The organism is Achromobacter piechaudii NBRC 102461 (genome assembly GCF_001571245.1).
Taxonomy (GTDB): Bacteria; Pseudomonadota; Gammaproteobacteria; order Burkholderiales; family Burkholderiaceae_B; genus Achromobacter; species Achromobacter piechaudii.
The window spans coordinates 171,515-229,185 of the sequence record NZ_BCTK01000005.1 but is presented as its reverse complement, the minus strand read 5'-3'; the positions used below and the strand labels follow the sequence as shown (position 1 = coordinate 229,185).

Annotated in this window: 50 protein-coding genes (2 of these 50 running past the window's edge); 30 read left to right on the top strand and 20 right to left on the bottom strand. The window is 66.1% G+C overall.

Annotated elements, in window-relative coordinates:
- The 3 genes from API01S_RS07680 to API01S_RS07670 form a co-directional block, all read right to left on the bottom strand.
- A protein-coding gene (locus API01S_RS07680) for an isochorismatase family protein (RefSeq protein WP_006217652.1) crosses the window boundary here: on the bottom strand, positions 1-490 show its 5' portion. The gene continues 44 nt to the left of window position 1, outside the view; only the first 490 of its 534 coding nucleotides appear in the window; its start codon is at positions 488-490; its stop codon lies beyond the left edge, outside the window.
- A 204-nt stretch (positions 491-694) separates the two neighbouring features.
- Entirely contained in the window at positions 695-2,368 is a 1,674-nt protein-coding gene (gene ettA, locus API01S_RS07675) for an energy-dependent translational throttle protein EttA (protein ID WP_006217650.1), read from the bottom strand.
- A gap of 86 nt (positions 2,369-2,454) precedes the next feature.
- Positions 2,455-3,384: a DMT family transporter gene (locus API01S_RS07670; protein WP_006217649.1), complete on the bottom strand. Its 930-nt coding sequence runs from the start codon at positions 3,382-3,384 to the stop codon at positions 2,455-2,457.
- Between the two features lie 97 nt (positions 3,385-3,481).
- Between API01S_RS07670 and API01S_RS07665 the strand changes: the two genes are divergently transcribed.
- Both API01S_RS07665 and API01S_RS07660 read left to right on the top strand, forming a co-directional pair.
- Positions 3,482-4,273 (top strand): AraC family transcriptional regulator, encoded by a 792-nt coding sequence (locus API01S_RS07665; RefSeq protein WP_061304076.1) that lies wholly within the window; start codon positions 3,482-3,484, stop codon positions 4,271-4,273.
- 121 nt (positions 4,274-4,394) lie between these two features.
- Positions 4,395-4,907, top strand: a complete 513-nt coding sequence (locus API01S_RS07660; RefSeq protein ID WP_039882796.1) for a hypothetical protein — start codon at positions 4,395-4,397, stop codon at positions 4,905-4,907.
- A 160-nt stretch (positions 4,908-5,067) separates the two neighbouring features.
- Here API01S_RS07660 and API01S_RS07655 read toward each other — a convergent pair whose 3' ends face one another.
- From API01S_RS07655 to API01S_RS07630, 6 genes are all read right to left on the bottom strand, one after another.
- Positions 5,068-6,057, bottom strand: a complete 990-nt coding sequence (locus API01S_RS07655; RefSeq protein ID WP_006217646.1) for an ABC transporter ATP-binding protein — start codon at positions 6,055-6,057, stop codon at positions 5,068-5,070.
- Entirely contained in the window at positions 6,054-7,034 is a 981-nt protein-coding gene (locus API01S_RS07650) for an ABC transporter ATP-binding protein (protein ID WP_006217645.1), read from the bottom strand. The genes API01S_RS07655 and API01S_RS07650 overlap by 4 nt, the downstream gene beginning before the upstream one ends.
- Before the next feature lie 7 nt (positions 7,035-7,041).
- Positions 7,042-7,956 carry an ABC transporter permease gene (locus API01S_RS07645; RefSeq protein WP_061304074.1) on the bottom strand — a complete coding sequence of 305 codons (915 nt, stop codon included), beginning with the start codon at positions 7,954-7,956 and terminating at the stop codon, positions 7,042-7,044.
- Positions 7,956-8,945, bottom strand: coding sequence for an ABC transporter permease (locus API01S_RS07640; RefSeq protein WP_050728027.1), 990 nt, complete (start codon positions 8,943-8,945; stop codon positions 7,956-7,958). The genes API01S_RS07645 and API01S_RS07640 overlap by 1 nt, the downstream gene beginning before the upstream one ends.
- A gap of 64 nt (positions 8,946-9,009) precedes the next feature.
- On the bottom strand, positions 9,010-10,581 hold the full coding sequence (locus API01S_RS07635) for an ABC transporter substrate-binding protein (RefSeq protein ID WP_006217642.1): 1,572 nt from the start codon (positions 10,579-10,581) through the stop codon (positions 9,010-9,012).
- Between the two features lie 198 nt (positions 10,582-10,779).
- Positions 10,780-11,286, bottom strand: a complete 507-nt coding sequence (locus API01S_RS07630; RefSeq protein WP_039882794.1) for a MarR family winged helix-turn-helix transcriptional regulator — start codon at positions 11,284-11,286, stop codon at positions 10,780-10,782.
- 368 nt (positions 11,287-11,654) lie between these two features.
- Between API01S_RS07630 and API01S_RS07625 the strand changes: the two genes are divergently transcribed.
- From API01S_RS07625 to API01S_RS07560, 14 genes are all read left to right on the top strand, one after another.
- Positions 11,655-13,880 carry an indolepyruvate ferredoxin oxidoreductase subunit alpha gene (locus API01S_RS07625; protein ID WP_050728028.1) on the top strand — a complete coding sequence of 742 codons (2,226 nt, stop codon included), beginning with the start codon at positions 11,655-11,657 and terminating at the stop codon, positions 13,878-13,880.
- A gap of 13 nt (positions 13,881-13,893) precedes the next feature.
- Positions 13,894-15,438, top strand: a complete 1,545-nt coding sequence (locus API01S_RS07620; RefSeq protein ID WP_061304072.1) for an indolepyruvate oxidoreductase subunit beta family protein — start codon at positions 13,894-13,896, stop codon at positions 15,436-15,438.
- Between the two features lie 26 nt (positions 15,439-15,464).
- A complete protein-coding gene (locus API01S_RS07615) occupies positions 15,465-16,442 on the top strand; it encodes a PDR/VanB family oxidoreductase (protein ID WP_061304069.1) in 978 nt (325 codons plus the stop codon).
- A 30-nt stretch (positions 16,443-16,472) separates the two neighbouring features.
- A complete protein-coding gene (locus tag API01S_RS07610; RefSeq protein ID WP_061304068.1) occupies positions 16,473-17,792 on the top strand; it encodes an aromatic ring-hydroxylating dioxygenase subunit alpha in 1,320 nt (439 codons plus the stop codon).
- Complete coding sequence (locus tag API01S_RS07605) at positions 17,789-18,280, top strand: aromatic-ring-hydroxylating dioxygenase subunit beta (RefSeq protein WP_006217636.1); 492 nt, start codon at positions 17,789-17,791, stop codon at positions 18,278-18,280. Before API01S_RS07610 ends, API01S_RS07605 begins: the two co-directional genes overlap by 4 nt.
- A 9-nt stretch (positions 18,281-18,289) precedes the next feature.
- Positions 18,290-19,924 carry an AMP-binding protein gene (locus API01S_RS07600; RefSeq protein WP_061304065.1) on the top strand — a complete coding sequence of 545 codons (1,635 nt, stop codon included), beginning with the start codon at positions 18,290-18,292 and terminating at the stop codon, positions 19,922-19,924.
- Positions 19,921-21,090, top strand: coding sequence for a thiolase family protein (locus tag API01S_RS07595; RefSeq protein ID WP_061304063.1), 1,170 nt, complete (start codon positions 19,921-19,923; stop codon positions 21,088-21,090). Before API01S_RS07600 ends, API01S_RS07595 begins: the two co-directional genes overlap by 4 nt.
- Entirely contained in the window at positions 21,087-22,328 is a 1,242-nt protein-coding gene (locus API01S_RS07590) for an SDR family NAD(P)-dependent oxidoreductase (protein WP_061304061.1), read from the top strand. The genes API01S_RS07595 and API01S_RS07590 overlap by 4 nt, the downstream gene beginning before the upstream one ends.
- An 84-nt stretch (positions 22,329-22,412) precedes the next feature.
- Entirely contained in the window at positions 22,413-23,198 is a 786-nt protein-coding gene (locus tag API01S_RS07585) for a cyclase family protein (protein WP_061304059.1), read from the top strand.
- A 40-nt stretch (positions 23,199-23,238) separates the two neighbouring features.
- Positions 23,239-23,967: an SDR family NAD(P)-dependent oxidoreductase gene (locus API01S_RS07580; protein WP_061304056.1), complete on the top strand. Its 729-nt coding sequence runs from the start codon at positions 23,239-23,241 to the stop codon at positions 23,965-23,967.
- A 177-nt stretch (positions 23,968-24,144) separates the two neighbouring features.
- On the top strand, positions 24,145-25,296 hold the full coding sequence (locus API01S_RS07575; RefSeq protein WP_006217630.1) for an ABC transporter substrate-binding protein: 1,152 nt from the start codon (positions 24,145-24,147) through the stop codon (positions 25,294-25,296).
- 18 nt (positions 25,297-25,314) lie between these two features.
- Complete coding sequence (locus API01S_RS07570) at positions 25,315-26,355, top strand: branched-chain amino acid ABC transporter permease (RefSeq protein WP_006217629.1); 1,041 nt, start codon at positions 25,315-25,317, stop codon at positions 26,353-26,355.
- Positions 26,352-28,145 carry a branched-chain amino acid ABC transporter ATP-binding protein/permease gene (locus API01S_RS07565; protein WP_061304054.1) on the top strand — a complete coding sequence of 598 codons (1,794 nt, stop codon included), beginning with the start codon at positions 26,352-26,354 and terminating at the stop codon, positions 28,143-28,145. The genes API01S_RS07570 and API01S_RS07565 overlap by 4 nt, the downstream gene beginning before the upstream one ends.
- The gene (locus tag API01S_RS07560; protein ID WP_039882792.1) at positions 28,145-28,885 is read left to right on the top strand and encodes an ABC transporter ATP-binding protein; all 741 of its coding nucleotides are present in this window, start codon (positions 28,145-28,147) and stop codon (positions 28,883-28,885) included. The genes API01S_RS07565 and API01S_RS07560 overlap by 1 nt, the downstream gene beginning before the upstream one ends.
- Here API01S_RS07560 and API01S_RS07555 read toward each other — a convergent pair.
- On the bottom strand, positions 28,882-29,817 hold the full coding sequence (locus API01S_RS07555) for a glycosyltransferase family 2 protein (protein WP_006217626.1): 936 nt from the start codon (positions 29,815-29,817) through the stop codon (positions 28,882-28,884). The two genes, API01S_RS07560 and API01S_RS07555, sit on opposite strands and share 4 nt — an antisense overlap.
- A gap of 223 nt (positions 29,818-30,040) precedes the next feature.
- Here API01S_RS07555 and API01S_RS07550 point away from each other — a divergent pair, with 223 nt between their 5' ends.
- On the top strand, positions 30,041-31,018 hold the full coding sequence (locus API01S_RS07550; protein ID WP_006217625.1) for a LysR family transcriptional regulator: 978 nt from the start codon (positions 30,041-30,043) through the stop codon (positions 31,016-31,018).
- Between the two features lie 55 nt (positions 31,019-31,073).
- On the opposite strand, the gene API01S_RS29495 is transcribed toward API01S_RS07550, so the two are convergent.
- From API01S_RS29495 to API01S_RS07535, 4 genes are all read right to left on the bottom strand, one after another.
- Positions 31,074-31,202: a hypothetical protein gene (locus API01S_RS29495; RefSeq protein ID WP_006226408.1), complete on the bottom strand. Its 129-nt coding sequence runs from the start codon at positions 31,200-31,202 to the stop codon at positions 31,074-31,076.
- Positions 31,203-31,389: 187 nt separating this feature from the next.
- Positions 31,390-32,322 carry a sugar kinase gene (locus tag API01S_RS07545; RefSeq protein ID WP_050728039.1) on the bottom strand — a complete coding sequence of 311 codons (933 nt, stop codon included), beginning with the start codon at positions 32,320-32,322 and terminating at the stop codon, positions 31,390-31,392.
- Positions 32,315-32,962 (bottom strand): bifunctional 4-hydroxy-2-oxoglutarate aldolase/2-dehydro-3-deoxy-phosphogluconate aldolase, encoded by a 648-nt coding sequence (locus API01S_RS07540; RefSeq protein WP_061304052.1) that lies wholly within the window; start codon positions 32,960-32,962, stop codon positions 32,315-32,317. Before API01S_RS07540 ends, API01S_RS07545 begins: the two co-directional genes overlap by 8 nt.
- 22 nt (positions 32,963-32,984) lie before the next feature.
- Positions 32,985-33,809, bottom strand: a complete 825-nt coding sequence (locus API01S_RS07535) for an IclR family transcriptional regulator (protein ID WP_006217621.1) — start codon at positions 33,807-33,809, stop codon at positions 32,985-32,987.
- Between the two features lie 210 nt (positions 33,810-34,019).
- On the opposite strand from API01S_RS07535, the gene uvrA reads away from it, so the two are divergent.
- The 3 genes from uvrA (at position 34,020) to API01S_RS07520 (ending at position 41,660) form a co-directional block, all read left to right on the top strand.
- Positions 34,020-39,809: an excinuclease ABC subunit UvrA gene (gene uvrA / locus API01S_RS07530; RefSeq protein ID WP_061304050.1), complete on the top strand. Its 5,790-nt coding sequence runs from the start codon at positions 34,020-34,022 to the stop codon at positions 39,807-39,809.
- A gap of 5 nt (positions 39,810-39,814) precedes the next feature.
- The gene (locus API01S_RS07525) at positions 39,815-40,951 is read left to right on the top strand and encodes an aminodeoxychorismate synthase component I (protein ID WP_061304047.1); all 1,137 of its coding nucleotides are present in this window, start codon (positions 39,815-39,817) and stop codon (positions 40,949-40,951) included.
- Positions 40,952-41,027: 76 nt separating this feature from the next.
- The gene (locus API01S_RS07520; protein WP_006217618.1) at positions 41,028-41,660 is read left to right on the top strand and encodes an aminotransferase class IV family protein; all 633 of its coding nucleotides are present in this window, start codon (positions 41,028-41,030) and stop codon (positions 41,658-41,660) included.
- On the opposite strand, the gene API01S_RS07515 is transcribed toward API01S_RS07520, so the two are convergent.
- On the bottom strand, positions 41,641-42,573 hold the full coding sequence (locus tag API01S_RS07515) for a LysR family transcriptional regulator (RefSeq protein WP_061304044.1): 933 nt from the start codon (positions 42,571-42,573) through the stop codon (positions 41,641-41,643). The genes API01S_RS07520 and API01S_RS07515 overlap by 20 nt on opposite strands.
- Before the next feature lie 113 nt (positions 42,574-42,686).
- Between API01S_RS07515 and API01S_RS07510 the strand changes: the two genes are divergently transcribed.
- Genes API01S_RS07510 through API01S_RS07500 form a run of 3 tightly spaced genes read left to right on the top strand, consistent with a single transcriptional unit; the run spans position 42,687 to position 44,727 of the window.
- The gene (locus tag API01S_RS07510) at positions 42,687-43,925 is read left to right on the top strand and encodes an aromatic ring-hydroxylating dioxygenase subunit alpha (protein WP_006217616.1); all 1,239 of its coding nucleotides are present in this window, start codon (positions 42,687-42,689) and stop codon (positions 43,923-43,925) included.
- Positions 43,926-43,927: 2 nt separating this feature from the next.
- Positions 43,928-44,401, top strand: a complete 474-nt coding sequence (locus API01S_RS07505) for an aromatic-ring-hydroxylating dioxygenase subunit beta (protein ID WP_039882789.1) — start codon at positions 43,928-43,930, stop codon at positions 44,399-44,401.
- Positions 44,402-44,415: 14 nt separating this feature from the next.
- Positions 44,416-44,727, top strand: coding sequence for a non-heme iron oxygenase ferredoxin subunit (locus tag API01S_RS07500; RefSeq protein WP_006217614.1), 312 nt, complete (start codon positions 44,416-44,418; stop codon positions 44,725-44,727).
- A 30-nt stretch (positions 44,728-44,757) separates the two neighbouring features.
- On the opposite strand, the gene API01S_RS07495 is transcribed toward API01S_RS07500, so the two are convergent.
- Genes API01S_RS07495 through macA form a run of 4 tightly spaced genes read right to left on the bottom strand, consistent with a single transcriptional unit; the run spans position 44,758 to position 50,167 of the window.
- Positions 44,758-45,600, bottom strand: a complete 843-nt coding sequence (locus tag API01S_RS07495; RefSeq protein WP_061304042.1) for a tRNA threonylcarbamoyladenosine dehydratase — start codon at positions 45,598-45,600, stop codon at positions 44,758-44,760.
- Positions 45,601-45,610: 10 nt separating this feature from the next.
- On the bottom strand, positions 45,611-47,014 hold the full coding sequence (locus API01S_RS07490; protein WP_061304040.1) for an efflux transporter outer membrane subunit: 1,404 nt from the start codon (positions 47,012-47,014) through the stop codon (positions 45,611-45,613).
- Positions 47,015-47,019: 5 nt separating this feature from the next.
- The gene (locus tag API01S_RS07485) at positions 47,020-48,978 is read right to left on the bottom strand and encodes a MacB family efflux pump subunit (RefSeq protein WP_061304038.1); all 1,959 of its coding nucleotides are present in this window, start codon (positions 48,976-48,978) and stop codon (positions 47,020-47,022) included.
- A 1-nt stretch (position 48,979) separates the two neighbouring features.
- Positions 48,980-50,167 carry a macrolide transporter subunit MacA gene (macA, locus tag API01S_RS07480; protein WP_061304036.1) on the bottom strand — a complete coding sequence of 396 codons (1,188 nt, stop codon included), beginning with the start codon at positions 50,165-50,167 and terminating at the stop codon, positions 48,980-48,982.
- 390 nt (positions 50,168-50,557) lie between these two features.
- Between macA and API01S_RS07475 the strand changes: the two genes are divergently transcribed.
- From API01S_RS07475 to purU, 6 genes are all read left to right on the top strand, one after another.
- Positions 50,558-51,766, top strand: coding sequence for an MFS transporter (locus API01S_RS07475; protein WP_156329816.1), 1,209 nt, complete (start codon positions 50,558-50,560; stop codon positions 51,764-51,766).
- Positions 51,767-51,768: 2 nt separating this feature from the next.
- Positions 51,769-52,431 carry a gamma-glutamylcyclotransferase gene (locus API01S_RS07470; RefSeq protein WP_006217608.1) on the top strand — a complete coding sequence of 221 codons (663 nt, stop codon included), beginning with the start codon at positions 51,769-51,771 and terminating at the stop codon, positions 52,429-52,431.
- Between the two features lie 117 nt (positions 52,432-52,548).
- Positions 52,549-53,178 carry a pyridoxamine 5'-phosphate oxidase gene (gene pdxH, locus API01S_RS07465; protein WP_006217607.1) on the top strand — a complete coding sequence of 210 codons (630 nt, stop codon included), beginning with the start codon at positions 52,549-52,551 and terminating at the stop codon, positions 53,176-53,178.
- A gap of 39 nt (positions 53,179-53,217) precedes the next feature.
- Entirely contained in the window at positions 53,218-53,742 is a 525-nt protein-coding gene (locus tag API01S_RS07460; protein WP_050728048.1) for a flavin reductase family protein, read from the top strand.
- Positions 53,739-54,848 (top strand): NAD(P)/FAD-dependent oxidoreductase, encoded by a 1,110-nt coding sequence (locus tag API01S_RS07455; RefSeq protein WP_006217605.1) that lies wholly within the window; start codon positions 53,739-53,741, stop codon positions 54,846-54,848. The genes API01S_RS07460 and API01S_RS07455 overlap by 4 nt, the downstream gene beginning before the upstream one ends.
- A 44-nt stretch (positions 54,849-54,892) precedes the next feature.
- Positions 54,893-55,747 (top strand): formyltetrahydrofolate deformylase, encoded by an 855-nt coding sequence (gene purU, locus API01S_RS07450; RefSeq protein ID WP_006217604.1) that lies wholly within the window; start codon positions 54,893-54,895, stop codon positions 55,745-55,747.
- A gap of 3 nt (positions 55,748-55,750) precedes the next feature.
- Here the strand turns inward: purU and API01S_RS07445 are convergent, their stop codons facing one another.
- Positions 55,751-56,668, bottom strand: a complete 918-nt coding sequence (locus tag API01S_RS07445; protein ID WP_006217603.1) for a LysR family transcriptional regulator — start codon at positions 56,666-56,668, stop codon at positions 55,751-55,753.
- Between the two features lie 113 nt (positions 56,669-56,781).
- Between API01S_RS07445 and API01S_RS07440 the strand changes: the two genes are divergently transcribed.
- Positions 56,782-57,671, top strand: the 5' portion of a protein-coding gene (locus tag API01S_RS07440; RefSeq protein WP_061304034.1) for an acyl-CoA dehydrogenase family protein. It continues 811 nt past the right edge of the window; the window shows 890 of its 1,701 coding nt (coding positions 1-890); it begins with the start codon at positions 56,782-56,784; the stop codon falls past the right edge of the window.

Here is a 57,671-nt window from a genome sequence, read left to right as displayed (position 1 = left end):
AAGTTTGCATCCATTCAAATATTGCCATTTCCGATGTGACGATTTCAGCACCGTGCGCCCGCGCGCGACGCAGCGCTGCGTGATGGTCCGCAGGCTTGCGCGAGCCCGCTGCGTCCGACACCAGCACGGCGTGATAGCCCATGTCCGCCAGCCCGATCACCGTTTGCAGCACGCAGATATGCGCCTCGCAGCCGGCCACCAGAATGGTCTTGCGCGCAGCAGGCAGCCACGCTTCGAAGCCTGGTTCGCGCGCCGAAGAAAAGTGCATCTTCTGAAATGTGGATTGCACGATGTCGCGTAACGGGTCGACGGTGACGCCCAGCATCTTGCTGTGATGTTCGGTGGCGATGACCGGCACGTCGAGCATCCGCGCGGCTTGCGCGAGTTTGTGCGTGGTGTTGAGCACGGCCTCGTTGTCGTGGATGACGGGCATCAGCCTGCCCTGCATATCGACGATGAGGAAGGTGGAATCGGCGGCTTGCAGCAACATGGGAAATCTCCGGAGAGCGCGGCGTGCCGGATGTGCCGGCCAGCCTTGGCGTGATGCGTGTCAGGCGGGCGTCGCCATGGCTTTGGGCCGCCTGCGTTACGCAGAGACCAACCGGCGCCTGATGCGTTTTTTGATTCTATCAGCGCGAAAAAAATCCCGGCGCGAATTCACGGCCGGGATTTTTCGAGGGCAAGCGAGCGAGGCTTACTTCAATGCCTTGTAGCGCAGGCGCTTGGGCTTGGCGCCCTCTTCGCCCAGGCGGCGCTTCTTGTCGGCTTCGTACTCTTGGTAGTTGCCGTCGAAGAACACCACTTGCGAATCGCCTTCGAAAGCCAGGATGTGCGTGGCGATACGGTCCAGGAACCAGCGATCGTGGCTGATGACCATGACGCTGCCGGGGAATTCGAGCAAGGCGTCTTCCAGCGCGCGCAGCGTTTCAACGTCGAGGTCGTTGGACGGTTCGTCAAGCAGCAGCACGTTGCCGCCGGCGATGAGCGTCTTGGCCATGTGCAGGCGGCCGCGTTCACCACCGGACAGTTGGCCCACGACCTTGTTCTGGTCGCCGCCCTTGAAGTTGAAGCGGCCCAGATAGGCGCGCGACGACATTTCAAACTTGCCCACGGTCAGGATGTCGGCGCCGTCGGCCACCGCATCGAACACCGTCTTCTTGTCTTCCAGCGCATCGCGCGACTGGTCCACATAGGCCAGCTTCACGGTCTGGCCGATGGTGACTTCGCCCGAATCCGGCTGCTCGCGGCCGGCGATCATGCGGAACAGCGTGGACTTACCCGCGCCGTTCGCGCCGATGATGCCGACGATGGCGCCCGGCGGAATCTTGAAGCTGAGGTTGTCGATCAACAGGCGATCGCCATACGCCTTGCTGACGTTGTTGAATTCGATGACCTCGTTGCCCAGGCGCTCACCCACGGGGATGAAGATTTCCTGGGTTTCGTTGCGCTTCTGGTATTCGTAGGACGACAGTTCCTCGAAGCGGGCCAGACGCGCCTTGGCCTTGGCCTGACGGCCCTTGGGGTTCTGGCGCACCCACTCAAGTTCTTTCTTGATGGTCTTCTGGCGGGCCGATTCCGAGGATTCTTCCTGCTTGAGGCGGTCTTCCTTCTGTTCCAGCCACGAGCTGTAGTTGCCCTTCCAGGGAATGCCGTAGCCGCGATCCAGTTCCAGGATCCATTCGGCGGCGTTGTCCAGGAAGTAGCGATCGTGGGTCACGCCGACGACGGTGCCGGGGAACTTGTGCAGGAATTGCTCCAGCCATTCCACGCTTTCGGCGTCCAAGTGGTTAGTGGGCTCGTCCAGCAGCAGCATGTCGGGCTTGGACAGCAGCAGGCGGCACAGCGCCACGCGGCGCTTTTCACCACCGGACAGGTTGCCGACGATGGCGTCCCAGGGCGGCAGGCGCAGCGCGTCGGCGGCGATTTCCATCTGGTGTTCGATGTCGTCCGAACCGCTGGAAGCGGCAGCGGCGATGATGGCTTCCAGGTCGGCCTGTTCAGCGGCCAGCGCGTCGAAGTCGGCGTCCGGCTCGGCGTAAGCGGCGTAGACCTCGTCCAGGCGCTTCTTGGCGGTGACGACGGCGCCCAGGCCCTCTTCGACCGATTGGCGCACCGTGTGCTCGGGGTTCAGTTGCGGTTCCTGCGGCAGATAGCCGATGTTCAGGCCCGGCATGGGGATGGCTTCGCCTTCGATCTCTTTATCGACGCCAGCCATGATCTTCAGCAGCGTCGACTTGCCCGAGCCGTTCAGGCCCAGCACGCCGATCTTGGCGCCAGGAAAAAACGAAAGCGAGATATCGCGCAGGATCTGCCGCTTGGGCGGCACGATCTTGCCGACGCGGTTCATGGTGTAGACGTATTGGGCCATGGGCTCGTATAGGGAAAGAAAGCTGATGAATCGTCGATTGTAGGCCGGAACCCCGACAGGTGTGCGTCAGGGTCGGCGCGCCGGCATCAACCCGCCGCTTTACCGGCGCGCGCACCGCCCAGCCGGGGCGTGCGCATCTGCGCGAGCATCACGCCGGCCAGCGCCAGCAAGCCGCCGACGATGTGGAACAGGTGCGGCTTTTCGTCCAGGAAGATCGAGGCGATGGCGACCGTGCCCACCGGCATCAGGTTCAGGAAAATGCTGGCGCGATTGGGCCCCAGATGCTTGACGCCCTGCATCCAGAGAAAAGGCGCGAACAGTGACGGAAAGATCGCGGCGTACAGCACCAGCGGCACGTTGCTGGCGTTCAGCGGCGATGGCGCGGCCATCAGGAACGCGGGCAACTGGAACAGCACGCCGAATCCGATCTGCACATACAGCGACACCCAGGGCCCCACCGGCAAGCCCCAACGGCGCAGCAGCACGCCATAAAGCGCATAAGCCAGCGCCGCCAGCCCCATCAGCAGATCGCCCGGGTTGGCGCCCACGGACAGCAGGCGTGCAGGGTCGCCCTCGCCGATCAGCAGCGCCAGGCCGGCCAGCGACACCAGGCCGCCCAGTATCGCCATCAACGTGGGCCGCTGGCGCAGCACCACCGTGCCCACCGCGATGGTCAGCAGCGGAATCATGGCGGTGATGATGCCCATGTTGGTGGCCGTGGTGCTGGACGCAGCCACGTAGGCCAAACCCTGATAAAGCGCCATGCCCAGCCCGCCCAGCACGGCGAATTTGGGCAGGTAGGGCCAGATCAGCCGGCGCTGCGTCCAGACGCCGCGCAAGGCGAAAGGCGTAAGCACTGCGCCGGCCAGCGCCCAGCGGTAAAAGCCGATGACCGCGGGCGAAATCACGCCGGCGGCCATCTTCGTGACAATCATGTTGACGGACCAGATCAGGGCCGCCAGCAGCGGAAACAGCAGATAGCGGGCAGGAACGGCGAGGGAGTCGGAGCGCGACATAAGACGGTGATGCGGAATCAGAACAGGCCGCAAGTGTAGGGCCTGTCTGAATGGCTGTATATAATGAAAAACAGACAAACCCTCCCGCGCATCCGACATGGACTTTGCTGACACCGCGCCCGCGCTGGCCAGCCACCTGCCCTACCCGCTGGCCTGCCGCATCCTGCATTTCACGCCCCATTCGCGCATGCAGCGGCACAGCTCGCCCTGGGCGGAATTGAATTTCGCGCTGTCGGGCATCATGGAAATCAGCATCGAGGGCGTCAGCTATTTGTCGCCGCCGCAGTACGCCATCTGGATACCGCCCGGGGTCGAGCACTGCTGCCAGAACGAAGGCGAAGTGCATTACGCCTGCATCGATATTCCAGCAGAGGCCTGCGCCGGCCTGCCTGATGCGCCATGCACATTGGAGATCAGCCCCGTCATCCGGGCGATTCTGGGGGACTACGAGCGGCGCGGCATCCGCTATCCGGCCACGCCCCAGGATCGTCGGATGGCGCAGGTCGTCATCGACCAGTTGCGCGGGGCGCGCGCCTACGCCAGCTATCTGCCCTCTACCACCGAGCCCGTGCTGGCGCCCATCCTATCCGCGTTGCAGCGCCATCCCGGCGACAAGCGCGGCGCTGCGCATTGGGCCGCCACGGCGGGAATCACCGAGCGCACGCTGCTGCGCCACTGCCAGCAGCACCTGGGCATGTCATTCAATGATTGGCGCCAACGGCTGCGCGTGGTGTCGGCGCTGGGCATGCTCGAAGCCGGCCATTCCGTGCAAACCGTGGCGCGCGAAATGGGCTACAGCACTGCGTCCGCCTTCATCGCGATGTTCCAGCGTTTGACCGGCGAATCGCCCGACAGCGCGCGCAAGCGCGGTCCCGCCGCCCTTGCCTGACAGGCTTGTCACGCTGCGTCATCCAAGCGCCTGATGCAACGCAACGCTGATCGCGAGACAATAGCGACTGACTTTGTATCTTGCCGTGCCGTCGCGGCTTCATCGCGCCCAGGAACCCTTCATGTCCGCCTCTGCAACTCCCCCAGCCTCCGTGACCCATTTCAGCGCCTCCGAACTGGACATGCTGGCCAAGACCGCCGACGCGCTCAGCGCCTATCTGGGCAAGCCCGTGCTGGCCGAAGTCATCCTGGGCGACGAAGGCACCGAATGGGTGACCTATGGCGTGCCGCTGGACGAGAACGCCGAAGCGGACGAAGAGCAGACCCACGTTCAGCTGGGCGGCGCGGGCTCGCGCCTGTTGGGCAATCGCGGCGGCCTGCCGCATTCCGAAGACGAAACCTACGACTGCCTTTATCTGTGGGCCGTGCAGATTTCACTGAATGAAGGCGAACGCTTCATCAAGCTGGACCATGACGGCGAAGAATCCGCCTGGTCCGACAACCTGGAAGACGTGCTGCCGTTCGCGCTTAGCGAGGAACCGCAGCCCGATCCGGACGCCGAGGAAGAGGACGACGACGAGGATGACGAGGACGACGACACGCCTTACGACACCGTCCACGATCATCGTCACTGATCGTCGTCACGGATTGGCGCCACAGATTGGCGCCACAGATTGGCGCCAAGGATCTCAGGCAGGAATCGCCCTCACGAATCGCCGCCGCGAATCTCAGGCACCGATCACCGTCACTGATCACCGCGCGGGCGCCAAGGCCCGCGCCGCATTTTCAGCCCCCCTACGCCCGCCCTTCCTGCACGGCGTGGCACGCTACCACCGACACACCCGTCAGCATCGCCACCGGCGCTTCCTGCCTGCACCGATCGTTCGCGTGAGGACAGCGCGGGTGAAACGTACACCCCGACGGCGGATTCAACGGATTAGGCACCTCGCCCGCCACCGCCGTGCGCGGCTTGCCGGCCCCGTTGATATCCGGAATCGCCTCCAGCAGCATGCGCGTGTACGGATGCCGGGGACGCGCGAACAGCTCGTCGCGCGGCGCCACTTCGACCATGCGGCCCAGGTACATCACGCCAACCCGGTCGGCCACGTGGTGCACCACCGCCAGGTTGTGCGAAATGAACAGATAGGTCAGCCCCAGCTTGCGTTGCAGGTCCTTCATCAGGTTCAGCACCTGCGCCTGCACCGACACGTCCAGCGCCGAGGTGGGCTCATCGCACACCAGGAATTCCGGATTCACCGCCAGCGCGCGCGCAATCGAAATACGTTGCCGCTGGCCGCCCGAGAACTGATGCGGGTAGCGGCCCTGATCCGCCGGATCCAAACCGACCTGCTTGAGCAGCTCGCCCACACGCGCGACGCGTTCGGCCGGTGTCATCTGCGTATGGGTCAACATGGGTTCCGCAATGATGCGGCCCACGCGCCAGCGCGGGTTCAGGCTGGCATAGGGATCCTGGAAAATCATCTGCAAGCGCTTGCGCAGACTGCGTCCACCCTTTTCCGACATGCGCGACAGCGGCTGGCCATCGAATCGGATATCGCCACGCGTCAGCCCATACAGACCGACCAGCATGCGCGCGACCGTGGATTTTCCACAGCCCGACTCGCCCACCAGCGCCAATGTTTCCCCACGCGCGATATCGAACGACACCCCGTCCACCGCGCGCAGCATCACACGCGGCTTGCCCGCCAGCTTGCGCTCCAACCAGGGCGGCGACACGTCGAACCAGCGCGCCGCGTCCTTTACTTCTACCAAGGGCGTGCTCATGCGGCCACCATCGTTTTATCGTCATGCAACCAACAGGCCGCGCGGGAAGTGCCCGCCGGCAATAATTCCGGGCGCTCGCTGGCGCAGCGCGGCAAGCGCTGGCCACAACGCGGATTGAACGCACAGCCGGGCGGAATGGCGTTCAGGCGCGGCATGCTGCCATCGATCTGCACCAGCCTTTCCGTATGTCCGTCCATGGACGGAATCGATCCCATCAGCCCCGACGTATACGGATGGCGCGGCTTGTGGATCACATCGGCCACCGGCCCGATCTCGGCCACGCGGCCCGCGTACATCACCGCCACGCGGTCGGCGGTTTCGGCGATCACGCCCATGTCGTGCGTGATCAGCATGACCGCCGTGCCGTGATCGCGGCACAAGCGCTTGAGCAATTCGATGATCTGCGCCTGGATGGAAACATCCAGCGCGGTGGTCGGCTCGTCGGCCACCACCAGCTTCGGTTCGGCCGCCAGCGCCAGCGCGATCACCACGCGTTGGCGCATGCCGCCCGAGAACTGATGCGGGTAGTGGTCGATGCGTTCGCGCGCGGCGGGAATACCGGTCGAGGCCAGCAACTCCACTGCGCGGTTGCGCGCCTGCGACCAGCTCATGTCCAGGTGCGTGACGATGGTTTCGGCCAACTGCCGGCCCACCGTATACAGCGGATTCAAGGACGTCAGCGGGTCCTGGAACACCGCCCCGATCTCGCGGCCGCGCACGCGGCGCATCTGCTCGTCGGGCAGGTTGTCAATGCGGCGGCCCGCCAGCAGGATTTCCCCGCCCGCGATGCGGCCGGGTGGTTCCAGCAGGCCGATGATGGACGCGCCGGTCAGCGATTTGCCGGCGCCCGATTCGCCCACCACGCCCAGCACTTCGCCGGCCTGGATGGAAAAGGACACGTCGTCCAGGGCGCGTAGCGTGCCGCGACGCGTGGGAAATTCCACGCGCAGATTGCGGACTTCCAGAAGTGCGCTCATGGTTACCTCAATTCAGCCGCGGGTTGAGCGCATCGCGCAGCCAGTCACCCAGCAGGTTGACCGACAGCACCAGCAGCACCAGCGCCGCGCCCGGGAAAATGGTGATCCACCATTCGCCGGAAAACAGGAAATCGTTGCCGATGCGGATCAGCGTGCCCAGCGACGGCGCGGTCGGCGGCACACCTACCCCCAGGAACGACAGGGTCGCCTCGGTGATGATGGCGGTGGCCAGATGCACCGTCGCCAACACCAGCACCGGCCCCAGCACGTTGGGCAGCACATGGCGGAACATGATGACGGGCGAGGCCACGCCGATCACGCGCGCAGCCTGCACGTATTCGCGGTTCTTCTCCACCAGCGTCGACCCGCGCACCGTGCGCGCATACTGCGGCCAGCCGGCAAGCGCGATGGCGCCGATCAGCACCGGAAAGGCGATCAGTTCGTGCATGTCGCGCGGCACGGCGGCGCGTGCGACGCCATCGATCAGCAGCGCGATCAGGATCGCCGGAAACGACAGCTGCACGTCGGCCACGCGCATGATGAACGCATCGACGCGCCCGCCCGCATAACCGGATATCAAGCCCAGCACGATGCCGATCAGCATCGACAGCAGCACCGAGGCCAGGCCAATCAAGAGCGACACGCGCGTGCCGTACAGGATCGCGGAATACAGGTCGCGGCCCTGGCTGTCGGTGCCCAGCAGATACGTGGCCTGGCCGTTGGCCTCCCAGGCGGGCGGCAGCAGCGCATCCAGCAATTCCACCTTGGTCAGGTCGAACGGATTGTGCGGCGCGACCCAGCCGGCGCCGAACGAGCCGACCAGCAGGGTCGCCAGCAGCAAGGTGGCGATGATGGCTACGGGCGCGCGGCGCCAGGCCCAGGCGATGTCGCTGTCCCACCAGCGTTTGAGTGCGGCGCGCATCAGTGAGCCCCCCCGGCGCGAGTCATGCCCGAACGCAAGCGCGGGTCCACGACGAAATAAAGCAGGTCGACGACCAGGTTGATCACGACGAACACCAGCGCGATCAGGCACAGGTACGCGGCCATGACGGGCACGTCCGCAAACTGCACGGCCTGGATGAACAGCAGGCCCATGCCCGGCCACTGGAACACGGTCTCGGTGACGATGGCGAAGGCGATGATGCCGCCCAGTTGCAGCCCCGTGATGGTGATGACGGGCACCATCGTGTTCTTCAGCGCATGGCCGAAGTGGATGGCGCGCCGCTTCAGGCCACGCGCGCGGGCGAACTTGATGTAGTCGGACCGCAGCACTTCCAGCATTTCCGAACGCACCAGGCGCAGCACCAAGGTCATCTGGAACAGCGACAGCGTGATGGACGGCAGGATCAGATGCTTCCAGCCGGTGGCGGTGAAGAGCCCCGACGTCCACCAGCCCACGCTGACGGTGTCGCCGCGTCCGTAGCTGGGCAGCCAGCCAAGTTGCACGGAGAACACCAGAATCAGCAGGATGCCGATCAGGAAAGTCGGCAGCGACACGCCCAGCAACGAGCCGGCCAGCAGCAATTGCGAGAGCAGGCTGTTGCGCTTGAGCGCGGTGTACACGCCCAGCGGCACGCCGACCACCAGCGCCAGCAAGGCGGCCACCATGGACAGTTCAAGCGTGGCCGGCAGGCGGGATTTCAACAGCGTGGATACGGGTTCGCTCTGCCGCAAGGAGATGCCGAAATTGCCCTGCGCGGCATTGGCCACGAAATGGCCGAATTGAACGATGGCGGGCTCGTTCAGCCCCAGGCGTTCACGCAGCTCGATGCGCTCGGCATCGGTGGCGTCCTGCCCCAGCATGATGGTGACGGGATCGCCGACGTATTGGAAAAGTACAAAGGCCAGCAGCGCGACGGTGAGCATCACCGCTACGGCCTGCAACAGGCGGCGCAGTATGAAAGCAAACATAGGGGAACAACCAAAACAAAACGGCGGGAGCCGGGTGGGCTCCGCGCCGTCTGGTTAGCCGGGATCAGTCAACCTTGACCCAATCGGCAACGAGGCGATTGTCGGCACGGTGGATAACCGTGACGTTCTTGCGCATTGCCCAGGGGATGACCTGGTCGTGCAGCGGGATGTGGCCGAAGTCCTTGGCGTGCCCTTCCAGCACGGTGATGATGTCGGCGTCGCGCTTGGCGGGGTCCGTCTCGGTCTTGATGCGGTCGATGATCGCGTCCAGTTCCTTGTTGCTGTAGCCGCCCAGGTTGTACATGCCGTCCGCGCCTTCGCCCTTGGTGCGGATCAGGTTCTGCAACGAGTACATGGCGTCGAACGTGGGCACGCCCCAGCCGAACAGGTAGGCGCTGGTGTCGAACGACTGCACCTTCGGGAAGTACGTGGAACGCGGCATGGCGTTCATCGTGGCCTTCACGCCCACCTTGGCCCACATGCCGACGACGGCCTGGCAGATGGCTTCGTCATTGATGTAGCGGTTGTTCGGGCAGTCCAGCGTGAAGTTGAGCGTGCCGTCGTAGCCCGCTTCCTTGAGCAGGGCGCGCGACTTCTCGGGATCGTAGGGCACGCGCTTGTGCACCGATTCCGCCCAGCCATGCACTTGCGGCGCGATCATCGTGCCGGTCGGCGCGGACAGCCCGCGCATCACGGCGCGCTTGATGGCGTCCACGTCGATGGCGCGGTACAGCGCTTCACGCACGCGGATGTCCTGGAACGGGTTCTTGCCCTTGATGTTCGAGTACTGCAACTCGGGGCGCTTCTGGTCCAGGCCCAGGTAGATGGTGCGGTATTCGTTGCCCTCGACCACCTTCTGCGCCTGACGCAGCCGTTCCAGATCCTGGGCGGCGGGGTCCAGCACGAAGTCGATTTCGCCGGACAGCAGCGCGGCGGTGCGGGTGGCGTTCTGCTTGATCGGCGTGAACACCACTTCGGTCACGTTGCCGACCTTGCCGGCCTTGTTCCACCAGTCCTTGTTTTCTTCAAAGACGGTGCGCACGTCCACTTCGCGCGTTTTCAGCTTGTACGGGCCCGTGCCGTTGGTGTTGCGCGCGCCGTAGGTCTCTTCCTTGTTGACGTAGTCCTGCGGCTTGGCGATGTTGTTCTTTTCCGACCAGGCCTTGTTCATGATGAACACGTTGGTCAGCTGGCGCAGCAGCACCGGGTTGGGCGCGGACGTTTCGATCTCGATCGTCAGGTCGTCGATCTTGCGCGCTTCCTTGATGCCGGTCGTGTAGGCCTTGTAGTTCGACGTAGGCGCCATGGCCCGGTGGATGGAGAACACCGCATCGTCGGCCGTGAAGGCCGCGCCGTCATGGAACTTCACCCCGGGGCGCAGCTTGAAGCGGTACAGCGTCGGCGACAGCTGTTCCCATTCTGTGGCCAGGCGGGGAACCACCTTGAACGTCTTGTCGTAATCCACCAGCGGCTCATAGATGTAGCTGTTGGCGGCGATCGTCATGCCCTCGTTTTGCGAGTGCGGGTCGAACGTAAGGATGTCGCCTTGGGCGGCCCAACGAAAAGTCTTGGCCTGCCCGATCGAGGGTACAGCCACGGCGGCGGCGATCGCGATAGCAATCAAGGTGCGGCGCATAGGGGTCAACTCCTGACATTTGTCTGAATACCGGCGCGAGTGTGCCTACCCGCCAGACCCCCGTCAATTCAGGGTTTATGCGTACCGTGGCCCCTTTTCACAGAGAGGGATCTATTAAGGGACATATATCGATGTAACAAAATAATTGGATCGAACAACGTTCGAGTGCGCGGATGCAACGGACGCGATGGGCGAGCCCTATTCTTCCGCGTCCAGCGGCAGTTCCAGCGGCACGTGTTCCGTCATCAGCACTTCCAGCATGTCGATCAGCAGCGCCGCCTTCTCTTCGCCAAACGGCGCCAGCACCGCCTTCTGATGCTGCAAGGCCTGTTCGCACAGGGCGGCGATCAGGTGGGTGCCTTTGGTGGTGATGCACACGCGGGTCTGGCGGCGGTCGGCCCGCACGCCGGTGCGCGCCACCAGCCCTTCGGCCTCCATGCGCTGCACCACTTTGCTCAAGGTGGGCTGCTTGGTAATGGCCAGCACCGCCAGCGTGCCGATCGTTTCGCCCGGGCTGCCTTCCAGGCTGGCCAGCACGCGCCATTCCGTTACCGACAAGCCGGCCGCCTTCACCTGCAAATGGAATTCGGCCGAGATGCGCTGGCTGGCCTGCGCCAGCAGATACGCCAGATAGCCATCGACGAAACGCGGCGCCGTTTCGCCGCGACCGGTCAGTTGTGTGTCCCGCTGCTTGTCCAACCGCATGTTGCTTTGCTCCCACGCACCGGAATTCATGAAGGGTCGATCGCCGAAGCAGGCATTGCACCACGGCGGCGCAGACGCGCGCCATGATGGTCATCAATGCTGTCTCGCAGCACAGGGTATACCCGGAATCGCAACCCGTTTTTGCACCATGCCGGGGCCGAAGAACCGGCATGAAGCTAGAGAACAACCAGTATATACACCCTTGTTTTTAAGTGATATTTTTTCATTTCCATGAAATTTCATCTTTTTTGTTGACAGCTAAAACGTTGACTCCTAAAGTATTTTTCAGACGGAAATTTCGTGGCACGACGATGCTGCACGGCAGCAAGGCTTGAGGACCGGTAAGCCGGCCCGACCAGGAGTTCGAGATGGCTGAAAGGTCTTTCAAGAAAGAAGTCCAGCAGTTGCGCATCGGCGCCGGCGAAGAGTTTCGCGGCGAAGGCATTCTTGCCGTCACCAAGGCATTGCTGCAATCCGGCGTGGGCTATGTGGCGGGCTACCAGGGTTCGCCCATCTCGCACCTGATGGACGTGCTGGCCGACGCCAACGAGATCCTGCAAGAACTGGGCGTGCACTTCGAAGCCAGCGCATCGGAGGCCACCGCCGCCGCCACGCTGGCCGCCTCCGTCATGTACCCGATTCGCGGCGCGGTCACGTGGAAGTCCACCGTGGGCACCAACGTGGCGTCCGACGCGCTCGCCAACCTGGCCTCGGGCGGCGTGACCGGCGGCGCGCTCGTGATCGTGGGCGAAGACTACGGCGAGGGCTCGTCCATCATGCAGGAACGCTCGCACGCGTTCGCCATGAAATCGCAGATCTGGCTGCTGGACCCGCGCCCCAACCTGGAAAGCATGGTCAAGGCTGTTGAAGACGGTTTTGAATTGTCGGAAGCCAGCAAGACGCCGGTGATGCTGCAATTGCGCATCCGTGGCTGCCACGTGCATGGGCGCTTCATCGCCAAGGAAAACAAGCGGCCGGCGTTCTCGCTGGCAGAGGCGCTGGAAAGCCCGGCCCGCGACACCAGCCGCATCGTGCTGCCGCCCGCGTCCTTCCTGCACGAACAGGAAAAAATCAAGGAACGCTGGCCCGCCGCCATCCGCTACATCAAAGAACACAAGCTGAACGAGCACTTCGACGGCGACCAGAACGACATCGGCCTGATCCTGCAAGGCGGCCTGTACAACGGCGTCATCCGCTCGCTGCAACTGCTGGGCCTGGCTGACAACTTCGGCAACAGCCGCATCCCGCTATACGTCATGAACGTGACCTATCCCGTCATCGAAGACGAGGTCACCGAATTCTGCCGGGGCAAGCGCGCCGTGCTGCTGCTGGAAGAAGGCCAGCCCGATTACATCGAACAGAATCTGCATGCCGTGTTGCGCAAGGCGGGCATCGACACGCACCTGTCCGGCAAGGACGTGCTGCCCATGGCCGGCGAATACACCACGCAGGTGATGCGCGACGGCCTGCGCGAATTCCTGAAGCGCCATCGCCCCGAATCCTTGCAGACGCATGCGGCCGTGGCGGTCGATGCCCAGGCCGCCGAGCGTCCGCTGGAAGTCACCGAACTGTCCCGTCCCAAGCCCGCGGCCACGCCCGTCGAACAGCCCATCACCTTCCACAAGCAGGTGCAGGGGCTGGCCTCGGTGGTGCCGCCGCGCCCGGCCGGATTCTGTACGGGCTGCCCGGAACGCCCGATCTTCTCGGCGCTGACGCTGGCGCAGGAAACGTTGGGCCAGCACCATATTTCCTGCGATATCGGCTGCCACCTGTTCTCGATCCTGCCGCCGTTCAATCTGGGCGCGACCACCATGGGCTATGGCCTGGGCGCCTCCAGCGCGGCAGCGTTCAACGTGCCCGCCGCCAAACGGCCCATCTCGATCATGGGCGACGGCGGCTTCTGGCATAACGGCCTGTCGTCCGGCATCGGCAACGCGGTGTTCAACAAGTACGACGGCGTCATCGTCATCGTCGACAACTTCTACGCCTCGGCCACGGGCGGGCAGGACATCCTGTCGTCCCGCGCCGACAATCCCGACCGGTCCACCAACAACCCCATCGATCATGCCGTGCGCGGCGTGGGCGTGAAGTGGGTGCGCACGCTGGACCGCACCTACGACGTGGCCAAGGTGCGCGCCACGATTGAAGAGGCGCTGACTACCGACATCAAAGGGCCGAAGGTCATCATCGCGCAGTCGGAGTGCATGCTGAACAAGCAGCGCCGCATCAAGCCGCTATTCAACAAGGCGGTCAAGGAAGGCCGTCGCGTGGTCAAGGAACGCTTTGGCGTGGACCCCGACGTGTGCACCGGCGACCACGCCTGTATCCGGCTGTCGGGCTGCCCGTCCTTGTCGATCAAGGACAGCGGCGACCCCTTGAAAGAAGACCCGGTCGCGCACGTGGAAAGCAGCTGCGTAGGCTGCGGCAACTGCGGCGAAGTCGCCCACGCCGCCGTGCTCTGCCCCTCGTTCTACCGCGCCGACATCGTGCACAACCCGACCGGCGCCGACCGCTTCATGGCCCGAGTGCGCGGCGCGATCATCGGTTTCCTGCAACGCCGCCGCGCCGCGCGCCTGGCTCAATACGCCCTGTAAGGACTCGCCCTTCATGAACCCGGTGGCAATGCAGCAAGGCAACCCGATCAAGATCGCCATCCTGGCCATGGGCGGCCAGGGTGGTGGCGTACTGGCCGACTGGATCGTCGACATGGCCGAGCACGCCGGCTGGTGGGCGCAGACCACCTCGGTGCCCGGCGTGGCGCAGCGCACGGGCGCCACCATCTATTACCTGGAACTGCTGCCCGAAGCGGACGTTGCCCGCGCCGGCCGCCCGCCCGCATTGGCGCTGATGCCCACGCCCGGCGACGTGGACCTGGTGGTGGCCGCCGAACTGATGGAAGGCGGCCGGGCCATCCAGCGCGGACTGGTCACGCCCGAGCGCACGGTGCTGCTGTCCTCATCGCATCGTAGCTACGCCGTCAGCGAAAAATCCACGCCCGGCAATGGCATCGCCGACCCGAACAAAGTGCTGGAAGCCGGCCGCGCGGCCGCCAAACGCTTTCTGTGCTTCGACCTGCAAGCGCTGGCCGACCGCGCCGGCAGCGTCATCAGCGCCAGCCTGTTTGGCGCGGTAGCCGGCAGCGGCGCGCTGCCCTTTGCGCGCGAAGACTACGAAGCCACCGTGCGCCGCGCCGGCCTGGGCGTAGACGCCAGCCTGCGCGCCTTCGCGCTGGGCTTTGACGCGGCGCAGGCCGCGCCCGCCCAACCCGCCGCCATCGATCTGACGCGACCGGTGCCTGACGTGCCGGAACGCGCCGCCAGCCCCCACGCGCAAGCGCTGCTGGACACCATCTTGCGCGACTTCCCCGCCTGTGCGCATCCCATGCTGACGGCCGGCGTGCGCCGCCAGCTTGAATTCCAGGACGCCGCCTACGCCACCGACTACCTGCGGCGCATGAAGGCATTGCGCGACCTGGACGCGCAATACGGTGGCGACGCGCAAGGCTGGGCGCTCACCTGTGCGGCCGCGCGCTACGTCGCCACTGCCATGGCCTACGACGACGTGATCCGCGTGGCCGACCTGAAAACGCGCGGCAGCCGCTTTGAACGGGTGCGCCGCGAAGTTGGCGCGCGCCCCGAACAGCTGGTCATGACCACCGACTACATGCACCCGCGCCTGGAAGAAATCTGCGGCACGCTGCCCACGCGGCTGGGCCGCTGGCTGGAAGGGTCCAAGGCGTTCGGCGGCTGGGTCGAGCGCCGGCTGGGCAAAGGCCGCTTGATGCAAAGCGGCACGCTGGGCGGCTTTCTGATGCTGTACACGCTGGCCGGCATGCGCCGCTTTCGCCGCCGCACCTTGCGCCATCAGATCGAAGCCGAAGGCTTGCAGCAATGGCTGGACCTGATCGCCCGCCTGACCCCGCAGGACTACGCGCTGGCGGTCGAAACCGTCAACTGCCGACGCCTGGTCAAAGGCTATAGCGACACGCACGTACGCGGCGGCGGCAAGTATCGACAACTGATCGCGGCGGCGGCGCAACTGGTCGGACGGCCCGACGCCGCCGACACGCTGCGCGGGCTGCGCGAGACCGCGCTGGCCAATGAAAGCTGCGCCCCCATGGAACGCCAGCTGGCTGACAAGCTGGCGGCCTGAACCGAATACCGACTGAGACAAACGCCGTGCAGACACTGAAACTGATCGTCCGGGAAGTCCGGCAAGAATCCCCGTTGATCCGATCCCTGCGGCTGGTGCGCGAAGACGCCGGCCCGCTGCCGGCCTTCGGCCCCGGCGCGCACCTGAAAGTCAGCGTGCCGGGCCTGCGCGACCCGCGCTGCTATTCGCTGGTGCAGCTGACGCCGGACGCGGGCCAATTCGCCGCGCCCACCGAATACCGGCTGGGCGTGCGGCTGGAAGAAGCCAGCCAGGGCGGATCGCGCCACATGCACGCGCTGGCCGAAGGCGACACCGTCAGCGTCGAAGGCCCCAAGAACGATTTCCCGCTGCACGAATCCCCGGCAGGCGACGAACCCGTGGTGCTGATCGCAGGCGGCATCGGCATTACGCCGGTAGCGTCGATGGCCGCCGCGCTGAAAGCCGCCGGCCGCGCGTTCCATCTGCATTACTGCGGCCGCAGCAAAGACCAGTTGGCCTTCGTCGACGAACTGCAAGCGCTGGCCGGCAGCGACCTGACGCTGCACGCCGACGACGATCCGGCCTGCCGCTTCGACCTGCAAGCACTGCTGGCCGCGTCCTCGCCGCGCCAGCATCTGTACGTGTGCGGCCCCAAGGGCCTGATCGACGCCGTCATCCACGCGGCTCGCGAACGCCACTGGCCCGACGCCCACATCCACTTCGAACTGTTCGCTACCGCCGCCCCGCAGGCGGGCGACCAGCCCTTTGAAGTCGAACTGCGCCAGTCCGGCCGCACGCTGACCATCCCTGCCGATAAAACCATCGTCGAGGTCATGGAAGAAGAAGGCTGCGATCCGATGGTCGACTGCAAGCGCGGCGAGTGCGGCGTGTGCCAGGCGACCGTGCTGGAAGGCGAACCCGATCACCGCGACTACTACTTGTCTGACACCGAGAAGGCCAGCGGCAAGATCATCCAGATCTGTATCTCGCGCGCGAAGTCGGCGCGCCTGGTGCTGGACCTGTAACGGCTGCGCCCCGACGACAAGGAAGCGACCATGTCCAAATACCGCGACAACCCCGACGCCATCCGTGCGCTGCTGCGCGACACGGAAGTGCACAAGGACCTGTTCATCGACCAAGAACTGTTCGACCTGGAAATGGAACGCCTGTACGCCAACACCTGGGTCTATGTCGGCCACGACAGCCAGGTGCCGAACCCGGGCGACTACATCACCACCACCGTCGGCAACCAGCCCGTCGTCATGGTCCGCCACAGCGACAAGAGCGTGCGCGTGCTGCACAACCGCTGCCCGCACAAAGGCACGATGGTGGCCGGCGAGGCCTGCGGCAACACCGGCAAGTTCTTTCGCTGCCCGTACCACGCCTGGACGTTCAAGACCGACGGCAGCCTGCTGTCGATTCCGCTCAAGAAGGGCTACGAGAACACCGGCCTGGAAAACTGCGAAGCCAGCCAGGGGATGGCGGCCGTCAAGGACGTGAAGAACCATCGCGGCTTCGTGTTCTGCCGGCTGAATCCGCAGGGCCAGTCGTTCGAGGACTTCTTCGGTGAGTCGCTGTCCACGCTGGACAACATGGTCGACCGCTCGCCCGAAGGCCGGCTGGAAGTGGCAGGCGGCGTGCTGCGCTACATGCATCGGTGCAACTGGAAGATGCTGGTCGACAACCAGACCGACACCTGCCACCCCATGGTGGCGCATGAATCGTCGGCGGGCACGGCCGTGAAAGTCTGGGAGCAGGCCCCCGCCGGCACGCCCAAGCCGATGGCCGTGGAGCTGTTCGCGCCCTTCATCTCGCCCTACGAGTTCTTCGAGAACATGGGCATCCGCGTGTGGGAGAACGGCCACGGGCATACGGGCGTGTCCGATTCGATCCATGCGTCGTATTCCGGCGTACCGGGCTATTGGGACGCGATGGTCGCCGCCTACGGCGAGGAACGCGCCAAAGAGATCCTGGGCGACGTGCGGCACAACACGGTCTATTTTCCCAACATCATGGTGAAGGGTCCGATCCAGACCCTGCGCATCTTCAAGCCCATTGCCGCCGACCGCACGCTGGTCGAGTCCTGGACGTTCCGCCTGGTGGGCGCACCCGACCTGCTGCTGGAACGCACGCTCATGTACAACCGGCTGATCAACGCGCCCACTTCCGTGGTCGGCCACGACGATCTGGAAATGTACGAACGCGCGCAGGACGGCCTGAATTCGCGCGCCCGCGACTGGGTCAACGTAGGCCGGTTGTATACGCCGGACGAAGCCGGCCAGAAGAACGTCACCACCAATGGCACCAACGAATGGCAGATGCGCAACCAGTACCGCGCATGGGGCCGCTACATGACCGGATCGGAGTCGGTATGAGCGCAAGTGACCGCGAGTTGATCGACTTTGTCTACCAAGAAGCGCGCCTGCTGGACGAGCTGCGCTTTGAAGACTGGCTGAACCTGTACACCGAAGACGGCTACTACTGGATGCCGCTGGCGCACGGCCAGACGGATCCCCGGCTGCACGCCTCGCTGATGTACGAAGACAAGCTGCTGCTGCGCGTGCGCGTCGAGCGCCTGGCCGGCCAGCGCACGTTTTCGCAGCAGCCCAAGAGCCGTTGCCATCACCTGCTGCAAGCGCCCACCGTCGAGCACGGCCATCCCGACGCCGCGCCGGATGCGGGCCGCCATGTCGTGCGCACCGCATTCCACTATGTTGAAACGCGCCAGGACACGCAGACGCTGTTTGCCGGCTGGGCCACGCATCATCTGGTCGAACAGGACGGCGCGCTGCGCATCCGCCTCAAGCGCGTTGACCTCGTCAACTGCGACGCCGCGTTCGGCAACATCCAATTGTTCATGTAGGAGCGGCTTGTGAGCACCACCGTCCATCAGGCTTTCTGCGACACCGCCGCCCGTCATGGCGCCCAGCCCTTCCTGTGCATCCTGCCGGAAACCGCCGACGCCTACGGCATCGAGGCGGGCGAACTGAGCTACGCCCGCGCGGCCGACGCCGTCCAGACCTTGCGCGCCGCCTACGCGAACGCCGGCTACGGCCACGGCCACCGCGTGGGTCTGCTGCTGGAGAACCGTCCGTCCTTCTTCCTGCATTGGTTTGCGTTGAACGCGTTGGGCGTGTCGGTCGTGCCGATCAACCCGGACCTGCGCGCCGCCGAACTGGAATACCTGACCGGCCACTCCGAGATCGCGCTGGCGGTTGCGCTGCCGACCCGCCACGCCGATCTTTTGTCCGCCGCCGACCGCGCCGCGCGCCCGCTGCGGGTGATGGGGCCGGACGATGCGCCGCCCGCCGCCCCCTTCCCCGCCCCGCTGGCGGACGCCGCGCCCACTGAACTGACCGAATGCGCGTTGCTGTATACGTCGGGCACCACCGGTCGGCCGAAGGGCTGCATCCTGCCCAACCGCTATTTCCTGCACGCGGGCGGTTGGTACGCGCGCATCGGCGGGCTGGCGGCGCTGCGTCCCGGCCAGGAACGCATGCTGACGCCGCTGCCGCTGGTGCACATGAACGCCATGGCGTATTCGGCGATGGCCATGGTGCTGACGGGCGGCTGCCTGATTCCGCTGGACCGCTTCCATCCCAGGACGTGGTGGGACAGCGTGCGCGACTCCGGCGCGACGGTGCTGCATTACCTGGGCGTCATGCCCGCCATCCTGATGAAGGCCGCGCCGTCCGAACGCGACTTGCAACCGGCCATCCGCTTCGGCTTTGGCGCGGGCGTGGACCGCAAGCTGCACGCGCCCTTTGAAGCGCGCTTCGGCTTTCCCTTGCTGGAAGCCTGGGCGATGACCGAGACCGGCGCGGGCGCCGTCATCATCGCCAACCAGGAACCGCGCCACATCGGCACCAGCAGCTTCGGCCGCGAGGAAGGCGACGTAGAGGTGCGCATCGTGACGGACGCGGGCCAGCCCGCCGCCGTGGGCGAACATGGCGAATTGCTGGTGCGTCACGCGGGCGAGGATCCGCGCTACGGATTTTTCGCCGGCTATCTGAAAGACGAGGCCGCCACCGACGAAGCCTGGCAGGACGGCTGGTTCCATACCGGCGACATCGTGCGCCGCGAAGCCGACGGCGCGCTGCGCTTCGTGGACCGCAAGAAGAACGTGATCCGCCGCAGCGGCGAGAACATTTCGGCCGTGGAAGTGGAAAGCGTGTTGATGCAGCATCCGCTGGTCAAGGCGGTGGCCGTGGCCGCCGTGCCCGACCCGGTGCGCGGCGACGAAGTCCTGGCCTGCATCGTGCCGGAAACCCAGCCCGCCGACCCCGACGCCATGGCGCAGGCCGCGCAGGACATCGTGGCCTGGTGCCTGCAACAGCTGGCCTATTACAAGGCGCCCGGCTTTGTCGCCTTCGTGGACAGCCTGCCGCTGACGACAACCAACAAGATCCAGCGCGGCGAGATGAAAGCGCTGGCGCCGACCCTGCCCGGCAGCGCGCGCTGCATCGACACCAACGCCATGAAGAAACGCCAGGAGCCCGCCCGATGAGCCGCCTGGGCTATGACGGCATCGTGGCGGCGCTGCCCGTCACCATTCCGTATGAACGCTACAGCACCCACGCCGCTCATTGGTGGCTGGGCCGCGCGCTGGGCGCGCTGATCCGGCAGTCGGGCGTGGCCAAGCACGACATCGACGGGCTCTGCGTGTCCAGCTTCACGCTCGCGCCCGATACGGCGGTGGGCCTGGTCCAGCATCTGGGCATGAGCCCACGCTGGCTCGATCACATTCCCATGGGCGGGGCCAGCGGCGTGGCTGCCTTGCGCCGCGCGGCGCGCGCCGTGCAGGCGGGCGATGCCAACATCGTGGCCTGCATCGCGGGCGACACCAACCACGTGGACTCGTTCCGCAACACCATCAGCCAGTTCTCGCGCTTCGCGCAGGACGCCGTCTACCCCTACGGAGCGGGCGGCCCCAACGCCAGCTTCGCGCTGCTGACCGCTCACACCATGCGCGCCACCGGCGCCACGCGCGAGGACTTCGGCAAGCTATGCGTGGCGCAACGCGACAACGCGCTGCGCTATCCGCACGCGCTGATGAAAAAGCCGCTGACGCTGCGCCAATACCTGGAGGCGCGCGTCATCACCGACCCGATCCATCTGTTCGACTGCGTGATGCCGTGCGCGGGCGCGGACGCGTTCCTCGTCATGCGCGAAGCTCAGGCCCGCGCGCTGAACCTGCCTTACGCCCGCATCCTGTCCACCATCGAACGCCACAACGCCTGGATCGACGACCCCATCCAGACGCGCGGCGGCTGGACCATGGACGTGGACGAGCTCTACGGCCAGGCCAACGCCGCGCCGGCCGACATGGACTTCCTGCAAGCCTATGACGACTACCCCGTCATCAACCTGATGCAGATCGAAGACCTGGGCTTTTGCGACAAAGGCGGCGCGCCCGACTTCATCCGCGCCAACACGTTTACCGTGGATGGCAGCTTCCCCTTCAACACCAACGGCGGCCAGCTGTCGGTGGGCCAGGCCGGCGCCGCCGGCGGCTACCTGGGCATGGTCGAAGCGCTGCGCCAACTGAGCGGCACGGCGGGTGGCACGCAGGTGGCCGAGGCCCGCATCGGCATGGTCAGCGGATTCGGCATGATCAATTACGACCGCGGCCTGTGCACCGCCGCGGCCATCCTGGCAAGGAGCGACGCATGACCGAGCCACTGGCCAAGCCGCCCCGCAAGAACCCCGTAGCGCGCACGCGTCAGCCCACCTTGCCGCCCGGCTCGCGCAGCCGCACGGCGCTGGGCCTGACCGCCGCCGCCGCCGAGGGCCGCTTCGACTTGCAGACCTGCGCCGACTGCGGCGCGGTGCAGTATCCGCCGCGCGAGGTGTGCGGCCATTGCCTGTCCGAGCACCTGCCCTGGCGTCCCGCCGACCCCAACGGCAAGTTGCTGGTCAGCACCACCTTGCATCACAGCAACGACCTGTACTTCCGCGAACGCCTGCCCTGGCGCGTCGGCACGGTGGTGATGGACGCCGGCCCCAGCGTCGTCGCGCACGTCCACCAGGACTGCGCCGATGGCGACCGCGTGCGGCTGGCGCTGAAGCTGGACCGCAGCGGCCAGGCCGTGATGATCGCCCTGCCCGAAAGGAATACGCCGAACATGGAAGACGACAAGACCCTGCGCGAAACCTCGTGCGACCCGAAGTTCCGCCGCGCCCTGGTCACCGACGGCAAGTCCGCCGTAGGCCAGGCTGTGGCGCGCGCGCTGCTGGAGGCGGGCTGCCCCACGGTGTTCCTGGGCGATGCGCAAGCCTGGAAGCGCGACGCCGCCTTCGACGCACTGGTCCAGGACCCGCGCGTGCAGTCCGTAGCCCTGGACGTCACCGATTCCGATTCCGTCGAGCGGCTGGCGGCATCCATCGGCGGCAAGGTTGAGATCCTGGTGAACACGGCCGACCTGGAACGCGAAGGCGGCCTGCTCCATCGCAAGGACGTGAACACCGCGCGCGATGCCATGGACGTGAACGTGCTGGGGTTGATGCGGCTGGCGCAAAGCTTCGGGCCGGCCTTGTGCGGCCGCGCCGCCGATGGCGTGAACAGCGCCACCGCCTGGGTCAACGTGCTGTCCATCTATGCGCACATGAACCTGCCCTCGCGCGGGATGTGGTCGGCGTCCAAGGCGGCCGCGCTGTCGCTCGCCCAATGCCTGCGCGCGGAAATGCGCGGCGCGGGCGTGCGCGTGGTGAACGTGTTTCCGGGGCCGGTGGACCATGAATGGGAGCAGCGCACGCCGCCGCCGCGCGTGGCGCCCGCCGCCATCGCCGCCGCCATCGTGCGCGCGCTCAAGGACGGCATCGAAGACGTGTACGTGGGCGACGTGGCGCAGGAGTTTCGCGCGCGGCTGGCCGACAACCCCAAGGGACTGGAGCGCGAGCTGGGCGCCTGACGGCCCTGGCCCCGCCCCGCAAGCCTCTACGAATATCTCCCGCGCCTCGCTCCGGCGAGCGCGCCTATCATCAGGAGCCGCAGCATGAGCCAGAACATTCTTGCCCAATTCATGACGGAACTCGTCACCGGCCGCATCGGCCTGGTGGACCTGACCGAAACGCTGACGCCGGATTTTCCCACCATCGTCCTGCCGCCCGAATTTGGCCAGGCCTGGCCCTTCCGCATGGAAGAGATATCGCGCTATGACGAACGCGGCCCCGCCTGGTACTGGAACAACTTTTCGTGTTCCGAGCACACCGGCACGCACTTCGACGCGCCGGCCCACTGGGTCAGCGGCAAGGACCAGCCCGACAACACGGTCGACACCATTCCCATCGACGCCTTCATCGCCAGCGCCTGCGTCATCGACTGTTCCGCCGAAGCGCGCGACAACCCCGACTTCCTGCTGACCATCGACTTCGTCAAGGCGTGGGAGGAAAAGCATGGCCGCATCCCCGCGCGTTCGTGGGTGCTGATGCGCACCGACTGGTCCAAGCGTGCCAAGCCGGTTGAATACCTGAACATGCAGGAAGACGGCGCGCATTCGCCCGGCCCCGACGCGGACGTGGTGCCGTGGCTTATCAAGGAACGTGACGTGCATGGATTCGGCACGGAATCGGTGGGCACCGACGCGGGGCAGGCCCATCACCTGAACCCGCCCTACCCCTGCCACTACTACATGCACGGCAACAACCGCTACGGCTTGCAGTGCCTGACCAACCTGGACCAGCTGCCGCCAACCGGCGCGGTGATCTTCTCGGCGCCGCTGAAGATCCGCAGCGGCTCGGGCAGCCCGCTGCGCGTGCTGGCGCTGGCGCCGCGCGCCTGACCGATCCGGACGAACCACGGCACACTTCCCAAGGACACGCATGACACAAACAAACGTAGCGCTTGTGACCGGCGGCAGCGCCGGCATTGGCGCGGAGATCTGCCGCAACATGCTGGATGCCGGCTACGAAGTGATTTCGATGGCGCGCCGCGCCGCCGATTTCAGCCATCCCCGCCTGCACAAAATGCAGGTGGACCTGCTGGACGCCGAGGCCACCGCGCAGGCGGGCAAGGAAGCGGCATCCCGATTTCCGATCAGCCACGTTATCCACAACGCGGGCGTCATCTGGCCCAACCTGCTGCCGCAAGTCACGCAGGAAGAGCTGCACGGCCTGACGCAGATCCACCTGGGCGCGGCGATCAGCCTCGTGCAGGCCGCGCTGCCTGGCATGCAGGAACGCCACTTTGGCCGCATCGTGATGATGTCCTCGCGCGGCGCGCTGGGCCTGCCCACGCGCACCGCCTATTCGGCCACCAAGGCCGGCATGGTCGGCATGGCGCGCACCTGGTCGCTGGAGTTGGCGCCTTATGGCATCACCGTGAACGTGGTGGCGCCCGGACCGATCCAGACCGACATGTTCTACGAAGTGATCGAGCCGGGCAGCGAGCGCGAAAAGCAGTTGGCCAACGGCATTCCGGTCAAGCGCCTGGGCCGCTCGGATGACGTGGCGCGCGCCGTGATGTTCTTCGCGGATCCGGCCAACAGCTTCGTCACCGGGCAGACGCTGTTTGTCTGCGGCGGCGCCAGCGTCAGTTCCATCACCATCTGAGCGCCGTATGCCTGATGGATGCTTCGGGTTTTGACGGATAGGTAAGCATCTGTAGCCCGTCTACAGTGCTGATCCTTGCAGGTTAGAAATTTTAAGCAACAAGTAATTCCCGCTGTTCCCGTTTTCTCCGCTTTTCAGCTGCACCCCCACTCTGCTCCCCTATCCGGAGGTTTTGCCATGCTGTCGAAGAAACTCCCCCTGGCCGCGGCCGCCGCCGTCGCCGCCCTGTTCGCCCTGCCCGTGCTGGCGCAGGTCAAGGTTGGCGTCGTCACGTCTTCCACCGGTCCGACCGCGCTGGTCGGCATCCCGCAGAAGAACACTGTGCCGCTGCTGCCCAAGAAGATCGGCGACCTGACGGTGGAATACATTTCGCTGGACGACGCCAGCGATTCCACCAACTCGGTGACGGCATTCAAGAAGCTGATTTCGGAACAGAACGTGGACGCGCTGATCGGTCCGTCGGGCTCGCCCAACGCCATGGGCGTGATCCAGTTCGCCGCCGAGGCCGGCGTGCCGATGCTGGCGCCGGTGGGTACGGCGGCCGTGGTGCTGCCCATGAACGAGCAGAAGAAGTGGGTGTTCAAGACCACGCAGAACGACGACATCATCGCGCGCGCGCTGGTCGACCACATGGCCAAGACCGGCATCAAGACGGTCGGTTTCATCGGCCTGAACGATCCGTATGGCGAGAACTGGTACAAGGTTTTCTCGGGCCTGGCCGCCGAGAAGGGCATCAAGATCGCCGCCAACGAACGCTATCTGCGCTTTGACAGCTCGGTGACGGGCCAGGCGCTCAAGATCCTGGCCGCCAAGCCGGACGCCGTGCTGGTGGCCGCCCCGGGCGCGGCCAGCGTGCTGCCGCAGACCACGCTGTTCGATCAGGGCTACAAGGGCAAGTTCTATCAGACCCACGGCGCGGCGCTGCCTGACTTCCTGAAGCTGGGCGGCAAGAAGGTCGAAGGCACCGTGCTGGCCGCCAGCCTGATGCTGGTGCTGCCGGAAATGCCGGACAGCAATCCGTCCAAGAAGGTTGCCACCGACTACATCGCCGCGTATGAAAAGCTGAACGGCTCCAAGCCGGCCACCTTCGGCGCCAACGTCTACGACGCGGGCCTGCTGCTGGAAAAGGCCGTGCCGATCGCCGAGAAGGCCGGCAAGCCGGGCACCAAGGAGTTCCGCAGCGCCCTGCGCGACGCACTGGAACAGACCAAGGAGCTGGTGGGCACGCAAGGCGTCTACAACATGAGCGCCGCCGACCACAGCGGCTTCGATGACCGCGGCCGCGAGCTCATCACCGTCAAGGACGGCAACTGGACGCTCGTGAAGTAACGGCTTGGACTTGTTCGCATGAATGCTCAGATCGCCTTGATACTCGGGCAGGACGGCATCACCAACGGCGCGATCTATGCGTTGCTGGCGTTGTCGATCCTGCTGGTCTTCACCGTTACCCGCGTGCTGTTCATCCCCCAGGGCGAGTTCGTCGCCTTCGGCGCGCTGACCATGGCGGCCATCCAGGCCGGCAAGCCCGTGCTGCTGGTGTGGCTGCTGCTGGCGTTCGCGCTGGCCGAAGCCGTGGCCGACCTGATGGCGCGGGCCCGACGCCCGGGCCGTTCCCGTGGGCTTTGGCGCATCGCGGCCAAGGCGATCTACCCGCTGATCCTGGCGGGCCTGTTGTACCGCTTGCCGCTGGCGCAGCTGCCGATGGCCGTGCAAGCCCTGTTGACGCTGCTGCTGGTGGTGCCGATGGGGCCGCAGCTGTATCGGCTGTTCTACCAGCCGATCGCCTCGGCCTCGACGCTGGTGCTGCTGATCGTGTCGATCGCCGTGCACCTGGCGCTGGTCGGCCTGGGGCTGCTGGCCTTTGGCGCGGAAGGCGCGCGCACCGCGCCGTTCTCGGACGCCAGCCTGGCGCTGGGGCCCATCAACGTCAACAGCCAGGCCTTGTGGGTGGTGGCGGTATCGGCGGTGCTGATCATCGTGCTGTACCAGTTCTTTGAACGATCGATGTACGGCAAGGCGCTGCGCGCCGCGGCGTTCAACCGGCTGGGCGCGCGGCTGATGGGCATTTCGCCCATCTTCGCGGGCCGCGCCACGTTCTTTCTTGCCGCCTTGATCGGCACGGTGTCGGGGATACTCATCGCCCCCATCACCACCATGTATTTCGATTCCGGCTTCATGGTCAGTCTTAAAGGCTTCGTCGGCGCCATCATCGGCGGGCTGGTCAGCTACCCGCTGGCCGCCGCCGGCGCGGTGCTGGTCGGACTGATCGAAGCCTTCTCGTCGTTCTGGGCCAGCGCCTACAAGGAAATCATCGTCTTCACGCTGATCATCCCCGTGTTGCTCTGGCGCTCGTTGAAAAGCCATCACGTCGAGGAAGAAGACGAATGAATCCCCGCATCATCCTCGTCGCATTCCTGGCGCTGCTGGCCTTGGGGCCGCTGGCCCTGCCGCCGTTCTATGTGACCTTGCTGAACTACATCGGCCTGTACGCGCTGGTGGCGCTGGGCCTGGTGCTGCTGACCGGCGTGGGCGGCTTGACCAGCTTCGGCCAGGCCGCCTTCGTGGGCGTGGGCGCGTACACCACGGCGCTGCTGACCACCCGCGCCGATACGCTGCCGTCGTGGCTGGCGTGGCTGGGCGCGTCGCCCTGGCTGACGCTGCTGGCCGGCCTGGCGCTGACGCTGCTGATCGCCTATCTGCTGGGCGCGATCACGCTCAAGCTGTCGGGCCACTTCCTGCCGCTGGGCACCATCGCCTGGGGCCTGTCGCTGTACTTCGCGTTCGGTTCGGTCGAAGGGCTGGGCGGCCACACGGGCATTCCCGACATTCCGGCGATCAACCTGTTCGGCTGGACGCTGAACCAGGGCGGCAGCATCTATTACCTGATCTGGGCGTTCCTGCTGGTGGCGGTGTGGTCCACGCAGAATCTGCTGGATTCGCGCGAGGGCCGCGCCATCCGCGCGCTCAAGGGCGGCCGCGTGATGGCCGAATCCATGGGCGTGAACACGGCGCGCTCGCGCATGGTGATCTTCATCATCGCGGCGTTGCAGGCCTGCGCGTCGGGCTGGCTGTACGCGCACATGCAGCGCTTCGTGAACCCCAACCCCTTCGGCTTGCAGATGGGCATCGAATACCTGTTCATGACCGTGATCGGCGGCGCGGGACAGGTCTGGGGCGCGCTGGTGGGCGCGGGCGTGTTCACCGTGCTCAAACAATGGTTGCAGGATTGGTTGCCCAAGCTGCTGGGGCAGACCGGCAACTTTGAAGTCATCGTCTTCGGCTTCGGCATGGTGTTGTTGCTGCATCGCGCGCGTAGTGGTTTGTGGCCGGTGCTGACCCGCTGGATCCGGGTGAAAAAGGTAGTGCGCCGCGTCGACATGAACGCCGAACCGCTGCCGCGCAAGCCCATGCCCACGCGCGGCGAGGTGGTGCTCAAGGCCGTGGACGTCACGCGCAAGTTCGGCGGCCTGGTCGCCAACAATGCCATGAACCTGGAGATACGCGCGGGCGAAATCCTGGCGCTGATCGGCCCCAACGGCGCGGGCAAGAGCACGATGTTCAACCAGATTTCCGGGGTCGACACGCCCACTTCCGGGCAGGTCACGCTGCTGGGGCAGTCGGTGGCGGGCGCGGGCGCGCGCAAGATCGCGCGGCTGGGCTTGTCGCGCACCTTCCAACACGTGCGCCTGCTGGGCCGCATGAGCGTGCTGGAAAACGTGGCGATCGGCGCGCACCTGCGCGGCCATCGCGGCGTGCTGCCGGCCGCGTGGCGGCTGGATCGCGCCGAGGAAGCGCGGCTGCTGGCCGAAGCGGCGCGTCAGGTCGAACGCGTGGGGCTGGGCAAGCACCTGCACGACGAAGCCGGTTCGCTGGCGCTGGGGCAGCAACGCATCCTGGAAATCGCGCGCGCGCTGGCCTCCGACCCCTGCATCCTGCTGCTGGACGAACCGGCGGCCGGGCTGCGTTATCAGGAAAAGTGCGAACTGGCCGAACTGCTCAAGAAGCTGCGCTCGGAGGGCATGGCCATTTTGCTGGTGGAACACGACATGGACTTCGTGATGGGGCTGGTGGACCGCGTCGTGGTCATGGACTTTGGCGAGAAGATCGCCGAGGGCCTGCCCACCGAGATCCAGCACAACCCCGCAGTGCTTGAAGCCTATCTGGGCGGAGTGGAATGATGAGCGCGAATCTGCTGCAAGTGCGCGATCTGCGCGTGGCCTACGACAAGGTCGAAGCGGTGTCGGGCGTGAGCCTGACGGTGGGCGAAGGCCAGATCGTGACGGTGATCGGCCCCAATGGCGCGGGCAAGACCACCTTGCTGTCGGCCATCATGGGCGTGCTGCCCTCCAGCGGCCAGATCGAGTTTGGCGGCAAGCCGCAGGAACACGCCGAGATCGAGGAAATGGTGGCGGCCGGCATGAACCTGGTGCCCGAAAAGCGCGAGCTGTTCGCCGAAATGACAGTGCAGGACAACCTGATGCTGGGCGGCTTCCACCGCTTTCGCAGCGGCCTGCGCGATCAGGAACAGACCTTGGCGGAAGTGTATGAACTGTTTCCCCGCCTGAAGGAACGCCACGCGCAACTGGCGGGCACGCTATCGGGCGGTGAACGCCAGATGCTGGCCGTGGGCCGCGCGCTGATGGCCAAGCCGCGCCTGCTGATGCTGGACGAACCCAGCCTGGGGCTGGCGCCGCGTATCGTGCGCGAAGTGTTCAAGATCGTGGCGCGGCTGCGTGAAATGGGCGTGTCGATTCTGCTGATCGAACAGAATGCGCGCGCGGCGCTGCAAGTAGCCGACTACGCCTACGTGCTGGAGACGGGCACGGTCACGCTTGAAGGGCCGGCCGCGCAGGTCGCGGTGGACCCGCGCGTGGTCGAGATCTATCTGGGCCTGGGCCACGGCGCGGCCACGGCCTAAGCCACGCCGCGCCGTCGGTCGCGCCGATACAGCGCATAGCCCAGCGGCCACATCACCGCCACCATGAAGGTCGCCATGGGGTTGGTCAGCTTGTAGGCGCCCACCGCCGTGGGCACGCCCGAATGCTTCAGGTGCAGGCGAAAGCGCGTGTAGCGCGCCGCCGCCATGATGAATTCACGCGGCCGGAAACGGAAGAATTCCAGATGATGCTGGAGCATGTCCCAGGCCAGCAGGTACAGGCCCTGGGCATTGTTGCTGACCGAGACCGCGCCTTGCGACAGGCCCCCGGGCGTGTCGTGATAGGTGCGCACCACCCGGTTGATGAAGCGGCTGAGATAGCCGGCGCGCGCAATCGCCCACCACACCAGGCTTTCGGGCACGAAGCCGGCCACGTCTTCCGGAAACGGGTATTTGCGCAGGATGTCCGTGCGCATACAGCCGAATTTCTCGCCCTTGATGCGGTAGCGGAAATACACGTCCACCGCCGTGCTGTCGAACACGTCCTGCGGATAGCGGTCGCCAACGATGCTGCCATCGGGCCGCGCGCAAAGTCCCGTCACCGCCACGTAGGAATCGCGGCGCGTCGGGGGGATGGCGTCCCAGGCTTCCTTGAAGATGGCCAGCGCGTCGGGCGGCATTTCGTCGTCGCTGTCCAGGCCGACGATCATCTGGCCATTGGCTTCGCGCACGCCCCGATTGAACGCGGTCTTCTTGTGCTGGTTGTTCTGCCAGATATAGCGGATGGGAAAATCCGCGCGCGTCTGCCAGTCCAGGATGGACTCATGCGTGTTGTCGGTGGAGCCGTCGTCGACCACCACCCATTCGAAGTCCCTGAAGGTCTGCCGGGAAAGAGATTCGTACACCCGGTGCAGCGTACCCGCCCGGTTGTAGGTGGGCGTCAGAACGGTGAAAAACGTTGGTGTATCGGTCATGCCTGCTGTGCCCCTTTGCGATCTCCGTGCCACCGCTGCGGTCTTGGTCTGTCTGTTTTCGCCTGAAGTGTAGGGGATATGCCAACACTAACCGATGCCATCGCATTCAAATTTGCAATCAAATCTGTCAACCCATGCGCTTTTTAGGCAATATCGCGCTTATTCGTGCAAGTGGCGGCGTGCGCGAGTGGCGTAAACTCGTGCGGCCAAATCCGGAACGCCTATGGAAGCTTCGACCGTCCAGCTCAATGACATCGCCTTGTTTGTAGAGGTCGCCAAGCGCAAGAGCTTCAGCATGGCCGCGCGCGCGCTGGACATGCCCACGTCCACCTTGTCTCGGCGCATCAACGAGCTGGAACGCGCGATCGGCTTGCGGCTCATCAACCGCAACACGCGGCGGCTGGACCTGACCGAAGCGGGCGCGGCTTATATGCGCCGCTGCCAGGGCCTTATCGACGAGGCCCGCCTGGCGCATGAACAGCTGCTGTCGCTGTCCGGCGGCCCGTCCGGCAACCTGCGCGTGTCCATGCCGTACAGCCTGGCGATTTGGCTGCTGCCGGAAACCATCAAGGACTTCACTGACCGCTATCCGGACGTCGAATGCGAGTTCGACCTGAGCATGATGACCGCGTCCGACGCGCAGGGCACGCCGTTCGACGTGGTGCTGCGGTTTGGCCGCAACGCGGATTTTTCGGTCACGCCGACCGAGGCCATCAATGGCAATGGCGATAGCAATGGCGGCAGGTCAGCGCGGCCTGGCGGCGCCGTGGTGCAGGAACTGGTCTCGCTGGACAACCACCTGTATGCCTCCGACCGCTACCTGCAACGCCATGGCGAACCCAAGACGCCGGCCGACCTGACGCAGCACCAATGCCTGCGCACCACCATCGACGACGCGCATTCGCACTGGACGCTGCACAAGGGCGCGATCAGCGAAGTGGTGCCCGTCAGCGGCCATCTGGCCGCCAACAACATGAGCATCGCCGGCACGCTTGCCGGTCTGGACCTGGCCATTACCCGCATGCCGAACTGCCAGGCGCTGGACCCGATCATCAAGCGCAATTCGCTGCGGCGCGTGCTGCCGGGCTGGTCCGTAGACCCGATCTCGATCTTCGTCGTGTACCCGTCCAGCATCCAGCCGGCCAAGACACGCGCGTTCATGGACTTCATCAAGCCCAAGCTGGGCCCGGCGACCGAATAAAAAAATCCCCGCAAGGCTTGCGCCTTGCGGGGATTTTTCAAACCAAGAACGTCGATTAGACGCGCTTGATCTTTTCCAGCATCTTGAACACACCCTTGGGCGACTTGACGAACAAGCGCTTGAAGGCCTTGCCCAGGCAACGGCGTTCCAGGGTGTTACGACGCACGCGTTTGCGTTCAGCCATGTTGATTCTCCTGATGAATTTGCGGAAAAAAGTCACCGCACAACCGGGGATCAGGCTGGCGGAAAAAATTCGGATAACTTGGCATTTTAGCCTGAAAATTCGTGGCAGCGCCAATGGACGCGGTTTGAGCCTCCATGTGGCCGCCTTCAACCCGTCCCCGAAATACCTCTACCTGCCCTCGCCCGCCTCAGCCGGCCAGCGCCTTGAGCCGTTCCAGAACCTGCGGCGTGCGCGGCAGCGGATCGACCGCGCCATAGCCCAGGGTGGACAGCGCGGCGGCCGCGTTGGCGTAGCGCACGGCATCTTCCCAACTATCGCCCTGGCAGCGCCGCGCCATCAGGCTGCCCGCGAAGCAGTCGCCGGCCCCGGTGGCGTCCACCGCCTCGACGCGCAAGGCGGCCATAGGCACGCGGGTCTTGCCGTCGTCGATGATGGAGCCGTCCTTGCCCAGCTTCAACACGACCACGCCGGTCGCGCCGCCGTCACGAATCCAGTCCAGCGTGCGTTCGGGGTCGTCGTTGCCGGTCATGTGCTGCATATCGTCCATGCTGGGCAGGAACAGATCGGCCTGGCGCATGGTTTCGCGCAGGATGGCGCGCGCGCGGTCGACGGGCCACAGGCGCAGGCGCAGGTTTGAATCCAGGCTGACCTGTGTGCCCGCTGCGCGGGCGCGTTCGATGGCGGCGAATACCGTGTCGCAGGCGCTGGTGCTGATGGCCATGCTGATGCCCGAGACGTGCAGGAAGCGGCTGCGTTCGATCAGCCCGCTTTCCAGCAGCGCCGGCGTCATCAGGCTGGCGGCCGAGCCCCGGCGCAGATAGCTGAACGCGTGGCCGTCCGGGCCGTGCTGCACGAAATACAGGCCGGTGTGGGCGTCGCCGTCGACCTGCACGCCCGAGGTGTCCACCCCTTCGGCCTTCCAGAGATCCAGGAACTGCGCGCCGAAGGCGTCGTTGCCGACCCGCGTCAGATAGGCGCAGCGCGCGCCCTGGCGGGCCGCCGCGATGACGGCGTTGGACGTATCGCCGCCAAAGCCTTGCAGGTATTGCAGCTGGCCCTTGTGGGTCTGGTTCAGCTCGACCAGCGGCTCACCCAGCGCAACGATGTCGAAGTCAGCCATGAGAAGCCTCCAGGGTGCGGGTGATCTGGGCGACCAGGGCGGCGGTATCGCGCGCGGCGAAGGCGGCCTTGTCGTAGAGGTTGCTGCCGATGCCCACCAGGGCCGCGCCAGCCGCGAAATACGTGCTCATGTTGTCCTGCGTGACGCCGCCCGTCGGGCAGAAGATGGTGTCGGGAAAGACGGACTTGAGCGCGGCCAGGTGCTTGGGGCCGCCGGTGTCGGCCGGGAACACCTTGACCACGTCCACGCCCGCGCGCCGGGCCGCCAGCACTTCGGTGGGCGTGAAGGCGCCCAACAGGCACAAGGCGTCGGCGGCGTGGGCCAGGTCGACGATCTCGGTGGCCAGGGCGGGCGACACCAGGAAATCGGCGCCGGCCACCAGCGCTTCGCGCGCCTGGGTTTCGTCCAGCACGGTACCCACGCCCAGCAGCAGGCTGGAGCCGTGCTTGTCGCGCAGCGCGCGCACCAGGTCGGTCACGCCGGGTATCGTCCAGGTCAATTCCAGCGTGGTGCAGCCGGCCGCCACGGCCACTTCGGCGGCATAGGCGGCGGTGGCGGCATCGGTGTAGCGCAGGACGGGGACGACCCGGGCCGCCAGCAAGGCGGACAGCTTGGACGCGAGGGGGGCAGATGCGGTCATGGAATTCCTCTGAGGCTGACGGTCAGGCGCCGCCGGTGGTCACCGGCAACACGGCAAGTTTGGCTGCGGCGGCATCGCGCAGCCGCAGCAAGGGGTCGATGTAGGCGGTTTGCGGGTTGTCCTGGCGCCGGAACAACAGCGTGCTGACGCTGACGCCCGCCACCGGGCGGCCGGACGCGTCGCAAAGCGCGACGCCGTAACAGACGATACCGGCTTCGTTTTCTTCGTCGTCCATGGCGTAGCCGCGCCCTCGGGCTTCATCCAGCACCGCCCGCAACGCGGGCAGGCTGGTGACGGTGCCGGGCATGCGCGCCGGCAGCGGCAGGCTGCGCAACAGCTGTTCGCGCGGGGCTTCGTCCAGCGCGGCCAGGTAGGCCTTGCCCACGGCGCTGGAATGCAGCGCCACGGAAGCGCCCACCCGCGACACCATGCGCACGGGGCCGGGGCTTTCCAGCTTGTCGATATAGATCATTTCGTGGCCCGCCGGCACGGCCAGGTGGACCGTTTCGCCGGTGGCGTCGCGCAGGGCTTGCAGGTCGGGCGCCAGCGCGGCGCGCAGGTCGAACTGGGACCACGCGCGGCTGGCCAGCGACATCAAACGCGTGCCCAGGCGATACGCGCCACCCGTTTCCGCCACCATGCCCTGCTCGGCCAGCGCGGCCACGATGCGGTAGACGGTGGGGCGGGGATAGCCGCAGCTGCGCGCCAGCGCGGCGGCCGTGGGCGGTTCGGGCGCATCGGCCACCGCTTGCAACACGGCCATGAATTTTGCGAATGCCGCGGCGCCCGCGACCTTGGTTTCCGACAAGAACGTCCCCAGATAAGAACCCTGCGCCGTTAAGAGCATTACGAAGAAACGCACAGATTCGCAATGCCGACAGCACGAAATTCAGACGAATCTGCGATACTGTTTATTTGTACAGCAACCTGGCCTAGCGCTGTCCACAATATGGACATGCGGTTCACAATATAGGCAATTATTCCATATCGGCGCGCTTGGAACCAGCGATGGCTTATCGCCCGGGCAGCCGCCTTCCCTCAGGCTACGATACCGTCCATGAGCTCCCAAATCCGCATCGTTGGCGCACGCCAGAACAACCTCAAAAACCTGGACCTGACCCTCGCCACCGGGGAATTGGTCGTCGTGACCGGCGTGTCGGGATCCGGCAAAAGCTCGCTGGCGTTCGACACCCTGTACGCCGAGGGCCAACGGCGCTACGTGGAAACCTTCTCGCCCTATGCGCGCCAGTTCCTGGACCGCATGGACAAGCCGCAGGTGGACCGCATCGAAGGCATCCTGCCCGCCATCGCCATCGACCAGACCAACCCGGTGCGCAGCTCGCGCAGCACGGTCGGCACGATGACCGAACTGAACGACCACCTGAAATTGTTGTTCGCGCGCGGCGCGCGCCTGTACTGTCGCGGCTGCGGCAAGCTGGTGCGGCGCGACACGCCCGAATCCGTCTACCACTCGCTGGCCGAACGCGCCGCCGTGGCCGGCGATCCGCGCCTGGTGGTGACCTTCCCCATCGCCGTGCCCGCCAACTTCACCGAAGAAGAAGTGCGCGGCTTTCTTGAGCAGCAGGGCTACACCCGCGTGCACGCCGAGGAAACCGCCGTGCCGCGCGCCACGCTCGCCAAAGGCGCCAAGGCAGCCAAGGGCGCCAAGAAGGGCAAGGCCGCCCAGGACGCCGGCGAAGAACGCCGAATCCTGCACGTCATCCAGGACCGCTTCCGCTTCGCCGGCACCGAACGCGAACGCATCATGGAAGCGCTGGACACGGCGCTGCGCATGGGCGCCGGCCATCTGGCCGTCTACGTCATGAACGCCGAGGGCGAGAACGCGGACATCTGGAAGTACAGCGACCGCCTGCACTGCGCCGACTGCAATATCGAATACACCGACCCGCTGCCCAGCAGCTTCTCGTTCAATTCGCCGCTGGGCGCCTGCGAGGCGTGCCGGGGCTTTGGCCGCGTGATCGGCATCGACTTCGGCCTGGTCATCCCCGACGAAAACAAGACCTTGATGGAAGGCGCGATCAAGCCGTGGACCACGCCGTCCTACAAGGAATGCCAGGACGAGCTGCAAAAATACGCCCCGCGCGCCGGCGTGCCGCTGGGTGTGCCCTGGAAAAGCCTCAGCGAAGAACACAAGCGCTGGGTGCTGTACGGTACGCCCGACTGGAAGGGCGGCAACGACGCCTGGAAGCATCAGTGGTACGGCGTGCAGCGCTTCTTCGACTGGCTCGAAACCAAGGCGTACAAGATGCACGTGCGCGTGCTGCTGTCCAAGTACCGCAGCTACACGCCCTGCCCCACCTGCAATGGCGCGCGCCTCAAGCCCGACGCGCTGCTGTGGCGCCTGGGCACCCGTGAAGAAGCCGACACCGTGCTGCCGCCCGAAGATGGCCGCTATCAGCGCTTCATGCCCGTGGGCGCCAATTGGACGCGTGATCAGCTGAACCATCTGGGCGGCCTGTCGATCCACGACGTGATGCTGCTGCCCATCGAACGGGTGCGGCGTTTCTTTGACGAGCTGTCCTTCTCGGGCGCGCTGGACGCAGCCACCGACCTGCTCATGACCGAGGTGCGCGCGCGCCTGAAATTCCTGTGCGACGTGGGCCTGGGCTACCTGACGCTGGACCGCCAGAGCCGCACGCTGTCGGGCGGCGAAGTGCAGCGGATCAACCTGACCACCGCGCTGGGCACGTCGCTGGTGAACACGCTTTTCGTGCTGGATGAACCTTCGATCGGCCTGCACCCGCGCGACATGCACCGCGTGGTGGAAGTCATGCACCGGCTGCGCAACGCCGGCAACACGCTGGTGGTGGTCGAACACGATCCGCAGGTGATGGTCGCTGCCGACCGCATCATCGACATCGGCCCCGGCCCGGGCGAACGCGGCGGCTACATCGTCTTTGACGGCACGCCCAAGCAATTGCGCGCAGCCGAAACGCTGACGGGCAACTACCTGGGCGGGCGTCAGCGCGTGGAAGCGCCGCGCCCCATGCCGGTGGCGGCGAACACGCCGCGCCTGCTGCTGGAAGGCGTCAGTGCGCACAACCTGAAGAACGTATCCGTCGAGCTGCCGCTGGGCCGGCTGGTCTGCGTGACCGGTGTGTCCGGCTCGGGCAAATCCACGCTGGTGCAAGACGTGCTGTACCCCGCGCTGCTCAAGCAAAAGGGCAAGCCGTCGGAAACGCCGGGCGCGTTCGAGCGCCTGCTGGGCGCGGAACAGATCGCCGACGTGGTCATGGTGGACCAGACGCCCATCGGCAAGACGGCGCGTTCGAACCCCGCCAGCTACGTGGGCGCATTCGACGCCATCCGCAAGCTGTTCGCGCAGGCCCCGCTGGCGCGCGAACGCGCCTACACGGCCGGCACGTTCAGCTTCAACGGCGGCGACGGACGCTGCCCGACCTGCGGCGGCACGGGCTTCGAACACGTCGAGATGCAGTTCCTGTCCGACGTCTACCTGCGCTGCCCCGACTGCGACGGCAAGCGCTTCCGCCCCGAAGTGCTGGAAGTGCGCGTCGAACACCTGGGCAAGAGCGCGTCGATTGACGAAGTGCTGGCCATGACGGTCAGCGAAGCGCTCGACTTCTTCAAGGGCCTGCGCGACGTGCAGACCGGCCTGGCGCCACTGGCCGACGTGGGCCTGGAATACGTGCGGCTGGGCCAGCCCGTGCCCACCCTGTCCGGTGGCGAGGCCCAGCGCCTGAAGCTGGCCGGCCATCTGGCCGAAGCCGCCCGCAGCGGTATTTCCACCGCCAAGGTCGCCAAGAAGGGCAGCCTGTTCCTGTTCGACGAACCCACCACCGGCCTGCACTTCGACGACGTCGCGCGCCTGATGCGCGCCTTCCGCAAGCTGCTGGCCGCTGGCCACACGCTGCTGGTCATCGAGCACAACCTGGACGTGATCCGCGCGGCCGACTGGCTGATCGACCTGGGCCCCGAAGGCGGCGACGCCGGCGGCCTGCTCATCGGCGTGGGCACGCCGCAGGACCTGATGGACAACCCCAAGTCGCACACGGGCGCGGCCCTGCGCGATTACGAAGTCAGCATCCTGCCGGCTGACGTGGCGGTCACCAGCGATATCGACGCGCAAGAAGTGGAGCAGGCCGGCCTGACGGCCCGCATCGCCGAACCCGCCGCCAGCTACGACGCGGCCAGCGGCGCAGGCGAAGGCAGGCCGCTGCAATCCGTGATGCGCGCGCGCCGCCAGGGCAACATGGCGATCGAGATCCGCAACGCGCGCGAACACAACCTGAAGAACATCAGCGTTGAAATTCCGCATGACAAGTTCACCGTGATCACCGGCGTGTCCGGCTCGGGCAAATCGACGCTGGCCTTTGACATCCTGTTCAACGAAGGCCAGCGGCGCTACCTGGAATCGCTGAACGCCTACGCGCGCGCCATCGTGCAGCCGGCCGGCAAACCCGACGTGGATGCCATCTTCGGCATTCCGCCCACCGTCGCCATCGAACAGCGCACCAGCCGGGGCGGACGCAAGTCCACCGTGGCCACGATGACGGAAATCCACCATTTCCTGCGCCTGCTGTATGTGAAGCTGGGCACGCAGTACTGCCCGGATTGCAACGTGGCCGTCGAACCGCAGAACACCGACCAGATCGTGGCCCGCCTGCTGCGCGACCACAAGGGCGTGCACATCGGCTTGCTGGCCCCGCTGGTCACCGCGCGCAAGGGCTATTACACGGACCTGGCCAAATGGGCCGGCTCCAAGGGCCATAGCCACCTGCGCGTGGACGGCGAGTTCATCCCCGTGGCCCCGTGGCCGCGCCTGGACCGCTACAAGGAACACACCATCGAACTGCCCGTAGCGGACGTCGTCGTGGACCCGGCCAACGAAGCGGACCTGCGCGCCGCCGTCAAGAGCGCGCTGGAAAACGGCCAGGGCGTGATGTCGGTGGTATGGCCCGTGAACAAGCTGCACGAAGCGCTGAACAGCGAATTGCAGCAGCAGCATTTTTCGGTCAAGCGCGCGTGCCCGTCCTGCGGCACGAGCTTTCCTGAACCGGATCCGCGCCTGTTCTCGTACAACTCCAAGCATGGATGGTGCACGGGCTGCTACGGCACGGGCCTGCAATTGCAGGGCTTTGACGAAGAACAGACCGGCGAGGAAACCGCCTGGAACGCCTGGTATGAAGGCGAGACCAAGGCGTGCACGCAGTGCGACGGGCAACGGCTGAACCGCGTGGCGCGCGCCGTGCGCTGGCGCGACAAGTCCATTGCCGAGCTGGCCTCGCTGCCGGTGTCGGACGCGCACACCTTCTTCACCGGCCTGGTGGCGCGCGGCCGCGAAGGCGAGATCGCCCGCGACATCCTGACCGAAATCCGCGGCCGCCTGAACTTCATGCAGGAAGTGGGCCTGAACTATCTGGCACTGGACCGCGCCGCGCCCACGCTGTCTGGCGGCGAAGCGCAGCGCATCCGGCTGGCCGCGCAGCTCGGCTCCAACCTGCAAGGCGTCTGCTACGTGCTGGACGAACCGACCATCGGCCTGCACCCGCGCGACAACCGCATCCTGCTCGATGCGCTGGCGCGCCTGGAAGGCAACGGCAACACGCTGGTGGTGGTGGAACATGACGACGACACGATCCGCCGCGCCTCGCACGTGATCGACATCGGACCGGGCGCGGGCATCCGTGGCGGCCGCGTCGTGGCGCAAGGCACCGTGCAGGACGTGATGGATGCGCCCGAATCGGTCACGGGCCGCTATCTGAAAACACCGCTGGCGCATCCGTTGCAGGGCCGCCGTCCGGTCGAGGCCGACACGCCCATGATCGAGATCCGGGGCGCACGCCTGCACAACCTGCGCAGCGTGGACGCCAAGATTCCGGTGGGCCGTTTGAGCGTGGTGACCGGCGTGTCCGGCTCGGGCAAGTCAACGCTGGCGCGCGAAGTGTTGCTGGACAACCTGACCCAGGCCGTGTCGCAAGGCAAGTCTCCGGGCTGGGCGGGTTGCGAGAGCATCAAGGGCTGGGAAGCCATCGACCGCGTGCTGGAAGTGGACCAGACCCCCATCGGCAAGACGCCGCGCTCATGCCCGGCCACGTATGTGGGCTTCTGGGACGACGTGCGCAAGCAGTTCGCCGACACCCGCGAAGCCCGCATGCGCGGCTGGACGGCGGCGCGCTTCTCGTTCAATACCGGCGACGGCCGCTGCCCCATCTGCGAAGGCCAGGGCATGCGCACCATCGAAATGAACTTCCTGCCCGACGTCAAAGTGCCTTGCGACGCGTGCAATGGCGCGCGCTTCAACAGCGACACACTCAGCGTGCAGATGCGGGGCAAGAACGCGGGCGAGCTGCTGTCCATGGAAGTGGACGATGCCATCGGCTACTTCGCCGCGCATCCCAAGATCCACCGCCCGCTGCAACTGATGCAGGACGTGGGCCTGGGCTACCTGACGCTGGGCCAGCCCTCGCCCACGCTGTCCGGCGGCGAGGCGCAGCGCATCAAGCTGGTGACCGAGCTGTCCAAGGCGCGCCTGACCGACGGCCTGATCAAGACCGGCCGCGCCTCGCGCATCCCGCACACGCTGTACGTGCTGGACGAGCCGACCGTGGGCTTGTCGATGGCCGACGTCGAAAAGCTGATCCATGTGCTGCATCGGCTGGTGGAAGCCGGCAATACCGTGGTCGTGATCGAGCATAATCTGGACGTCATCGCCGAAGCCGACTGGCTGCTGGACCTGGGCCCCGAAGGCGGCACGGGCGGCGGCCAGCTGGTTGCCGAAGGCTCGCCGGAACATGTGATGACCCTGGCCGACCACTCCCATACCGGACGCGTCCTGACGGAATTCCTGGCACATCAACAACCGTAGCAAGCATGTATTGTCGTTTTGAAGACCGGCTGGCCGGCCGCGCGCTGAAGTTCGAGGGCTATTGCTCGCGGATCGAGGCGCGCGCCGCCGCCGAGGTCGGCCCCGCGCTGGCCGCCATCGAGGCCGAGCGCCAGCAGGGCCGCTGGGTGGCCCTGTTGCTGGATTACGAATTGGGCGAATGGCTGCTGCCGGAAGCCACGCTGGCCGCGCCTGCGGGGCCTTGGTCGCCTGCGCAGGATGATGGCCGCCCCCGGCTGACCGCGCTGGTGTTCGAACGCAAGATCGACGAAGCCCCTTGGGACGCGCCCGACGCGGCCAGCATGCCGGGCGCCATCAGCCTGCCCGCGCCGCGCATGACCGAAGCCGACTACGTGCGCCAGATCGACGCCATCCGGGGCCTGATCGCGGACGGCGAGCTGTACCAGGTCAACTTCACGCAGCCGCTGGACGTGCAATACCAGGGCGACGCGGCCACGCTGTACCGCCGCATCGCCGCCCGCAACCCCGTCTCGCACGCGGCGTTCATCCAGGATGGCGCGCGCACGGTGCTGTCGTTTTCGCCCGAGCTGTTCGTGCGGCGCGAAGGCGCGCGGCTGACCACGCGCCCCATGAAGGGCACCGCGCCGCGCGATGCCGATCCGGTCGAAGACGCGCGCCTGGGACAAGCCCTGCTGGCCAGCGAAAAGAACCGCGCCGAAAACCTGATGATCGTCGATCTGCTGCGCAACGATCTGGGCCGGCTGGCCCGGCCGGGCTCGGTCAAGGTAGACGCGCTGTTCTCGCTGGAACGCTATCCGACCGTCTGGACCATGACGTCCACGGTGTCGGCCGAGGCGCCGCAAGCCAGCCTGGAAGACGTGCTGCGCGCGCTGTTTCCCTGCGGGTCGATCACCGGCGCGCCCAAGGTGGCGGCGATGCGCCGCATCCGGCAGATGGAAAGCGCGCCACGCGGCCTGTACTGCGGCAGCGTCGGCTGGCTGGCGCCGGACGGCGATTTTTCATTGAACGTGGCGATCCGCACGCTGGTGCTGGACGACGCCGGCCACGGCGTCTACAGCGTGGGCGGCGGCATCGTGCACGATTCGGACCCGGCGGAAGAATGGCAGGAATGCCATTGGAAAGCCCGGATCCTGCGTGCCTGACGCACGCGCTGGATATCCCCGCAACAGCGGTAGTAGCATAGAGCGCGGCCGCACCGCCCTTTTCCAGGAGAGTCCCATGCAACCCGAACTGATCGAGACCATCCTGGTTGACGCCGAACAACGCGTGCCCCTGCTGGCCCGCCATCTGAAGCGGCTAGAAGCCTCGTGCAAGGATCTCGGTTATGGCTGGGGCGGGCGCGCGGTCGAAGGCGACATCATGATCGCCGCCATGGGATTGGTGACGCCCGGCCCGCACCGGCTGCGCCTGCTGGTCGCCCGCGACGGCAGCCGCCACATCCAGACCGCCATGCTGCCGCCGCTGCCCGCCGTGCAGGAAGTGATGCTGGCGCCCGAATCCCTGCGGTCCACCGAGCCGCTGCTGCGCTACAAGACCACGCATCGCCCCTGGTACACCAAGACCATCGAGTGGCTGCCCGCGCATCCGCACATCTTTGACCTGCTCTACCTGAACGAACGCGGCGAACTGTGCGAAGGCAGCCGCAGCAATGTCTATCTGCGCCTGGACGGGCGCTGGTACACGCCGCCCGTGGACAGCGGTTGCCTGCCCGGCGTGCAACGCGGCGAACTGCTGGACACCGACAACGTGCGCGAACGCGTGCTGACGCTGGCCGACCTGCACGCCGCCGAGGAAATCCGGCTGTCCAATGCCTTGCGCGGCTGGTTCACCGTCACGCTGCGGGAAGGCTGACGCGTCCGTCCTGATCGGCGAACTGCTCCACCACCACCTGCCGCAACCATTGGTTGGCCGGCTCGCGATGGTTGCGCGCGTGCCAGAACACATTGATGACCGATTCCGGAATCTTGACCGGACAGGGCGCCGTGGCCAGCCCGAACGGCCCACAGGCGCAGTCGGCAAAGCGCTGCGGCACGACCGCGATCATGTCGGTGGCCTGCAACACGGGCCCCACCGCGATGAAGTGCGGCACCGTCAGCCGCAGCCGCCGTTCGATGCCGGCCTGCGCAATCACCTCGTCCACCACGCCGTGCCCCGTGCCTTCCGAGACGATGGCCACGTGTTCGGCCGCGCGGAACTGCCGGGCCGACACGCCGGAACGCGCCAGCGGATGGTCGCGCCTGAAGATGCACACATAGGGCTGGCTGAACAGCTTGCGCTGGAAAAATCCGCTTTGCAGGCCGGGTAGAAAACCCATCGCCAGATCCATGCGGCCGCGCTCCATTTCGTCGCGCACGTCGATGGACGTAGTGCGCACGGTGCGGATCGTGACGCCCGGCGCGGCCCCGTCCAGCGCCCGCATCAGGCGCGGCAGGAAATAGGTTTCGCCCACGTCGTTCACGCCGATCACGAACGCCCGCTCGCTGCGCGCCGGGTCGAACCGCGCACGCGCGTTCAGCGTGCCGTGCAGCGCCGCCAGCGCATCGCCGATGGGCTGCGCCAGCGACTCGGCGTAAGGCGTGGGCACCATCCCGCGCGAGGTCCGCAGAAACAGCTCGTCGCCCAGCAGCTTGCGCAATCGGTTCAGCGCATTGCTGACGCCGGGCTGCGAAATGCCCAGGCTCTGCGCGGCAGACGACACCCGGCCATGCTTGTGCAATTCATTGAAGACGACCAGCAGATTCAGGTCCACGTCTTTCAGGTTCATGCGCTTGTCTCCACCAATATTGATTCTGGTGATTAGGTTTATTGATCAGATTCTATTTATTTATTTCATCGGGTGGCTGAAGATGCAGCGATAAAAATGCAAGGAGACAAACCATGCCCATCGACCCGCCCTGGCCGGACGACGGTTCCCACCGCATTCCCTTCGGCGTCTACACCGACGCCGCCCTGCACCAGCGCGAGCTGGAGCGCTTCTTCTACCAGGCCCACTGGTGCTACGTCGGCCTGGAAGCCGAAATCCCCAACCCCGGCGACTTCAAGCGCACGGCGGTCGGCGAACGCTCGGTCATCCTGCTGCGCGACAACGACGGCCAGGTGCGCGTGGTGGAAAACGTCTGCGCCCACCGAGGCGTGCAGTTCTGCCGCGAGCGTTCCGGCAACCGCAGCGAATTCGTCTGCCCCTACCACCAGTGGAACTACGACCTGCAAGGCAACCTGATCGGCGTGCCGTTCCGGCGCGGCGTCAAGCAGGACGGCAAGGTGAACGGCGGCATGCCCGCCGACTTCAAGACGGAAGACCACGGCCTGACCAAGCTGGCGGTGGCCTGTCGGAACGGCGTCGTGTTCGCCTCGTTCGACCACGACGCCGAGCCGCTGGAAGACTATCTGGGCCCCGACATCCTGCATTACTTCGACCGCGTCTTCGACGGACGGCAACTGGTGATCCACGGCTACAGCCGCCAGCGCATTCCCGGCAACTGGAAGCTGATGCAGGAGAACATCAAGGACCCCTACCACCCGGGCCTGTTGCACACGTGGTTCGTCACCTTCGGCCTGTGGCGCGCGGACAACCGGTCCGAACTGAAGATGGATCGCCATTTCCGCCACGCCGCCATGATTTCCACGCGCGGCCAGGGCGGCAAGGGCAGCGTGACCAGCGGTGTGTCCAGCTTCAAGGAACAGATGTCGCTGAACGATGACCGCTTCCTGGACATCGTGCCGGAGCCCTGGTGGAACGGCCCCACCGCCGTGCTGATGACGCTGTTTCCCAGCGTCATCATCCAGCAGCAGGTCAATTCGCTGTCCACCCGCCACATCCAGCCCGTAGGCCACGACGCCTTCGACTTCGTCTGGACGCACTTCGGCTTTGCCGACGACACGCCCGACATGACGCGGCGACGGCTGCGCCAGGCCAACCTGTTCGGCCCGGCCGGCTTCGTGTCGGCGGACGACGGGGAAGTGATCGAATTTTCGCAATCGGGTTTTCAACAGAAGCCGTGGCACCGCAGCGTGGCGGAACTGGGTGGCAAGACCGCCGAGAACACCGACCACATGGTGACGGAAACGCTGATCCGCGGCATGTACGCGTATTGGCGCCGCGTGATGGAGGCATGACGATGCTGGACTTTCCGCTTTATTACCGGCTGACCTGCCTCTACACCGATTACGCCGCCGCGCTGGACGCCGAACAGTGGGAGCAGTGGCCCGACTTCTTCCTGGAGGATTGCGTCTACAAGGTGCTGCCCCGCGAAAACCACGAGCGTGGTTTCCCGCTGGCCACCATGGCGTTTGAAAGCCGCGCCATGTTGAAGGACCGCATCTACGGCGCCACCGAGACGATCTTCCACGACCCCTACTACCAGCGCCACGTGGTCGGCGCGCCGCGCGTGCTGTTGGTGGAGGGAGACCGTATCGAGGCCGAAGCCAACTACGCCGTCTTTCGCACCAAGCCCAATCAATTGACCACCGTATTCAACGTGGGGCGTTACCTGGATGTGGTGCGCAATACGCCGGACGGCCTGAAGTTCGAATCGCGGCTGTGCATCTTCGACAGCGAGCTGGTGCCCAATTCGCTCATCTACCCCATCTAGCCAGGACCGCCACCATGACCACGCAATGGATCAAGGCCATCGCCCACGCCGATGTGCCCGAAGAAGACGTCATCGCCGTGCAGGCGGGCGGCCGCGAGATCGCCCTGTACGGCGTCGAAGGCCAGGTCTACGCCACGGACAATCTCTGTACCCACGGCAACGCCCGCCTGTGCGACGGCTTTCTGACCGGCCATGAAATCGAATGCCCGCTGCACCAGGGCCGCTTCGACGTGCGCGACGGCCGGGCCTTGTGCTCGCCCCTGCGCGACAACGTGGCGAGCTATCCCGTCAGGATCGAAGACGGCATGGTGTTCGTGGCGCTGTAAAGACGTGCCGCAGGGACAGGCGACGCGCTTTTACAGCGCCATCCGCAGCGCTTCGTTGGCGGCGGCCATGCCCATGGCGGCCGTCACTGTCACCACCGAGCCATAACCCGCGCAGGACAGGCCTTGCGGCGCTGCCGCCTGCCCGTCCGCGCCCAGATCGTCCTCGCCTTCGGTGGGGCGCGTCCAGGCATCGGGCAGGATGGCGGGCTGGTCGAACCACAACGCATGCACGCCCATTTTCGGCACGCGCTTGAGCGCCTTGCCGTTCTGGTCGGAGGCGCGCGGAAAGCCGTGCTCCCGGCGCAGCTTGTTGCGCAGCTTGGATAGCAGGGCGTCGTTCACCGCCCCCGAAAGATCACCCGCCCGCAAGGCCAGCGGATCGGTCTTGCCGCCCGCGCCGCCGCACAGCAATATCGGCACGCCTATCGCGCGCGCATGCAGGATCATCGCGATCTTGGCGGCGGCCTGGTCGGTGCAGTCGATGATCACGGTATAGGGGCCGGGCAGCACCTGGGCCACGTTCTCGGGCGACACGAAGTCGTCCACGCGCGTAAGCCGGCATTCGGGGTTGATTTCCAGCACCCGTTCGGCCATCGCATCCACCTTGGACTGGCCCAGCGTGGAAGTCAGCGCGTGCAACTGCCGGTTGACGTTGGATTCCGCGATATGGTCCAGGTCGATCAGCGTCAGCGCGCCGACGCCGCAACGCGCCAGCGCCTCGACGGTCCACGACCCCACGCCGCCTAAGCCGGCAACCGCCACGTGCGCACGCTGAAAGTGCGCCGGCGCTTGCGGTCCGTACAAACGGGAAAGGCCGCCGAAACGGCGGTCCAGGTCGGCGGCGGGCGCTTGGGTGGGGTCGGGAAAGTCCATGGCGGCTATTTTAGGGCAAGGCCTGGACCTGATCGTCGCCGCCCAGCGCCCGGTACACCGTCACCTGATTCACCAGGCGATTCAAGCCGTTCTCGTCGCGGGCGATCTCGGCCGTGCGGCGCTTTTCCTGCGCGTCCAGCCAATCCTTGAGCGACACGGCGCCGGCCCGGTAGCGCACCTCGTACAAACGCTCGGCCTCGCGCGCGGCGCGCAGGGACAGCGCCAGTTGCTCGCCCTGCAACGTCAGCTGGGTCCGGTTCGACAGCGCGTTCTCCACATCCGCCATGGCCTGGTACAGGGCCTGCCGGAAATTGACGACGCGTTCTTCGTAGTCCGCCTTCGATATCTTGATGTTCAGCTGCATCTGGTTCCATTGCAGGAACGGCAGCGTCAGGCCCACGCCCAGCGTCGCGACGGGGTTTTGCAGCATGTTCGACAGCGTGGGGCTGGCGCTGCCGACCGCGCCCGTCAGCGTCACGGGGGGATAGAAGCTGCTGCGGGTGGCGTCCACGTTGGCCAGGGACTCGCGCAGCCGCATTTCGGCGGCGCGCAGGTCGGGGCGGCGGCCCAGCAGATCGGCCGGCACGCCGGCGCGCGCCTCGGGCAGCGGATACGGCGGCAAGCGCGGCGGGTTGGCCATGCTGCGGTCGGGCGGCCCGTCGAACAGGATGGTCAGCGCGTTGGTGTATTCCACGCGTTGCTGCACCAGCAGGGCATGCGCGGCCTGCTGGCTGGCCACCGTCTGTTCGGCTTCGGCCAGTTCCAGCGCCGACGCGCCGCCGGCCGCGTACTGCGCGCGCACCAGGTCCTGCGTGCGACGCGCGTAGGCGATGCTTTCCTCGCTGCTGGCGATGCGCTGGTTGATGAACGCGGTCTGCCAATAGAGCGTGGCGGTGGTGCCCACCAGCGACAAGGCGGCGGACTGGCGGTCCTGTTCGGTCGCCAGCGCTTCCCACTGGGCCGCATCGCGTTGGCGCGACAGCTTGCCCCACAGGTCCACTTCGTAGCTGACGGTCAGTTGGGCCTGATTGCCGCGCGTGATGGCGCGGTCGCCATAGAGGTTGCGGTTGCGCGTCAGGCTGGCGTCGCCGCCCAGTTGCGGAATCAACTGGTCTTCGGTCAGGCCCGCCTGGTATTGGGCGCGGCGCACACGGATGGCGGCGGCGGCCAGATCATTGTTGCGCGCCAGCACCGCATCGATCAGGCCATTTAGCACCGGGTCGTCGAAATTGCGCCACCATGCGCCGCCCTGGGCCAAGGGCGCCTGCGCGTTCGCCGGATCGCCATAGGTCCAGGCGGCAGGCACCTGGGTCAGCGGGGGTTCGTAGTCGGTGCGCAGCAGGCTGCCGCATCCGGCCAGCGCCAGAAGCAGCGCCAGCGCAAGAGGTTTGCAAATCGGGGAAACCGCTTTCATCGTCCTCATTCCCGGGCCAGCGCCTCGACGGGATCCAGGCGCGCCGCGTTGCGCGCCGGCAAATAGCCAAAAAGCACACCGATCAGCGTCGAGCACGTAAATGCCGCCACCATCGATGCCGTGGAATAAATCATCTGGAACGAACCGCCCGTGGCCTTGGACACCAGCACGCCCAGGGCCAGCGACAGGATGATGCCCATCGCGCCGCCGATCAGGCAGACCAGCACGGCTTCGATCAGGAACTGCTGCATGATGTCGCTGCGCCGCGCGCCCACCGCCATGCGCACGCCGATCTCGCGGGTGCGTTCGGTGACGGACACCAGCATGATGTTCATCACGCCGATGCCGCCCACCATCAGCGAGATCAACGCAATCAAAGACACCAGCAGGGTCATCGTGGCCGTGGTGCGTTCGATGGTCTTGCGGATGGCGTCCGTGTTGAAGACGAAGAAATCCTTCACCACGTGGCGGCGCATCAGCACGCGCTCGATGGCCTTTTCGGCGGCGGCCGGCGGCGTCGCGTCGCTGACGCGCACCGTGATGCTTTTCAGATGCTGCTGGCCCAGCACGCGCGACAGCGCCGTGGTGTAGGGAATCCAGACGTTCAGGGATTCGTTGTTGCCGAACATCGATTCTTTCTTGGCGGTCACGCCGATCACCCGCGCCGGCATGGATCCCAGGAAGATGACCTGACCGATGGGTTCCGTGTGCGAGCCGAACAGGGTGCGCCGCGTGCCTTCGTCGATCACCACTTCCTGCGCGCGCCGCAACACGCTGGTCTCATCGAAGAACTTGCCCTCCGCCAACTGGATGGCGCGCACGCGGAAGTATTGTTCGCCCACGCCCTGGATGGAGCCGTTGACCGACACGTTGCGGTAGCGCAGCGTGTTGCTGGTGGCGACCTCGGGCGTGACGCTGTCCACATAGGGTTCGCGCGCCAGGGCGTCGGCATCGGCCGCGACCAGTGTGCGGATGTTGATCGCCTTTTCGTCGCCGAAATCCTTGCCGGGAAACACTTCGACCGTATTGGTGCCGATGGCGCTGATGTCTTCGAGGATCTTGCGTCGCGAGCCCTCGCCCAGCGCCACCACAGACACCACGGCGGCGATGCCGATGATGATGCCCAACATGGTCAGCGATGTGCGCAGGCGATGCGCGTTCATCGACAGCAAGGCCATGCGCAAGGCTTCGCCGCAGCGGTCCAGGTACGACTGCCAGGCCGGCCGCTTGGGCAGTTCGGGCGGCGCATCGCGCGCCGCGTCATGGCGCGGCGCGTCGGGGTTGCGCTTGTCCGCCACGATCTCGCCATCGCTGATCTCGATGATGCGCTGCGCGTGCCGCGCCACGTTCATGTCGTGCGTGACGATGATGATGGTGTGACCGGCGGCGTTCAGCTCTTCCAGGATGCGCAGCACTTCCTGGCCGGTGTGCGTGTCCAGCGCGCCGGTGGGCTCGTCCGCCAGGATGATGTCGCCGCCGTTCATCAGCGCGCGCGCGATACTGACGCGCTGCTGCTGGCCACCGGAAAGCTGGCCGGGGCGATGCTCGGACCGGTCAGACAGGCCCAGCCGCGCCAGCAATTGCAGGGCGCGTTCCTGGCGAGCCTCGCGGCGCTTGCCGGCGTAGACGGCGGGCATCTCGACGTTGCCCTGCGCCGTCAGGTCGGACAGCAGGTGATAGCGCTGGAAGATGAAACCGAAATGCTCTCGGCGCAGTTCGGCGAGCTCGTCCGGGTCGAGCTCGCCCGTGCTGCGGCCGTCCACGCGGTAGTCGCCCCGGGTCGGGCGGTCCAGGCAGCCCAGGATGTTCATCAGCGTGGACTTGCCCGAGCCGGACGCGCCCACGATGGCCACCATCTCGCCGGCTTCGATGGTCAGGTTGACGTCTTTCAGGACGGCGATGGTCTGGTCGCCGGCGGGAAATTCCCGCCGCACCCCGGACAACGCGATCAGCGGTCCGCTCATGTCAGGCCCCCGGCTTGGCGGCGACGGCCGGCGCGGAATCCGCCGACACGACCCGCTCGCCTACCTCCAGCCCCTCCAGCACCTGCGCCTGGACGTTGTTGTTCATGCCGATCTTGACGTGGCGTACTTCCGTCTTGTTGTCCTTCAGGACGACGCGCACGGCATAACGGCCATCTTCGCCGCGCTTGCCCAGCGCCGAGGCCGGCACCACGACGACGTCGCGCGCTTCGCCCAGCACGATGAACACCTGCGCGGTCATCGAGATGCGCAGCTTTTCGTCGGGGTTGGGCACGTCGAACAGACCGTTGTAATAGACGGCGGCGGTGGTCGAACTGCCGGTGGACGAGGTCAGCGAGCTGGTCGCGTCGTCTTTCTGGATGGAGTCGGGCGCGGGCTCGACGGCGCGCAAAGTCGCCTCGTAGCGCTGGTCGGGTTCGCCAAGAATGGTGAAGTACACGGGCAGGCCGGGCTTGACGCGGGTGACGTCGGCCTCGGAGATCTGCGCCTTGATCGTCATGGTGTCCACCTGCGCCACCTTGATGATGGTGGGCGCGCTCTGGATGGAGTTGACGGTCTGGCCTTCCTTGGTCACCACCGCCACCACCTTGCCGTCGATCGGCGAGACGATCCGCGTATAGCCCAGGTTGACCTTGGCCGTGTCCACCTGGATCTCGGCCTGCGCGATCTGGGCGTCCAGCGACGCGATCTCGGCACGGGTCACGCCCAGCGTGGCTTCGGCGGATTCGTACGCTTCGCGCGAGCTGGCGTCGGCGGCCAGCATCTGGCGCTGCCGCTTGTAGGCCAGTTCGGCCTGCTTGAGCATGGCGACCTTCGCGGCCCGTTCGGCGCGCCGGGTCTGCAAGGCCGCCTCGGCGTTGCGCAGATCGTTCTGCTGGGTCAGGTCATCGATTTCGGCCACCAGTTGGCCTTTCTTGACGCGGTCGCCCAGTTCCACTTTCAGGGACTTGAGCTGGCCGGTCGCCTGCGCGCCCACGCTGACCCGCTCGATGGCGTCCAGCGTGCCGCTGGCCAGCACGCTGTCTTCCAGATTGGCGCGGGTGACGTCGGCCACGGCGAAGGTCGGCGGCGGCGGAGCCGAGAAGAACATGGCGCGCACTGCCCAGCCTCCCAACAGGACGACGACGGCGATGAGCGCATAACGCTTGAACTTACTGCGGGACTTTTTCATTGCACCTGGTGATGAGTGGCGAGCAGGCGAGCGTCACGCAAGCCTGGGTCGCCATCCTAACTGAGTGGTCTCGCAGGGCGATGACCGGTGAAGGCAAAACGGTGAATCGGTAATGCGGTGAAAAAACAATCGGTCGGACCCGCACGGGCGCCGCATCCGATTGTTCCGTTGCAAGAACGATACAACGGCCGGGACGCACGGGTGAACCGGCCAGCAACCGCTACGCGGAACTTGCCGGGAACGTGCGGCGATCTTGCCCCCTAAGCGCGCGACTTGCCCGCTAGATGGCGGCTAACTCGCTAGCGTGTTCAGAAACACTATGCGGCACTGCAAAAAACCCACGCCTCGACATAGGGCGACGATCCGCCCAGAATGACCGCAGTTAACGCCGTGTCTACCTCCAACAGATCCCCCTCCTCGCCCTCTGGTTCCCCGGAATTTTCCGGGGCGGTGCTGCTGTGCCTGTTGGCGATGATGAATCACGTGGCGCTGACGGGTGGCCGGATCACCGTTTCGCTGACCGCGCTGCAAATGGGGCTGTCCACCTTCAAGGTCGGCACGCTGGTGGCGGTGTTCGCGGTGCTGCCGATGCTGTTTTCGGTGCGCGCGGGCCGATGGGTGGACAGGGTCGGCATCGTGCGCCCGCTGGTCATCGGCACCACGCTCGTGGCTGTGGGCACCGCGCTGCCTTTCATCTCGCAGACGCAGACCGCGCTGCTGATCGCCTCCTGCTGTATCGGCATCGGCTTCATGCTGCATCAGGTCGCCACGCAGGATCTGCTGGGCCACGCCGAACCGGCGCAGCGCCTGCGCAATTTCTCGTTCATGTCGCTGGCGCTGGCGGGCTCCGGCTTTTCCGGCCCGCTCATTGCCGGCCTGGCCATCGATCACCTGGGCACGCGCACGGCGTTCGGCCTGCTGGCGTTGGGGCCGATCCTGTCGGGCATCGGGCTGTACACCATGCGCCACCAGCTGCGCGCGGTGGATTCCCAGCTGTCAGGCGCCAAAGAAGCGCAGCGCCGCCGCGTGACCGAACTGCTGGCCGTGCCCGCCCTGCGCCGGATCCTGATGGTCAATACGATCCTGTCGGGCGCCTGGGACACGCATTTGTTCGTGGTGCCCATTTTCGGTGTCGCCATCGGCCTGTCTGCGACGACCATCGGCGTGATTCTTGCGTCGTTCGCGGCGGCAACTTTCGTTATCCGGCTGGTATTGCCGCTGATCATGCGCCGGGTCCGGTCCTGGACCCTGGTGCGGGTGGCGATGGCCACCGCCGCCATCGACTTCATGCTTTACCCGCTGTTCACCGACGTTACCGTCCTGATCGTGCTGTCTTTCATCCTGGGTCTGGCGCTGGGTTGCTGCCAGCCGAGTATGCTGTCGCTCTTGCACCAGCATTCTCCGCCCGGTCGCGCGGCCGAGGCCGTGGGCCTGCGCATGGCGCTGATCAACGGCTCTCAGGTCTCGCTGCCGTTGACCTTCGGCGCGCTGGGTGCGGTAATTGGCGTTGCCCCCTTGTTCTGGGCCTATTCGCTGGCCTTGATGGCGGGCGGATGGGCCAATCGAAATCCCCCGCTAGAGTCTGACCGGAACCCTTAGTCGTGAACACGCAGTCCCCTTCTTCCGCCCCCGGCGTTGCCGGCGCCAGCTTGCCCTTTCGTCTGTGGACCCCCGAAGAAAGACAGGCCTCGCTGGAAGATGCGCTGCGCCATTGGCAAGCCGGGGAAGATGTCTGGGTATATGGGTACGGATCACTGATCTGGCGGCCCGACTTCGATTTCATGGAGCGCCGGCTGGCCACCTTGCGCGGCCACCACCGCGCGCTGTGCCTGTGGTCGCGGGTGAATCGGGGCACGCCCGAGTGCCCCGGCCTGGTGTTCGGGCTGGACCGGGGCGGTTCGTGCCGGGGCGTCGTCTACCGCCTGGCCGGCAGCCAGGTGCCCACGTATTTCCCGGCGCTCTGGGAACGCGAGATGTCCACAGGCGCGTATCTGCCCCGCTGGATCAACTGCACCACCGAGACCGGCACCGTCCGCGCGCTGGTGTTCATCATGAACCGCGACAACCCCGCCTACATCCGCGCCCTGCCCCAGGAAGAGCTGCTGGCCATCGTGCGGCGGGCGGCCGGCCGCTATGGCCCATGCACGGATTACGTGGTGCAGACCGCCCAGGCGCTGCGCGCGGCCGGCATCCATGACGCCCGCCTGGACGCCATCGCGCGCCTGCTGGAGGAAGACGGCCACACCCTGCCCGAAGGGGCCTGAGCCCGCGATGCGCCTTCCTGCCCGGGGAAACATCCCCAGGGTCTGCGCGGGGTCAAAGGGCGGGCGGTGCCCGGGGCGGTATAAACTCCCTGTTATCCACCCTGAATCCCACTCCTCATGTCCGTCTCCGATCTGCGTCAAAGCTACGAAAAGAACGTCCTGTTGGAAAACCAGGCCGCCGCCTCGCCGTTCGAGCAATTCACCCGCTGGTTCGATGAAGCCCTGGCCGCCAAGGTGCCCGAACCCAACGCGATGACGCTGGCCACGGTCGACGCCACCGGCCAGCCCAGCGCCCGCATCGTCCTCATCAAGGGCTTTGACGAGCGCGGCTTCACGTTCTTCACCAACTACGAATCCCGCAAGGGCCAGGATCTGGCCGCCGAGCCGCGCGCCAGCCTGCTGTTTTTCTGGCAGCCGCTGGAACGCCAGGTGCGAATCGAAGGCGTGGTCGAAAAGGTCGCCCCCGAAGAGTCGGACGCCTACTATCACAGCCGCCCGGCCGGTTCGCGCATTGGCGCCTGGGCCTCGCCCCAGAGCCAACCCATTACGCGCGACGCGCTGGAAGCCCGTGAAAAGGAATTCCGCGAGCGCTTTGGCGATCAGCCGCCGCGTCCGCCGCACTGGGGTGGTTACCGCCTGAAGCCCACCGCGATCGAATTCTGGCAAGGCAGGCCGTCGCGCCTGCACGACCGGCTGCGCTATGTCGCGGACGGCCCGGCCTGGAAGATCGAACGCCTGTCGCCCTGATGCCGGGCGCCTAGCCGCGCCCGCCCAATTACCGATTGCATGCCCGCCTCCTCCCCTGATTTTGACGCCGCTTTTTTCCGCACCGCGCTGGGCCGCTACGCCACCGGCGTAACGGTCGTGACGGCCGCCGGGCTTGATGGCGCCCCCATCGGCCTGACGGTCAGCTCGTTCAACTCGGTATCCCTGAATCCGCCGCTGATCCTGTGGAGCCTGTCGCGCGCGTCGTCGTCCCTGGCGGCGTTCGAGCAATGCGACCGCTACGTGGTGAACGTGTTGAGCGCCGAACAGATCGCACTGGCGCGCCGTTTCGCCACCGGCAAGACGCCCGACCGCTACGCCGGCCTGACGGTGCATCACGCGCCGGGCGGCACGCCGATGCTGGACGGGCACTGCGCCGCCTGGTTCGAATGCCGCAACCGCAGCCGCTACGAAGAGGGCGACCACATCATCATGGTGGGCGAAGTGGAGCATTGCGGTCACAGCAATGAACCGCCGCTGGTGTTTCACGCTGGCGGCTTTGACCTGACGCCGGCCGGCGCCCGGTCCGAAAGGAAAGCACCATGAGCGTGGACGTCGATTGCGTGGTGATCGGGGCTGGCGTCGTCGGCCTGGCCGTCGCGCGGGCGCTGGCGCAATCGGGCCGAGAAGTGCTGGTGGCCGAGGCCACAGAGGCCATCGGCACCGGCACCAGCTCGCGCAATTCCGAAGTGATCCACGCGGGCATCTACTACCCGGCCGGCAGCCTCAAGGCGCGGCTGTGCGTGCGCGGCAAGCATCTGCTGTACGCCTATTGCGCCGAACGCGGGGTGCCGCACAAACGCCTGGGCAAGCTGATCGTGGCCACCGACCGCGATCAGGCGGCCCAGCTTGAGGGCATCGCGCAACGCGCGCGCGCCAACGGCGTGGACGACCTGCAATTCATTTCGGGCGAAGAGGCCATGCGCCTGGAGCCCGCGCTGCAATGCACGGCCGCGCTGGTGTCGCCGTCCACGGGCATCGTGGACAGCCATGCCCTGATGCTCTCGTTCCAGGGCGACGCCGAAAACGCCGGCGCCCAATGCGTGTTCCACACGCCGCTGGTGTCGGGCCGCGTGCGCCCCGAAGGCGGCTTCGAACTGCAATTCGGCGGCGACGAAGCCATGACGCTGACCTGCAACGTGCTGATCAATTCGGCCGGGCTGCAAGCGCCCGCGCTGGCCCGCCGCATCGACGGCGTGCCGCCCGCCAGCATCCCCACCGACTATCTGTGCAAGGGCAGCTACTTCACGCTGGCCGGCCGCGCGCCGTTCTCGCGCCTGATCTACCCCGTGCCGCAACACGCCGGCCTGGGCGTGCACCTGACGCTGGACCTGGGCGGCCAGGCCAAGTTCGGTCCCGACACCGAATGGATCGGCACCGAGGACTACACCCTGGACCCGGCCCGCGCCGACGTGTTCTACGCCGCCGTGCGCAGCTACTGGCCGGGCCTGCCCGACCACGCGCTGGCGCCGGGCTATACCGGCATCCGGCCCAAGATCTCGGGCCCGCACGAACCCGCCGCCGACTTCGTCATTGCCGGCCCGGCCGTGCACGGCGTGCCGGGCCTGGTAAACCTGTTCGGCATTGAATCTCCCGGGCTGACTTCCAGCCTGGCCCTGGCGGAAGAAACGCTGGCGCGCCTGGCCGCCTGATCCCGCCCCTTCCCCTTATCCTTACCTCGGCCTATTCCCGCACCATGCAGCACAACGACTACATCCTGACCCTGTCCTGCCCCGACCGCACCGGCATCGTCTACCGCGTCAGCGGCCTGTTGTTCGAATTGGGTTGCAACATCCTGGATTCGCAGCAATTCGGCGACGAGGAAACGGGTCAGTTTTTCCTGCGCGTGCACTTCGACCTGCCCGCGGCTGTTGCGCCCGACGATCTGCGCGCGCGGCTCGATACGCTGTCCGCCGATTACGGCATGGACCTGAAGCTGCACGACGCGCGCCGCAAGCAACGCCTGCTGATCATGGTCAGCAAGCAGGGGCATTGCCTGAACGACCTGCTGTTCCGGGTGCATAGCGGGCATTTGCACGCAGAAGTGGCCGCGATCGTGTCGAATCACAACGACTACGCGAGCCTGGCCGCGTCCTACGGCATCCCGTTCCATTACCTGCCCGTCACGGCCGACACCAAGGCCGAACAGGAAAAGCAGGTGCTGCGCATTGCCGAGCAATCCAACACCGACCTGGTGGTGCTGGCCCGCTACATGCAGATCCTGTCGGCGGACATGTGCCGCGCGCTCAATGGCCGCGCCATCAATATCCACCACAGCTTCCTGCCCAGCTTCAAGGGCGCGCGCCCGTATCACCAGGCGCATGCGCGCGGCGTGAAGATCATCGGCGCCACCGCCCACTACGTGACGTCGGACCTGGACGAAGGCCCGATCATCGATCAGGACATCGAGCGCGTGGACCACACCATGACCGCCGCCGACCTGACGCAAGTGGGCAGCGATATCGAATCGCTGGTGCTGTCGCGCGCGGTGCGCAGCCATGTGGAACACCGCATCCTGCTCAATCGCAACAAGACGGTCGTGTTCCGCTGATCTTCAATTGCCCGCCCCGGCGTCATCGACGGACGCGGGCGGGAATTGCTCGGTCACCAGCGCCATCGCGCGGCGCTGCAAGGGCGACTGCCCGCCCGCCTGCCAGATCACCTGGCTGACCGAACGCGCCTTGTGATCGAAAGCGATGAAGCGCGTGCCGGCCAGACCGCTGCGCGACAGGCAGGACGGCACGATCGATACGCCCAGCCCCTGCGACACCAGCGAGGCCACGCTCAACCAGTGGCGCACTTCGTGCCGCACCACCGGCATGAACCCCGCCGCCACGCACATCGACAACACGGTCTCGTAATAGCTGGGGGACGCCGCGCGGGCGAAAAAGACGAAGTCATCGCCCGCCAGATCCGCCAGCCGCAATGACGCGCGCCCGGCCAACGGGTGCGAATCGGGCAGGCAGACCACGAAGGGCTCGGCGATCAGGTCGCGCGCCAGCACCTCCTCTGGCACCGGATTGGCATGGATAAAGCCCAGATCCTGTTCGCCGCGCCGCACCGCCTCGATCTGCTCGTGCGAATTCAGTTCGGTCAGCACGTGTTCAACGTCGGGCAACTGCGCGCGCATCGCGTTCAGCAACACCGGCAACCCGCGATACAGCATCGACCCCACGAAGCCGATGCGCAGCCGGCCGCGCAGACCGGCGTCCACCCGCTGCACCAGCGTGCGCACTTCCTCGGCCTGCCGCAGCAGCGTCAGCGCCTCGCGGTACAGGACGTGGCCGGCGTCGGTCAGTTCCACATGGCGGCTGGTGCGGGCCAAAAGGCGCGCGCCCACGTTGTCTTCCAGTTGGCGAATGGCGTAACTGAGCGGCGGCTGGGAAATGTGCAGACGGGTAGCGGCGCGGCTGAAATGGCGTTCCTCGGCCACCGCGATGAAGTAGCGCAACAGGCGCGGATCCAGATCCATGGTCTCCCCTATCTATATTTTTTATGGATTGTTCTACACCAAAACGGTATTTGTGTAGATTAATCTACCCGCGCAACATCGGCCATCTTCCCGATTTTTCGCAGGATGCCGCCATGGACGCCCCCGCCCGCCTTGCCCCTTCCGCCGCCACCCCCGTTCCGGATTCGCGCGGCCTGAACCTGTTCACCGCCGACCCGTACGCCGCCGCCCTCAGCCAACGCTACCTGCCGACGGCGCTGCACGCGCACCTGTTGCCCCATCTGGAGCGCCTGGGGGAATTGGCAGGCGGCGTGATGGACGAGCTGGCCGCAACGGCCGACAAGCATCCCCCCACCCTGTCCGTGCGCAGCCGTGCCGGCGCCGACGAATCGCGGGTGGACAAGCACCCGGCGTACGTGGAGCTTGAACGGCTGGCCTACAGCGAATTCGGCCTGGCCGCGCTGTCGCATCGGGGCGGCGTGCTGGGCTGGCCCGAGCCCATGCCGGCCGCCGCCAAATACGCCTTGAGCCACCTATTCGTGCAAGCGGAGTTCGGCCTTTGCTGCCCGGTCAGCATGACCGATTCCCTGGCCCGGACGCTGCGCAAATTCGGCGATCCGGCTCTGGTCGAACGCGTGCTGCCGCAAGTCACGAGCCAGGATTTCGACGCGCTGCGCCAGGGCGCGATGTTCATGACGGAACAGGGCGCGGGCTCGGACGTCAGCGCCACCGAAGTCACGGCCACCGCCCAGCCGGATGGCACCTGGCGCATCCACGGCGACAAATGGTTCTGCTCGAACCCCGACGCGGGCTTTGCCATGGTGCTGGCACGCAGCGAAACGCAGCCCGGCCTGAAAGGGGTGTCGCTGTTCCTGCTGCCACGCGACCTGGAAGACGGCAGCCACAACCACTACCGCATCCTGCGCCTGAAGGACAAGCTGGGCACGCGCTCGATGGCCAGCGGCGAAATCCGGCTGGAAGGCGCGGTCGCGTGGCTGGTGGGCGAGCGCGGCCGGGGCTTTAA

Coding starts and splice junctions, on each gene's coding strand:
- API01S_RS07460 (WP_050728048.1), top strand. CDS start 53,218: ATGCCCGCCTCCTCCCCTGATTTTGACGCCGCTTTTTTCCGCACCGCG.
- pdxH (WP_006217607.1), top strand. CDS start 52,549: ATGTCCGTCTCCGATCTGCGTCAAAGCTACGAAAAGAACGTCCTGTTG.
- API01S_RS07660 (WP_039882796.1), top strand. CDS start 4,395: ATGTCCGCCTCTGCAACTCCCCCAGCCTCCGTGACCCATTTCAGCGCC.
- API01S_RS07525 (WP_061304047.1), top strand. CDS start 39,815: ATGTATTGTCGTTTTGAAGACCGGCTGGCCGGCCGCGCGCTGAAGTTC.
- API01S_RS07500 (WP_006217614.1), top strand. CDS start 44,416: ATGACCACGCAATGGATCAAGGCCATCGCCCACGCCGATGTGCCCGAA.
- API01S_RS07575 (WP_006217630.1), top strand. CDS start 24,145: ATGCTGTCGAAGAAACTCCCCCTGGCCGCGGCCGCCGCCGTCGCCGCC.
- purU (WP_006217604.1), top strand. CDS start 54,893: ATGCAGCACAACGACTACATCCTGACCCTGTCCTGCCCCGACCGCACC.
- API01S_RS07670 (WP_006217649.1), bottom strand. CDS start 3,384: ATGTCGCGCTCCGACTCCCTCGCCGTTCCTGCCCGCTATCTGCTGTTT.
- API01S_RS29495 (WP_006226408.1), bottom strand. CDS start 31,202: ATGGCTGAACGCAAACGCGTGCGTCGTAACACCCTGGAACGCCGTTGC.
- API01S_RS07590 (WP_061304061.1), top strand. CDS start 21,087: ATGACCGAGCCACTGGCCAAGCCGCCCCGCAAGAACCCCGTAGCGCGC.
- API01S_RS07540 (WP_061304052.1), bottom strand. CDS start 32,962: ATGACCGCATCTGCCCCCCTCGCGTCCAAGCTGTCCGCCTTGCTGGCG.
- API01S_RS07580 (WP_061304056.1), top strand. CDS start 23,239: ATGACACAAACAAACGTAGCGCTTGTGACCGGCGGCAGCGCCGGCATT.
- API01S_RS07585 (WP_061304059.1), top strand. CDS start 22,413: ATGAGCCAGAACATTCTTGCCCAATTCATGACGGAACTCGTCACCGGC.
- API01S_RS07620 (WP_061304072.1), top strand. CDS start 13,894: ATGAACCCGGTGGCAATGCAGCAAGGCAACCCGATCAAGATCGCCATC.
- uvrA (WP_061304050.1), top strand. CDS start 34,020: ATGAGCTCCCAAATCCGCATCGTTGGCGCACGCCAGAACAACCTCAAA.
- API01S_RS07650 (WP_006217645.1), bottom strand. CDS start 7,034: ATGAGCGCACTTCTGGAAGTCCGCAATCTGCGCGTGGAATTTCCCACG.
- API01S_RS07535 (WP_006217621.1), bottom strand. CDS start 33,809: ATGCTCTTAACGGCGCAGGGTTCTTATCTGGGGACGTTCTTGTCGGAA.
- API01S_RS07445 (WP_006217603.1), bottom strand. CDS start 56,668: ATGGATCTGGATCCGCGCCTGTTGCGCTACTTCATCGCGGTGGCCGAG.
- API01S_RS07655 (WP_006217646.1), bottom strand. CDS start 6,057: ATGAGCACGCCCTTGGTAGAAGTAAAGGACGCGGCGCGCTGGTTCGAC.
- API01S_RS07595 (WP_061304063.1), top strand. CDS start 19,921: ATGAGCCGCCTGGGCTATGACGGCATCGTGGCGGCGCTGCCCGTCACC.
- API01S_RS07560 (WP_039882792.1), top strand. CDS start 28,145: ATGAGCGCGAATCTGCTGCAAGTGCGCGATCTGCGCGTGGCCTACGAC.
- API01S_RS07570 (WP_006217629.1), top strand. CDS start 25,315: ATGAATGCTCAGATCGCCTTGATACTCGGGCAGGACGGCATCACCAAC.
- API01S_RS07515 (WP_061304044.1), bottom strand. CDS start 42,573: ATGAACCTGAAAGACGTGGACCTGAATCTGCTGGTCGTCTTCAATGAA.
- API01S_RS07665 (WP_061304076.1), top strand. CDS start 3,482: ATGGACTTTGCTGACACCGCGCCCGCGCTGGCCAGCCACCTGCCCTAC.
- API01S_RS07490 (WP_061304040.1), bottom strand. CDS start 47,014: ATGAAAGCGGTTTCCCCGATTTGCAAACCTCTTGCGCTGGCGCTGCTT.
- API01S_RS07495 (WP_061304042.1), bottom strand. CDS start 45,600: ATGGACTTTCCCGACCCCACCCAAGCGCCCGCCGCCGACCTGGACCGC.
- API01S_RS07505 (WP_039882789.1), top strand. CDS start 43,928: ATGCTGGACTTTCCGCTTTATTACCGGCTGACCTGCCTCTACACCGAT.
- API01S_RS07455 (WP_006217605.1), top strand. CDS start 53,739: ATGAGCGTGGACGTCGATTGCGTGGTGATCGGGGCTGGCGTCGTCGGC.
- API01S_RS07630 (WP_039882794.1), bottom strand. CDS start 11,286: ATGCGGTTGGACAAGCAGCGGGACACACAACTGACCGGTCGCGGCGAA.
- API01S_RS07550 (WP_006217625.1), top strand. CDS start 30,041: ATGGAAGCTTCGACCGTCCAGCTCAATGACATCGCCTTGTTTGTAGAG.
- API01S_RS07510 (WP_006217616.1), top strand. CDS start 42,687: ATGCCCATCGACCCGCCCTGGCCGGACGACGGTTCCCACCGCATTCCC.
- API01S_RS07565 (WP_061304054.1), top strand. CDS start 26,352: ATGAATCCCCGCATCATCCTCGTCGCATTCCTGGCGCTGCTGGCCTTG.
- ettA (WP_006217650.1), bottom strand. CDS start 2,368: ATGGCCCAATACGTCTACACCATGAACCGCGTCGGCAAGATCGTGCCG.
- API01S_RS07645 (WP_061304074.1), bottom strand. CDS start 7,956: ATGCGCGCCGCACTCAAACGCTGGTGGGACAGCGACATCGCCTGGGCC.
- API01S_RS07520 (WP_006217618.1), top strand. CDS start 41,028: ATGCAACCCGAACTGATCGAGACCATCCTGGTTGACGCCGAACAACGC.
- API01S_RS07635 (WP_006217642.1), bottom strand. CDS start 10,581: ATGCGCCGCACCTTGATTGCTATCGCGATCGCCGCCGCCGTGGCTGTA.
- API01S_RS07640 (WP_050728027.1), bottom strand. CDS start 8,945: ATGTTTGCTTTCATACTGCGCCGCCTGTTGCAGGCCGTAGCGGTGATG.
- API01S_RS07605 (WP_006217636.1), top strand. CDS start 17,789: ATGAGCGCAAGTGACCGCGAGTTGATCGACTTTGTCTACCAAGAAGCG.
- API01S_RS07610 (WP_061304068.1), top strand. CDS start 16,473: ATGTCCAAATACCGCGACAACCCCGACGCCATCCGTGCGCTGCTGCGC.
- API01S_RS07555 (WP_006217626.1), bottom strand. CDS start 29,817: ATGACCGATACACCAACGTTTTTCACCGTTCTGACGCCCACCTACAAC.
- API01S_RS07545 (WP_050728039.1), bottom strand. CDS start 32,322: ATGGCTGACTTCGACATCGTTGCGCTGGGTGAGCCGCTGGTCGAGCTG.
- macA (WP_061304036.1), bottom strand. CDS start 50,167: ATGAAAAAGTCCCGCAGTAAGTTCAAGCGTTATGCGCTCATCGCCGTC.
- API01S_RS07625 (WP_050728028.1), top strand. CDS start 11,655: ATGGCTGAAAGGTCTTTCAAGAAAGAAGTCCAGCAGTTGCGCATCGGC.
- API01S_RS07485 (WP_061304038.1), bottom strand. CDS start 48,978: ATGAGCGGACCGCTGATCGCGTTGTCCGGGGTGCGGCGGGAATTTCCC.